Origin of the sequence: Pseudomonas sp. p106 (assembly GCF_003936645.1) — a bacterium.
GTDB classification, from domain to species: Bacteria; Pseudomonadota; Gammaproteobacteria; order Pseudomonadales; family Pseudomonadaceae; genus Aquipseudomonas; species Aquipseudomonas putida_E.
The window spans coordinates 1-54,632 of record NZ_RHQR01000010.1 but is presented as its reverse complement, the minus strand read 5'-3'; the positions used below and the strand labels follow the sequence as shown (position 1 = coordinate 54,632).

53 protein-coding genes and 1 pseudogene (1 of these 54 running past the window's edge) are annotated in these 54,632 nt (G+C 62.8%); 22 read left to right on the top strand and 32 right to left on the bottom strand.

The features are described 5' to 3' along the window. The 6 genes from nth to metG all read right to left on the bottom strand — a co-directional run. On the bottom strand, window positions 1-419 hold the 5' portion of the coding sequence (nth, locus tag EGJ09_RS14270) for an endonuclease III (protein ID WP_046787754.1). It extends 220 nt beyond the left edge of the window; only the first 419 of its 639 coding nucleotides appear in the window; it begins with the start codon at window positions 417-419; the stop codon falls past the left edge of the window. 4 nt (window positions 420-423) lie between these two features. After that, window positions 424-948, bottom strand: a complete 525-nt coding sequence (locus EGJ09_RS14265) for an Rnf-Nqr domain containing protein (protein WP_115273719.1) — start codon at window positions 946-948, stop codon at window positions 424-426. Further along, window positions 941-1,543 carry an RnfABCDGE type electron transport complex subunit G gene (locus EGJ09_RS14260; protein WP_125924224.1) on the bottom strand — a complete coding sequence of 201 codons (603 nt, stop codon included), beginning with the start codon at window positions 1,541-1,543 and terminating at the stop codon, window positions 941-943. Before EGJ09_RS14260 ends, EGJ09_RS14265 begins: the two co-directional genes overlap by 8 nt. Next, window positions 1,540-2,511 (bottom strand): RnfABCDGE type electron transport complex subunit D, encoded by a 972-nt coding sequence (locus EGJ09_RS14255; RefSeq protein WP_125924223.1) that lies wholly within the window; start codon window positions 2,509-2,511, stop codon window positions 1,540-1,542. The genes EGJ09_RS14260 and EGJ09_RS14255 overlap by 4 nt, the downstream gene beginning before the upstream one ends. A gap of 8 nt (window positions 2,512-2,519) precedes the next feature. After that, entirely contained in the window at window positions 2,520-3,068 is a 549-nt protein-coding gene (locus EGJ09_RS14250) for an Rnf-Nqr domain containing protein (protein ID WP_125924222.1), read from the bottom strand. A 92-nt stretch (window positions 3,069-3,160) separates the two neighbouring features. Continuing rightward, a complete protein-coding gene (gene metG / locus EGJ09_RS14245) occupies window positions 3,161-5,206 on the bottom strand; it encodes a methionine--tRNA ligase (protein ID WP_125924221.1) in 2,046 nt (681 codons plus the stop codon). A 156-nt stretch (window positions 5,207-5,362) separates the two neighbouring features. Between metG and apbC the strand changes: the two genes are divergently transcribed. After that, window positions 5,363-6,457, top strand: a complete 1,095-nt coding sequence (gene apbC, locus EGJ09_RS14240; RefSeq protein ID WP_115273723.1) for an iron-sulfur cluster carrier protein ApbC — start codon at window positions 5,363-5,365, stop codon at window positions 6,455-6,457. 200 nt (window positions 6,458-6,657) lie between these two features. Here apbC and EGJ09_RS14235 read toward each other — a convergent pair whose 3' ends face one another. Beyond that, the gene (locus EGJ09_RS14235) at window positions 6,658-6,867 is read right to left on the bottom strand and encodes a cold-shock protein (RefSeq protein WP_012273869.1); all 210 of its coding nucleotides are present in this window, start codon (window positions 6,865-6,867) and stop codon (window positions 6,658-6,660) included. A gap of 330 nt (window positions 6,868-7,197) precedes the next feature. Between EGJ09_RS14235 and dcd the strand changes: the two genes are divergently transcribed. Both dcd and EGJ09_RS14225 read left to right on the top strand, forming a co-directional pair. Beyond that, entirely contained in the window at window positions 7,198-7,764 is a 567-nt protein-coding gene (gene dcd, locus EGJ09_RS14230) for a dCTP deaminase (RefSeq protein ID WP_012313046.1), read from the top strand. 98 nt (window positions 7,765-7,862) lie between these two features. Beyond that, window positions 7,863-8,090 (top strand): hypothetical protein, encoded by a 228-nt coding sequence (locus EGJ09_RS14225; protein ID WP_046787747.1) that lies wholly within the window; start codon window positions 7,863-7,865, stop codon window positions 8,088-8,090. Between the two features lie 13 nt (window positions 8,091-8,103). Here the strand turns inward: EGJ09_RS14225 and pdeM are convergent, their stop codons facing one another. From pdeM to EGJ09_RS14170, 11 genes are all read right to left on the bottom strand, one after another. Beyond that, window positions 8,104-8,763 carry a ligase-associated DNA damage response endonuclease PdeM gene (gene pdeM / locus EGJ09_RS14220; RefSeq protein ID WP_125924220.1) on the bottom strand — a complete coding sequence of 220 codons (660 nt, stop codon included), beginning with the start codon at window positions 8,761-8,763 and terminating at the stop codon, window positions 8,104-8,106. Then, a complete protein-coding gene (locus EGJ09_RS14215) occupies window positions 8,760-11,213 on the bottom strand; it encodes a ligase-associated DNA damage response DEXH box helicase (protein ID WP_125924219.1) in 2,454 nt (817 codons plus the stop codon). The genes pdeM and EGJ09_RS14215 overlap by 4 nt, the downstream gene beginning before the upstream one ends. Before the next feature lie 68 nt (window positions 11,214-11,281). Beyond that, complete coding sequence (locus tag EGJ09_RS14210) at window positions 11,282-12,397, bottom strand: succinylglutamate desuccinylase/aspartoacylase family protein (protein ID WP_046787744.1); 1,116 nt, start codon at window positions 12,395-12,397, stop codon at window positions 11,282-11,284. 97 nt (window positions 12,398-12,494) lie between these two features. After that, the gene (locus EGJ09_RS14205) at window positions 12,495-14,156 is read right to left on the bottom strand and encodes an ATP-dependent DNA ligase (RefSeq protein ID WP_125924218.1); all 1,662 of its coding nucleotides are present in this window, start codon (window positions 14,154-14,156) and stop codon (window positions 12,495-12,497) included. Further along, window positions 14,153-15,169: a ligase-associated DNA damage response exonuclease gene (locus EGJ09_RS14200; RefSeq protein WP_125924217.1), complete on the bottom strand. Its 1,017-nt coding sequence runs from the start codon at window positions 15,167-15,169 to the stop codon at window positions 14,153-14,155. Before EGJ09_RS14200 ends, EGJ09_RS14205 begins: the two co-directional genes overlap by 4 nt. A gap of 106 nt (window positions 15,170-15,275) precedes the next feature. Further along, a complete protein-coding gene (locus tag EGJ09_RS14195) occupies window positions 15,276-15,614 on the bottom strand; it encodes a hypothetical protein (protein WP_125924216.1) in 339 nt (112 codons plus the stop codon). A 108-nt stretch (window positions 15,615-15,722) separates the two neighbouring features. Further along, on the bottom strand, window positions 15,723-18,164 hold the full coding sequence (locus EGJ09_RS14190) for a penicillin acylase family protein (RefSeq protein ID WP_125924215.1): 2,442 nt from the start codon (window positions 18,162-18,164) through the stop codon (window positions 15,723-15,725). 173 nt (window positions 18,165-18,337) lie between these two features. Further along, window positions 18,338-18,541 (bottom strand): SEC-C metal-binding domain-containing protein, encoded by a 204-nt coding sequence (locus EGJ09_RS14185; RefSeq protein WP_012313055.1) that lies wholly within the window; start codon window positions 18,539-18,541, stop codon window positions 18,338-18,340. Window positions 18,542-18,548: 7 nt separating this feature from the next. Further along, window positions 18,549-19,025, bottom strand: coding sequence for an LEA type 2 family protein (locus EGJ09_RS14180; protein WP_119688369.1), 477 nt, complete (start codon window positions 19,023-19,025; stop codon window positions 18,549-18,551). Window positions 19,026-19,027: 2 nt separating this feature from the next. Continuing rightward, on the bottom strand, window positions 19,028-19,504 hold the full coding sequence (locus EGJ09_RS14175; RefSeq protein ID WP_046787738.1) for a YchJ family protein: 477 nt from the start codon (window positions 19,502-19,504) through the stop codon (window positions 19,028-19,030). Window positions 19,505-19,507: 3 nt separating this feature from the next. Next, the gene (locus tag EGJ09_RS14170; protein WP_046787737.1) at window positions 19,508-20,002 is read right to left on the bottom strand and encodes a DUF6231 family protein; all 495 of its coding nucleotides are present in this window, start codon (window positions 20,000-20,002) and stop codon (window positions 19,508-19,510) included. A gap of 158 nt (window positions 20,003-20,160) precedes the next feature. On the opposite strand from EGJ09_RS14170, the gene EGJ09_RS14165 reads away from it, so the two are divergent. From EGJ09_RS14165 to EGJ09_RS14155, 3 genes are all read left to right on the top strand, one after another. Then, the gene (locus EGJ09_RS14165) at window positions 20,161-20,853 is read left to right on the top strand and encodes an OmpA family protein (RefSeq protein WP_115273730.1); all 693 of its coding nucleotides are present in this window, start codon (window positions 20,161-20,163) and stop codon (window positions 20,851-20,853) included. Window positions 20,854-20,940: 87 nt separating this feature from the next. Beyond that, on the top strand, window positions 20,941-21,654 hold the full coding sequence (locus EGJ09_RS14160; RefSeq protein ID WP_046787736.1) for an OmpA family protein: 714 nt from the start codon (window positions 20,941-20,943) through the stop codon (window positions 21,652-21,654). 19 nt (window positions 21,655-21,673) lie between these two features. Continuing rightward, on the top strand, window positions 21,674-21,949 hold the full coding sequence (locus EGJ09_RS14155) for a DUF1145 domain-containing protein (protein ID WP_012313061.1): 276 nt from the start codon (window positions 21,674-21,676) through the stop codon (window positions 21,947-21,949). A 16-nt stretch (window positions 21,950-21,965) separates the two neighbouring features. Here EGJ09_RS14155 and EGJ09_RS14150 read toward each other — a convergent pair whose 3' ends face one another. Then, window positions 21,966-22,430: a CopD family protein gene (locus EGJ09_RS14150; RefSeq protein ID WP_046787735.1), complete on the bottom strand. Its 465-nt coding sequence runs from the start codon at window positions 22,428-22,430 to the stop codon at window positions 21,966-21,968. A 98-nt stretch (window positions 22,431-22,528) separates the two neighbouring features. On the opposite strand from EGJ09_RS14150, the gene dinG reads away from it, so the two are divergent. The 6 genes from dinG to EGJ09_RS14120 all read left to right on the top strand — a co-directional run bounded on the left by dinG (window position 22,529) and on the right by EGJ09_RS14120 (window position 30,690). After that, window positions 22,529-24,673 carry an ATP-dependent DNA helicase DinG gene (gene dinG, locus EGJ09_RS14145; protein ID WP_046787734.1) on the top strand — a complete coding sequence of 715 codons (2,145 nt, stop codon included), beginning with the start codon at window positions 22,529-22,531 and terminating at the stop codon, window positions 24,671-24,673. Between the two features lie 81 nt (window positions 24,674-24,754). Further along, window positions 24,755-27,022 (top strand): beta-galactosidase, encoded by a 2,268-nt coding sequence (locus tag EGJ09_RS14140; RefSeq protein ID WP_125924214.1) that lies wholly within the window; start codon window positions 24,755-24,757, stop codon window positions 27,020-27,022. 107 nt (window positions 27,023-27,129) lie between these two features. Further along, on the top strand, window positions 27,130-28,275 hold the full coding sequence (locus EGJ09_RS14135) for a serine hydrolase domain-containing protein (protein ID WP_046787732.1): 1,146 nt from the start codon (window positions 27,130-27,132) through the stop codon (window positions 28,273-28,275). Window positions 28,276-28,374: 99 nt separating this feature from the next. Then, window positions 28,375-29,358, top strand: coding sequence for an OmpA family protein (locus EGJ09_RS14130; protein ID WP_125924213.1), 984 nt, complete (start codon window positions 28,375-28,377; stop codon window positions 29,356-29,358). A 19-nt stretch (window positions 29,359-29,377) separates the two neighbouring features. After that, on the top strand, window positions 29,378-30,025 hold the full coding sequence (pdxH, locus tag EGJ09_RS14125) for a pyridoxamine 5'-phosphate oxidase (RefSeq protein WP_046787730.1): 648 nt from the start codon (window positions 29,378-29,380) through the stop codon (window positions 30,023-30,025). A gap of 200 nt (window positions 30,026-30,225) precedes the next feature. Further along, window positions 30,226-30,690 (top strand): glycine zipper 2TM domain-containing protein, encoded by a 465-nt coding sequence (locus EGJ09_RS14120; protein ID WP_012313068.1) that lies wholly within the window; start codon window positions 30,226-30,228, stop codon window positions 30,688-30,690. A 77-nt stretch (window positions 30,691-30,767) separates the two neighbouring features. On the opposite strand, the gene EGJ09_RS14115 is transcribed toward EGJ09_RS14120, so the two are convergent. The 7 genes from EGJ09_RS14115 to EGJ09_RS14085 form a co-directional block, all read right to left on the bottom strand. Next, window positions 30,768-32,375, bottom strand: a complete 1,608-nt coding sequence (locus EGJ09_RS14115) for an NAD(P)/FAD-dependent oxidoreductase (protein ID WP_115273735.1) — start codon at window positions 32,373-32,375, stop codon at window positions 30,768-30,770. Between the two features lie 103 nt (window positions 32,376-32,478). Continuing rightward, window positions 32,479-33,153 (bottom strand): COG3650 family protein, encoded by a 675-nt coding sequence (locus tag EGJ09_RS14110; RefSeq protein ID WP_125924212.1) that lies wholly within the window; start codon window positions 33,151-33,153, stop codon window positions 32,479-32,481. Between the two features lie 223 nt (window positions 33,154-33,376). After that, entirely contained in the window at window positions 33,377-34,078 is a 702-nt protein-coding gene (locus tag EGJ09_RS14105) for an ABC transporter ATP-binding protein (protein WP_046787727.1), read from the bottom strand. After that, entirely contained in the window at window positions 34,079-34,846 is a 768-nt protein-coding gene (gene livG / locus EGJ09_RS14100) for a high-affinity branched-chain amino acid ABC transporter ATP-binding protein LivG (RefSeq protein WP_039604710.1), read from the bottom strand. After that, window positions 34,843-36,099, bottom strand: a complete 1,257-nt coding sequence (locus EGJ09_RS14095) for a high-affinity branched-chain amino acid ABC transporter permease LivM (RefSeq protein ID WP_125924211.1) — start codon at window positions 36,097-36,099, stop codon at window positions 34,843-34,845. Before EGJ09_RS14095 ends, livG begins: the two co-directional genes overlap by 4 nt. Beyond that, window positions 36,096-37,019 (bottom strand): high-affinity branched-chain amino acid ABC transporter permease LivH, encoded by a 924-nt coding sequence (gene livH, locus EGJ09_RS14090; RefSeq protein WP_008097482.1) that lies wholly within the window; start codon window positions 37,017-37,019, stop codon window positions 36,096-36,098. The genes EGJ09_RS14095 and livH overlap by 4 nt, the downstream gene beginning before the upstream one ends. A gap of 186 nt (window positions 37,020-37,205) precedes the next feature. Beyond that, window positions 37,206-38,321, bottom strand: a complete 1,116-nt coding sequence (locus EGJ09_RS14085) for a branched-chain amino acid ABC transporter substrate-binding protein (protein ID WP_125924210.1) — start codon at window positions 38,319-38,321, stop codon at window positions 37,206-37,208. Between the two features lie 359 nt (window positions 38,322-38,680). On the opposite strand from EGJ09_RS14085, the gene EGJ09_RS14075 reads away from it, so the two are divergent. Both EGJ09_RS14075 and EGJ09_RS14070 read left to right on the top strand, forming a co-directional pair. Continuing rightward, complete coding sequence (locus EGJ09_RS14075; protein ID WP_046787726.1) at window positions 38,681-38,995, top strand: DUF2288 domain-containing protein; 315 nt, start codon at window positions 38,681-38,683, stop codon at window positions 38,993-38,995. A gap of 160 nt (window positions 38,996-39,155) precedes the next feature. Further along, window positions 39,156-40,043: an NAD(P)-dependent oxidoreductase gene (locus EGJ09_RS14070; RefSeq protein WP_125924209.1), complete on the top strand. Its 888-nt coding sequence runs from the start codon at window positions 39,156-39,158 to the stop codon at window positions 40,041-40,043. Here the strand turns inward: EGJ09_RS14070 and EGJ09_RS14065 are convergent. Both EGJ09_RS14065 and rapA read right to left on the bottom strand, forming a co-directional pair. Beyond that, window positions 39,943-42,207, bottom strand: coding sequence for a bifunctional diguanylate cyclase/phosphodiesterase (locus tag EGJ09_RS14065; RefSeq protein WP_119688372.1), 2,265 nt, complete (start codon window positions 42,205-42,207; stop codon window positions 39,943-39,945). The two genes, EGJ09_RS14070 and EGJ09_RS14065, sit on opposite strands and share 101 nt — an antisense overlap. A gap of 201 nt (window positions 42,208-42,408) precedes the next feature. Next, entirely contained in the window at window positions 42,409-45,255 is a 2,847-nt protein-coding gene (gene rapA, locus EGJ09_RS14060; protein ID WP_125924208.1) for an RNA polymerase-associated protein RapA, read from the bottom strand. A 130-nt stretch (window positions 45,256-45,385) separates the two neighbouring features. On the opposite strand from rapA, the gene EGJ09_RS14055 reads away from it, so the two are divergent. The 7 genes from EGJ09_RS14055 to EGJ09_RS14035 all read left to right on the top strand — a co-directional run bounded on the left by EGJ09_RS14055 (window position 45,386) and on the right by EGJ09_RS14035 (window position 50,251). Then, window positions 45,386-46,081, top strand: coding sequence for a M949_RS01915 family surface polysaccharide biosynthesis protein (locus tag EGJ09_RS14055; protein WP_115273740.1), 696 nt, complete (start codon window positions 45,386-45,388; stop codon window positions 46,079-46,081). A gap of 108 nt (window positions 46,082-46,189) precedes the next feature. Then, window positions 46,190-46,519, top strand: a complete 330-nt coding sequence (locus EGJ09_RS14050; protein ID WP_046787722.1) for a hypothetical protein — start codon at window positions 46,190-46,192, stop codon at window positions 46,517-46,519. A gap of 78 nt (window positions 46,520-46,597) precedes the next feature. Next, window positions 46,598-46,759, top strand: coding sequence for a hypothetical protein (locus EGJ09_RS26570; RefSeq protein ID WP_174142042.1), 162 nt, complete (start codon window positions 46,598-46,600; stop codon window positions 46,757-46,759). 135 nt (window positions 46,760-46,894) lie between these two features. After that, a complete protein-coding gene (gene ccoM, locus EGJ09_RS26920) occupies window positions 46,895-47,011 on the top strand; it encodes a cytochrome c oxidase subunit CcoM (protein WP_008097462.1) in 117 nt (38 codons plus the stop codon). A 180-nt stretch (window positions 47,012-47,191) separates the two neighbouring features. After that, on the top strand, window positions 47,192-49,180 hold the full coding sequence (locus EGJ09_RS14045; RefSeq protein WP_125924207.1) for an FUSC family protein: 1,989 nt from the start codon (window positions 47,192-47,194) through the stop codon (window positions 49,178-49,180). Then, window positions 49,167-49,373: a DUF1656 domain-containing protein gene (locus tag EGJ09_RS14040; protein WP_119688376.1), complete on the top strand. Its 207-nt coding sequence runs from the start codon at window positions 49,167-49,169 to the stop codon at window positions 49,371-49,373. The genes EGJ09_RS14045 and EGJ09_RS14040 overlap by 14 nt, the downstream gene beginning before the upstream one ends. Before the next feature lie 11 nt (window positions 49,374-49,384). Then, window positions 49,385-50,251: an HlyD family secretion protein gene (locus tag EGJ09_RS14035; protein ID WP_046787719.1), complete on the top strand. Its 867-nt coding sequence runs from the start codon at window positions 49,385-49,387 to the stop codon at window positions 50,249-50,251. 13 nt (window positions 50,252-50,264) lie between these two features. Here the strand turns inward: EGJ09_RS14035 and EGJ09_RS14030 are convergent, their stop codons facing one another. Continuing rightward, a complete protein-coding gene (locus EGJ09_RS14030; RefSeq protein WP_125924206.1) occupies window positions 50,265-51,482 on the bottom strand; it encodes a GAF domain-containing sensor histidine kinase in 1,218 nt (405 codons plus the stop codon). Between the two features lie 184 nt (window positions 51,483-51,666). Here EGJ09_RS14030 and EGJ09_RS14025 point away from each other — a divergent pair, with 184 nt between their 5' ends. After that, entirely contained in the window at window positions 51,667-51,990 is a 324-nt protein-coding gene (locus EGJ09_RS14025; RefSeq protein ID WP_046787717.1) for a DUF2025 family protein, read from the top strand. A gap of 14 nt (window positions 51,991-52,004) precedes the next feature. Here EGJ09_RS14025 and EGJ09_RS14020 read toward each other — a convergent pair whose 3' ends face one another. From EGJ09_RS14020 to EGJ09_RS26635, 3 genes and pseudogenes are all read right to left on the bottom strand, one after another. Then, on the bottom strand, window positions 52,005-53,090 hold the full coding sequence (locus EGJ09_RS14020) for a diguanylate cyclase (RefSeq protein ID WP_125924205.1): 1,086 nt from the start codon (window positions 53,088-53,090) through the stop codon (window positions 52,005-52,007). A gap of 223 nt (window positions 53,091-53,313) precedes the next feature. Further along, window positions 53,314-54,210: a formate/nitrite transporter family protein gene (locus tag EGJ09_RS14015; RefSeq protein ID WP_012313088.1), complete on the bottom strand. Its 897-nt coding sequence runs from the start codon at window positions 54,208-54,210 to the stop codon at window positions 53,314-53,316. Window positions 54,211-54,417: 207 nt separating this feature from the next. Next, window positions 54,418-54,632: pseudogene (locus EGJ09_RS26635) on the bottom strand (hypothetical protein); the annotation flags it as partial.

Genomic DNA, 54,632 nt, shown 5'->3' with positions numbered 1-54,632 from the left:
TGCGTGTCGACCGCCATGGTGGGCTGGCGGAAGGCTGTATTGAGTACCACGTTGGCGGTCTTGCGGCCAACACCGGGCAGCGCCTCTAGCGCTTCACGGCTTTGCGGAACTTCGCCTCCATGCCGTTCGATCAGCAAGCGGCAGGCTTCGATCACATTCCTGGCCTTGCTGTTATACAGCCCAATGGTCTTGATGTACTCGCTCAGGCCTTCGACCCCCAGTGCGTAGATGGCGTGGGGGGTGTTGGCGACCGGGAACAGGCGGGCAGTGGCCTTGTTGACGCCGACGTCGGTGGACTGTGCAGACAGTGTCACGGCCACGAGTAGTTCGAAAGGGGTGGTGTAAGCCAGCTCTGTCTTGGGGTCGGGATTGTCTTCGTGCAGCCTGCGAAAGATCTCCAGGCGTTTTGCGGCATTCATGGGGTCAACGCTTTCCTTGACGACGTGAGAGGGCGGGGCCCGGGCGTAGACGATTGTACAAGGCCAGCAGCATGCCGAGCAGTATCAGTGCGCCGGGAGCAAGACTGGCCAAGGGTATGCCCAGCCCCTCGGTCAGCCACTGACGGATAACGCCAAGCGACAGGCAGAGGCCCATCAGGCCGGTCATCTGCAGGCAAAGTTGACGCCAGCGGTCCTTGTCTACCAACAGGTGGTCCGTAACCAGGCACTGCAGGCAGATCAGCGCCGGGAAGTAACCCAGCGCCAGGGCAAGCGGCAACGCCCAGGCCCGCAATGCCATCTGCAGGCAACTGACAAGGGCCGCTAGCAGTAGCAGGCTTGCCAGCGTGTACAGCGCACCGCCAAGCCTTGAGCGCACAAGGCACAGCAAGGCCTGGTGAAGCACCGTCAGCACCAGCATGCTGGTGCCGATGACGGCGGCTTGAGTGAGCGTGCGTGTGGCGCCGAGTACAGGCGCAAGGCCTGCCACCAAAAGCCAGAACCTAGTCATGGGCGAGCGTCCCGAGCAGAAGTGCACGATGCTGGTCGAAGTAGCGCAGGGCATCCTGCTGTGCCTCGATCACCGCACGCGAAGTGACCGTCGCGCCGGCCAGTTGGTCGAAGTCACCTTGGTCGCGCTTGAGTGCCCAGCGATCCTCCAGGCGACGGTTGGCAAATTGCGCGAGCCAGTTCACTTGCGGGTCGCTGATGCGTCCTCCGAGCCCCGGGCTTTCCTGATGGTCGATCACTTGTGTGCCGATCAGTCGACCTTGCACGTTTATGGCAATGGTCAAACGGATTGGTGCGGCGTAACCCTGTACCTGGCTAACCAGGACGACGGCTACGGGGGTCGTGCCACGGTCAGCACGGTAGGCGGCCATTATGCGGCTATGCGGCGGTTGTTCTGCAGGGAGTGGCACCGGGGTGCTCAGTGGCTGATTGTCATAGCTGTGGGGTGCCAGCACCGAGAGAAACCGGCGTGCGTAAAACTGTTGCTCGGCCTCGGCGATGGGGGCGCGGGTCCAGTGCTGCCAGGCCAGCGTGCTCGCCAGTGCCAGGCTGCCCACTGCCAGCAGTATCAATGCGCTGCGCACGTGGCGTCTCATGGCCTCACCTGCCGATACCGCAAGGCAAGGCGGTCCAGCGAGGGTACCGCAAGGTTCATCAGCAGGATGGCGAAAGCGGTACCATCGGGGTAGCTGCCCCACGTCCTGATCAGGTAGATCAAAGCCCCTGCGCTCAGCCCGAACAGCAGCCTGGCAACGTCGGTCTTGGGGCCGGAAACAGGTTCCGTGGCAATGAAAAACGCTGCCAGCATGGTCGAGCCGCTGAGCAGGTGTAGCAGTGGTGAGCCGTTGGAGTCCGAGCCGGAGCCATTCCAGGCCAGCAGGCTGAACAGAAACAATCCTGCCAGCAAACCTGCAGGCGCATGCCAACTGAACACCTTGCGCTGCAACAGAAAAAGCCCACCCGACAGGAACGCCAGATTGACCCATTCGATGCCATGGCCGCCAACGTTGCCGAAGCCTGGGTGGCTGGCGAACAGCTCATCGATGGTCAGGCTACGGTTGTGCCTGATGCCGTGGAGTGCGGTGGGCCCAGCCCACGCATCGATCTGCTCGCCATGGGCAAAGACCAACTGCAGACTATCGCTCAAGCCTGGCGCTTGTGCCGGCCAGTGGTTCATCTGCAATGGGAAGCTCAGCAGCACGAAGGCGTACCCAACCATCGCCGGGTTGAACACGTTACGGCCGGCGCCGCCGAAAGCTTGCTTGCCCAGGCCTATGGCAATCCCCGCTGCAATCACCGGCAACCACCACGGCGCCCCGGTGGGCAGGGCGAGGGCCAGGAGCACTGCAGTGACCAAGGCGCTACCATCGCTCAGTGCCGATGTGACCGGTTGGTTGCGCAGCGCCAGCGCTGCCGCCTCGCAGCAAACAGCGGTGATCGCGCACAGCCCCAGGCTCCAGAGCAGGCCCCACCCCAGTAGCCAGAACGAAGCCAGCAGGCCAGGCAGGCAGGCCAACAAGACCAGGCCCATGGCTTTGCGCAGGCGTGGGTCAGGTGGTGCCATGGTCGGGCTCATTGCGTGAATATGCCGTTGAGGCCAGAGAACGCCATACCCATCACACTGGCGCCAAGCAGGGCGATGGGTAGGCCGCGCAGTGCGCCTGGCACCTGTGCGTGTTCGCAGCGCTGACGGAGGTCGTCGAACAACGCCAGCGCCAGCCAGAAGCCAAGCCCCGCCAGAACCCCCCAGCTCAGCGTGGCCAGCCATTCGCCCTGTTCACCTATTGCCTGAAGTGTCAGGCCTAGTGCCATGACATTCCCCAGTATCGGCCACATGAGGCTCTGCGTGGGCCACTGCGGGCGCAGCCTGGCAAGCGTCTGGGGGATGCCCCACGCGAGTAGCGCCTGCCAGGGCAGCAGCAGGAACATACGCAGGTCCTGCAGTTGCCAAGGCGCCACGATCAAGTGTTCAAGCAGTTGGCCGCCGGTGACTGCCAACATTATCGACAACGCGCAGGCCAGGCCGCACACATGTACGCGCAGCCGGGAGGCAGGCTGTCGGTGCAAAAGCAGGTGGCTGACCAGTGCGGCGCTGATCAGAACCAGGACATAGTCGTTCATGCAAATGACGATAGCCGTGAATCGCCTGCGCTGTCCGGCAATGCGCAAGGAGGATGAAAAAGCCCCGGCGGTGAGGCCGGGGCTGAGGGAGGTTACTTGATACGCTGGCCTGGCTTTGCGCCACTGTCAGGGCTGAGCAGGTAGATTTCTTCACCGCCAGGGCCTGCTGCCATGACCATGCCTTCGGAGACGCCAAAGCGCATTTTCCGTGGCTTGAGGTTGGCAACCATCATGGTCAGGCGGCCTTCGAGCCTGGATGGATCAGGGTAGGCCGACTTGATGCCCGAGAATACATTGCGGCGTTCGTCACCGATGTCCAGGGTCAGTTGCAGCAGCTTGTCGGCACCCGGCACCGCTTCGGCCTTGACGATCAGCGCCACGCGCAGGTCGACGGCAGCGAAGGTGTCGAATTCAATCTCTGCCGACAGCGGGTCCTTGGCCAGTTCGCCATTGCCGGCCGGTGCCTGCGCCTGGCCTTCGGCTGCCAGCAGGTCTTCCTTGCTGGCGGCAATCATGGCTTCGACCTTGGCAGGTTCTATGCGGCTCATCAGGGGCTTGAACGGGTTGAGCTTGTGGCTTTCCAGGCGCGACAGGTGGTCGCTCCAGGCCAGTGGCGCGACATTCAGGAATGCCTCGGCGTCGGCAGCCAGCAGCGGTAGTACCGGCTTGAGGAAGATCACCAGTTGGCGGAACAGGTTGATGCCCTGGGCACAGATCGCCTGCACTTCGTCCTGCTTGCCTTCCTGCTTGGCCAGCGACCAGGGGGCTTTGTCGGCGATCCAGGCATTGGCACGGTCAGCCAGGGCCATGATCTCGCGCATGGCGCGGCCAAAGTCGCGGGCCTCGTAGGCTTCGGCGATGCCCGGGGCAGCAGCCAGGAATGCCTCGGTCAGCTCCGGGGCTGCGTCGCCGGCAACCATCACGCCGTCATTGCCTTTGTGGATGAAGCCTGCGCAGCGGCTGGCGATGTTGACCACTTTGCCGACCAGGTCTGAGTTGACCTTTTGCACGAAGTCCTCAAGGTTCAGGTCGAGGTCATCGACGCCGCGCCCCAGCTTGGCTGCGTAGTAGTAACGCAGGTATTCGGGCTGCAGGTGATCCAGGTAGGTGCGGGCCTTGATGAAGGTGCCGCGCGATTTCGACATCTTCGCGCCGTTGACGGTCAGGTAGCCGTGCACGTTGACCGCTGTTGGCTTGCGCAGGCCCGCGCCTTCGAGCATGGCTGGCCAGAACAGGGCATGGAAGTTGACGATATCCTTGCCGATGAAATGGTACAGCTCGGCCTTGGAGTCTTTGTTCCAGAACGCATCGAAGTCCAGTTCCGGGCGGCGCGCGCACAGGTTCTTGAAGCTGGCCATGTAGCCGATCGGCGCATCCAGCCAGACGTAGAAGTACTTGCCAGGCTCGCCCGGGATCTCGAAACCGAAGTACGGCGCATCACGCGAGATGTCCCACTCCTGCAGCCCGGAGTCCAACCATTCGGCGAGCTTGTTGGCCACCGCATCCTGCAAGGTGCCGCTGCGGGTCCACTGCTGCAGCATGGCCTGGAAGTCCGGCAGCTTGAAGAAGAAATGCTGCGAGTCGCGCAGCACCGGGGTGGCACCGGAGATGGCCGACTTGGGGTTTTTCAGTTCGGTCGGCGCGTAGGTGGCGCCGCATTTTTCACAGTTGTCGCCGTACTGGTCGTCAGCCGCACACTTTGGGCAGGTGCCCTTGATGAAACGGTCGGCCAGGAACATGCCCTTTTCAGGGTCGAAGTACTGGGTGACCGAACGGGTGGCAATGTGACCGGCGTCGCGCAGGCGCGAGTAGATCAGGCTGGACAGCTCGCGGTTTTCTTCACTGTGGGTGGAGTGGAAGTTGTCGAAATCCACCAGGAAGTCGGCAAAATCGCTGCTGTGCTCGGCCTGTACATTGGCAATCAGTTGCTCCGGCGTGATGCCTTCCTTTTCGGCGCGCAGCATGATGGCCGAACCGTGGGCGTCATCGGCGCAGACGTAGATGCACTGGTTGCCGCGCATCTTCTGAAAGCGAACCCACATATCCGTCTGGATGTACTCGAGCATATGGCCAAGGTGGATGGACCCATTGGCATAGGGCAGGGCGCTGGTGACGAGAATCTGACGTGGCTCGGACATGGTGGCTCGGCTACTTATCTGGCTCGGGGTAAATTGAAGGTGATCGGCCACTATAAAGGGCTGGCGAATATATTTCACCCCATGGACGCAACGGCTGACGATTGACGGGTTAGGATAGGCGCCTGTTCGATCAATCGTATGCCAATGGGAGCCTCCATGAGTGCCGTCACCCGTGCCGCCGTCGAAGGCGTGCTTCGTCAGTACACCGACCCTTATCTGAACCAGGACCCGGTCAGCGCCGGCTGTGTGCGTGCCATCGACATCCAGGGCGGGCAGGTCGCTGTGCAGCTGCAACTGGGGTATGCCGCCGGCTTGTTCAAAAATGGCTGGGCGCAGGTGCTGCAGACCGCAATCGAGAACCTAGACGGTGTCAGCTCGGCCCAGGTAACGATCGACTGCGTGGTCGCCGCGCACAAGGCGCAGGCCCAGGTGCCGGCCATGGCCAACGTCAAGAACGTCATTGCCGTGGCTTCGGGCAAAGGGGGCGTCGGCAAATCGACCACAGCCGCCAACCTGGCGCTGGCCCTGGCTCGCGAAGGTGCGAGGGTGGGCATTCTCGATGCGGATATCTATGGCCCCAGCCAAGGGGTGATGTTCGGCATCGCCGAAGGTACCCGCCCGCAGATCCGCGAGCAGAAATGGTTTGTACCGATCAAGGCGCACGGCGTGGAGGTCATGTCGATGGCGTTCCTCACCGATGACAACACGCCGATGGTCTGGCGTGGCCCGATGGTTTCCGGCGCGTTGCTGCAGCTGGTGACCCAGACAGCCTGGGATGGCCTCGATTACCTGGTGATCGACATGCCCCCGGGAACCGGTGATATCCAGCTGACCCTGGCGCAGAAGGTGCCGGTGGCAGGTTCAGTGATCGTCACCACGCCGCAGGACCTGGCGCTGCTGGATGCCAAGAAAGGTGTGGAGATGTTCCGCAAGGTCAACATCCCGGTGCTTGGCGTGGTGGAGAACATGGCGGTGCACATCTGCTCGAACTGCGGCCATGCCGAACACTTGTTCGGTGAAGGTGGCGGCGAGAAGCTGGCCGCGCAGTATGGTGTCGAGCTATTGGCTTCGCTGCCCTTGTCGATGCTGATCCGTGAGCAGGCTGACAGCGGCAAGCCGACGGCGATTGCCGAGCCGGAAAGCCAGATCGCCATGGTCTACCAGGAGCTCGCCCGTCAGGTGGGTGCGCGGATCGTGCTGCAGGAAGCGGCAGCACCGGCGATGCCGAGCATTACCATCAGCGAGGATTGAATAAGCGGGGGAGCCTGCGCAGCCTGCATGTTGGCGATGATGCAGCTCCACGGGCGACATGCCCCGCCGCATGAAATGCCGGGGCCGCTTTGCGGCCCTTTACGACCGGTCCGGCGCCCCGGCAAGGCAGCCCTTGCAAACGGCCATAAAAAAACCCGCCAGAAGGCGGGTTTTTTTGAAAGCGAGGAAGCTAAATCGACTTAGGCGATTTGAACTTCTTCAGCCTGCATGCCTTTCTGGCCGCGGGTAGCGACGAAAGTAACAGCCTGGCCTTCTTTCAGGGTTTTGAAGCCGTCAGCTTGGATGGCTTTGAAGTGTACGAACAGATCGTCACCCGACTGAGGGGTGATGAAGCCGTAGCCTTTCTCGTCGTTGAACCACTTAACAGTACCGTTTTGACGGTTGGACATTTTTCTGTCTCCTTGGACAAAGTTGATAACGGTCAGGAAAAACCCTGCCCGGGACTGAGCGCAAAGAGAGCAGAAAATTCAGCGTTGGGCCGATCAGGATCGTGCATCAAACTAGAGATTCTCGGTGTCACGTGCAGCACAGTGGTGTCACCTTAACCCACTTTCCGCAACCTGCCAATCACCAAGATGGCCTTTGATGAAATTCAGATCGGCGGCGGGCGCCAAGCCCCATCTGACGCGGGATGTGGTATGGAACTTTAACCTGAGCGCCGGGACCGGTAATATGCGCTTCTCGTTTTTTCACCTCGCAACTCTCAGGACACCCCCGCCATGAGCATCAAATCGGACAAGTGGATTCGCCGCATGGCGCAGGAACACGGCATGATCGAACCGTTCGTCGAGCGCCAGGTGCGCGGCGAGCACGACAGCCGGGTGATCTCGTTCGGCGTCTCCAGCTACGGTTACGACGTGCGTTGCGCCGACGAATTCAAGGTGTTCACCAACATCAATTCGGCCACCGTCGACCCGAAAAACTTTGACGCCGGCAGCTTCGTCGACGTCAAGAGCGATGTCTGCATCATCCCGCCGAACTCCTTTGCCCTGGCCCGCACCGTCGAATACTTCCGCATTCCGCGCAACGTCCTGACCATCTGCCTGGGCAAGAGCACCTATGCCCGTTGCGGCATCATCGTCAACGTCACCCCGCTCGAGCCAGAGTGGGAAGGCCATGTGACGCTGGAGTTCTCCAACACCACCACCTTGCCGGCCAAGATCTACGCCAATGAAGGCGTGGCGCAGATGCTCTTCCTCGAATCCGATGAAGAATGCGAAGTGTCGTACAAAGACCGTGGTGGCAAGTATCAGGGCCAGCGCGGCGTCACCCTGCCACGCACCTGAGCCGACGAGCGCGGGGAATTAGTTTTCGCTCGGGTACTCCAAGCTAATGAACAGTGCCGCCATGCATGATGCGTGGCGGCCCTCGTCAGGAGTTGCCCATGAAACTCGATCCCGTAATCAGTGCGAAGCTGGCTGTGCTGCAGCCCAACCAGATCGGCTTGCTGGCATGGTCCCTGCTGGCCCATCCTGCCCCGATGCATCTGGGCGGCGTACCCGGTCAGCCCGACCCGGATACCCCGCAACCGGCCCAACCTGGCGATACGCCGCCCATGGAGCCGGGTGAGCCAACCCTGCCCGACGAACCTCCACCTGCGCCGGTGGCATGAACGCTCGATGAGATCAGACTTGCAGGGCCCAGACTTGATCTGTGCCCGCAAGGTAGATGCGACTCCCTAGGCCGGGCTCGACAGTCCATCCCCCGGTGAATTCACCGAACGCCGGTAGCAGGCTGACCTGCTGGTCCATCAGGAAGCAGGGCAGCCTGAGCCGCTGACGAGCGCGCCCGCGCAAGACGAATACCGGGTGCACATGGCCGCACAGCACCGGGTGATCAGGGTGTGCGACCGGTTCGTGCTGGAGCGCGAACGGTGCCAGTAGCCAAGGTTCTTCCTCCACTTCAATGTCCAGCTGGGCTGGTGGATCGCCGGCATGGCGGTCATGGTTGCCGCGTACCAGCACGATGCGCAAACCGCCGTGCTGTTCTCTCCAGGCCTGTAACTGAGCCATCGTTGCAGGCGCGTGCGCCGTTCGGGCGTGCAGGAAGTCGCCAAGAATGATCAATTGTTCGCACTCACAGGCTGCCAGCAGAGCGTCCAGGCGCTTGAGCGTGGTTTGGGTGGTACCGCGCGGCACGGGTTGATGCAGCGCGCGGTAACTGGCGGCTTTGCCGATATGCACGTCAGCGACCAGCAACGCTCGCCGGGCAGGCCAATAGAGCGCGCGGTCCGGCATCAGCCACAGTGTTTGCCCGCAATGCTCGATGACCAGGTGCGTACTCATGCCTTCCTGCTCGCTGCTTGTTCAAGGTCCGCGACCATGCGCGCAATGCGATCGGCCAGTTTCTCTGTGGTCAGGGTCTCACGCATGCCTTCGACCAGTAACGTGAAAGCCAGTGGCCCGGGCCGTTGCAATTCACGCACATCCAGGCGCAGCTTGCTCATCCTGGCCAATTGACCTTGCAAGCGTTCGACCTCCAGTTCCTCACGCAGCACCTCATCCCGCGCCTGGCCAAGCAGCAGGTTATCGGCGTCATGCTTGCGAAACACCTCGTAGAACAGCCCGCTGGAGGCCTGAATTTGTCGGGTGCTTTTCTGCGCGCCCGGGTATCCGCCGAACACCAGCCCGGAGATCTGGGCGATTTCGCGAAAACGCCGCAAGGCCATTTCACTGGCGTTCAGGCTAGCCAGTACATCGTCCAGCAAGTGTTCGGTGGACATCGCTGCGGGCAGGTGGCCTGCCCAGTCCACAGGCGCCGGGCTAAGCAGTTCGAAGCCGTAGTCGCTGACGGCAATGGATACCGATAGCGGTTGGTTGCGGCTGACTCGCCAGGCAATCAGGTTGGCCAGACCAAGGTTGGCCATGCGGCCGGCAAACGGGTAGACAAACAGGTGCGAGCCTTGGCGTGTGACAAGGGTTTCGGCCAGCAGCGTCTGCGTGGTAGGCAAGGCCGACCACTGGCCTTGGAGTGCGAGCAAGGGCCGCACCGTGCGCATTTCTGGATCATCGAAATGGCCGCGGGCTGCGGCGTCGAGTTTCTCCACCAGGGCATCGGCCAGTTCGCTGGACAGCGGCATGCGCCCGCCATTCCAGCGGGCTACGGCGGCTTTACGGGCGGTGCTGCGGCGTACATAAGCGGTCATGTTCTCCACCCTCACAAGCTCGAGTATCCGCCCGGCGAACACCAGGGTATCGCCTGGACGCAGGCGGGCGATGAAGGCTTCCTCGACACTGCCCAGATGCTTGCCGCCGCCGCCTTTGCTCCAATACTTGAGCTGCAGGCTGGCGTCGCTGACGATGGTGCCGATGCCCATGCGGTGGCGCCGCGCCAGGCGCTCGCTGACAACCCGCCACACGCCATCGCTGTGGGCCTCGACGCGCTGGTAATCGGGGTAGGCACTGAGCGAGCTGCCGCCCTGGCAGACGAAGTCCAGTGCCCACTGCCACTGGCTGTCGCGCAGATCGCAAAAAGCCCAGGTGCTGCGTACCTCGGTGAGTAGCTCAGCGGGGCGAAAGCCGCCGCCCAACGCCATGCTGACCAGGTGCTGAACCAGTACATCCATGCACAGGCGCGGGGAGCGACGGGCCTCGATATGGCCCGCCGCAAGTGCACTGCGAGCGGCTGCGGTCTCGACCAGCTCCAGGCTGTGAGTCGGCACCAGGGTGACCCGTGACTGGCGCCCCGGGGCGTGCCCGGAGCGCCCGGCCCGTTGCATCAGGCGGGCGACGCCTTTGGCCGAGCCAATTTGCAACACCCGTTCCACGGGCAAAAAGTCTACTCCCAGGTCCAGGCTGGAGGTACAGATCACTGCCTTGAGCGTGCCCTGCTTGAGGCTCAGTTCCACCCAGTCGCGGGTTGCGCGGGCCAGCGAGGCGTGGTGCAGGGCAATCTGCCCGGCCCAGTCGGGACGGGCGTCAAGCAGGGCCTGGTACCACAGTTCGGCTTGGGCGCGGGTGTTGGTGAAAACCAGGCTGCTGGCGCTGCTGTCGAGCTCCCGGGCAACCTGAGCGAGCATCTTCAGGCCCATGTGCCCGGCCCAGGGAAAGCGTTCGATGGTCTCGGGCAGGAGTGTGTCGACGACCAGGCGCTTGTCCTGGCGGCCCTTTATCAGCTGGCCACCCTTTGGCACCAGTACCTCGAGCGCATGCGGCAGGTTGCCCAGGGTGGCAGACAGCCCCCAGGTCACCAGTTGCGGATGCCAGCGGCGCAAGCGTGCGAGGGCCAATTGCAGCTGTACGCCGCGTTTGTTCCCGAGCAGTTCGTGCCATTCATCCACCACGACCATGCGCAGGCTGGCGAAATCATCGCAGGCATTCGCACGCGTCAATAGCAGGGTCAGGCTCTCGGGTGTGGTGATCAATGTACTCGGCAGGCGCCGGGCCTGGCGGGCGCGCTCGGTGCTGCCAGTGTCGCCGCTGCGCACGCCGACACTCCAGTTCAGGCCAAGGTCGTCCAGCGGCGCTTGCAATGCGCGTGCGGTATCGGCCGCCAGCGCGCGCATGGGGGTAATCCACACGACCTGCAATGGCGCCGGCTGACGCCCTGCGCGCGGCTTGGCGAAGGTGCGCAGTGCCGCCAGCCAGAGGGCGTAGGTCTTGCCGGCGCCGGTACTGGCATGCAGCAGCCCCGACTCGCCACGGCCGACTGCGGCCCAGGCTTGGCGCTGGAAGGCGAAGGGCTTCCAGCCGCGCATGCGAAACCAGGCATTGGCAATGTCAGGAGGGCTTGGCATGGGGCCGTCGGGTCCTTCGAAGGTTGTGCTTCTACTGACCACCGGCCCGGCGGTTTGGTTTTACCGGGTCAGTTGGCCAGCAGGTAGCCGCTGCGACACACCTGTTCACCGGCGACATGTGCGATGACCATGCCCGTCGTGGCCATGCGCCGAACGCTGCGGGCATACAGCAGGCCAGGCTGGCGGTTGTGCACGGCAGTCACCCGGTCGCTGAGCGGGTCGATGACTTCAGCGACCAGTTGCCCGGCTTCCAGATACTGACCGGGGCGGGCGTGATACACCAGCAGCCCGCCCAGCGGGGCCGATATCGGCTCGACGGCGGCCAACGGGGTCGCAGCCCGGGGCAGGGGTGGCAAGGGCACTGCAGGGCCTTCGATGACTCCGGCGTGAATCAGGTAATCGAGGATCGCCTGGCAGTCATGGCTGGCCAGGTCATGGCTGACATCGGCCTGGCCGCGCAACTCGACAGTTACCGACACGCTACCCAAAGGGATCGGGAAACGCTTGCCGAAGCGTTGCTGCAACTGCCACCAGACCAGGCTGAAGCATTCGTCGAACGACTGCCCGCCGGAGTCGGTGGCCAGCAAACTGGCCTGCGCACCCAGGTAGCGAGCCAGCGGCTCTACCTGAGGCCAGGCTTCCGGGGTGGTGTAGAGGTGTTCTACCGCCTCGAAGTCGCAGTGCAGGTCCAGGACCAGGTCGGCATCGCAGGCCAGCCGCTGCAGGGTCAGGCGCTGGGACTGCAGGGGGGTGTGTGCCGGGTGTGCGTCCAGGCCACGGCGCAGGTACTCGCGAATCAAGGCAAGGTTGTGGTCGGCGTCCTGGGTCAGATGGCCCTCCACCTGGTCGCCAATGCTGTCGGAAAGGTCGACGAAGTTGCGGTTGAAGTTCTCGCCGCTCTGTAATTCGAAACGACCCAGTGGTGCGTCCAGCATCACTTGCTCCAGGCCTACCGGGTTGGCCACCGGCACCAGGACGATTTCGCGGCGCAGGCGCCCTTGCTGCTCCAGTTCGGCCAGGCGACGCTTGAGGTGCCAGGCGACCAGCATGCCGGGCAACTCATCGGCATGCAGCGAGGCCTGTATGTACACCTTGGCGCCACCGCGCGGGCCGAAGTGGAAGCTGTGGAGTTGGCGAATGATGCCCGGTACGGGCGAGAGCAGGTCGTGTGTCGAATGGTGCATGGTGGTCCTGGCTGCGTGGCGAAAACGGTCTGCGACACGGGTCGGCACAAAGATAGAAGCATAATTTTAGCCAGTATGCTTCACCGTGCTGCCTTCTTCAGGCCAGCAGTGCCTGCAGGGTCGCCAGGTCATCGGCCTCCTCCACAGGTTTATCCAGGCGCCAGCGCAGCATGCGCGGAAAGCGCACGGCTATACCGCTCTTGTGCCGTTTTGACAGGGCGATGCCCTCGAACCCCAGTTCGAACACCAGGGTTGGCTTGACGCTGCGCACCGGTCCGAAGGTCTCTACCGTGGTTTTGCGAATGATTGCATCGACCTTGCGCATTTCTTCATCGCTCAGGCCCGAGTAGGCTTTGGCAAAAGGCACCAAGGCACGCTCGGGGTCGCCGGGTGGCCCGCTCCAGACCGCGAAGGTGTAGTCACTGTACAGGCTGGCACGCCGGCCGTGACCGCGCTGGGCATAGATCAGCACGGCATCTACGCTGAACGGGTCGATCTTCCACTTCCACCACACCCCCATGTCCTTGGTCCGACCCACCCCGTACAACGCATCGCGCTGTTTGAGCATCAGGCCCTCGACGCCCAGGCTGCGCGATCGTTCGCGCTGGATGGCAAGCGCGTGCCAAGTCTGCCCTTCGAGCAGAGGCGAAAGCAGTACCGGGGCCAAGGGGTAGCTTTCCACGACACGCTGCAATTGCTGGCGGCGCTCATGTTGGGGGCGACTACGCCAGTCCTCGCCTTGCCATTCCAGCAAATCGTACGCCTGCAATACCACCGGCGCATCGGCCAGCAGCTTCTTGCCCAGCGTCTTGCGGCCAATGCGCTGCTGCAGTAGTGCGAAAGGTTGCACGGCCAGTGCCTGGTCGTTACCCGAATCAGGCTTCCAGACCAGGATCTCACCGTCGAGCACGACGCCGTCGGGAAGGTTCTGCGCCAGGCTGTGCAGTTCCGGGAAGCGGTCGGTGACCAGTTCTTCGCCGCGTGACCACACCCACACCTGTCCATCGCGCTTGACCACTTGTGCGCGGATGCCATCCCACTTCCACTCGATCTGCCAGGCGCTGGGCGGGCCGAGCAGGGCGTCGAACTGTTCGATGGGGGCCTGCAGGGCATGCGCCAGGAAGAACGGGTATGGTTGGCCACCACGTTGGCTATGTTCGTCGGCCGATTCAGCGGCGATCAGCTTGTGGTAACTGTTGGCTGTCGGGCGATGGCTGATGTCGGTATAGCCCACCAGGCGCTGAGCTATGCGTTTGGCATCCAGCCCCGCCAGCTGCGCCAGTGCCCGGGTGACCAGCAGCTTGGACACGCCCACGCGAAAGCTGCCAGTGATCAGCTTCAGGCACAGCATCAGGCTGGGGCGATCCAACTGTGCCCACAGTGGCGGCAGGCGCTGCTGGACCTCTTCGGCGGGCAGCCCACGCAATGGCAGCAGATGGGCTTCGACCCAATGGGCCAGCCCGCTCTCGCTACCTTGCTGGTTTTCAGGCAGTAACAAAGAGATGGTTTCCGCCAGGTCGCCCACCGCCTGATAGCTCTCTTCGAACAACCAGCCCGGCAGCCCGGCCAATGCCGTTGCCAGCTCGCGCAGCACCCGGGTGGGCACCAACTGCCGTGGCCGGCCACCGGAGAGAAAATAGACAGCCCAGGCGGCATCCTCGGCGGGGGCTGCGGCAAAGTAGTCGCGCAACGCTTGCAGTTTGGCATTGCTGGAGGTGGTGGCATCCAGGCGCAGGTAGAGTTGGGCAAAGGCCTTCATGCCTCAGCCTCCATTGCTGGAGTGTCGTCCTCGTCACCGTACTCGGTAACGAACGCTCGGGCATCGAGGCCACGTTCGCTGAGGTAGCGTACCAGCACATTGACCGAGCCGTGGGTGACCATGACCCGCTCGGCGCCGGTCTGTTCGATGGCCCATAGCAGCCCAGGCCAGTCTGCATGATCGGAGAGTACGAAACCGCGGTCTACGCCGCGCCGGCGTCGCGTGCCGCGCAGCAGCATCCAGCCACTGGCGAAGGCATCGCTGTAATCACCGAAGCGACGCATCCAGCTGCTGCCGGCGGCAGAGGGGGGCGCCAACACGATGGCCTGGCGCATGAGCGGGTCATTACGGGGAATATCACCGGCATAAAGGGTTTGTGGCAGGTGTACACCGCCCTCTCGGTATACCTGGTTCAGCGGCTCTACTGCGCCATGTACCAGGATCGGCCCGATGCTCGGATCCAGGCCATGGAGTATTCGTTGAGCCTTGCCGAAGGCATAGCAGAACAACACGCTGGCCTTGCCCTGCTCGCGATTGGCCCGCCACCATTCATTCACCCCCGCAAAGACCTGTGCCTGGCTGGGCCAGCGGTAGATGGGCAGGCCGAAGGTCGACTCGGTGATGAATGTGTGGCAGCGCACCGGCTCGAACGGAGCACAGGTGCCATCCGGCTCGACTTTGTAGTCCCCGGAGGCAACCCAGACTTCGCCTTCATGTTCCAGGCGCACCTGTGCCGAGCCCAGTACGTGCCCGGCCGGGTGCAGGCTCAGGGTGACGCCGTGGTGGCAGATACGCTCGCCGTAGGGCAGGGCCAGTAGGTCGATATCCTGGCCCAGGCGGCTGCGCAGGATGCCGGCCCCAGGGGCTGCGGTCAGGTAATGAGTGTTGCCACGACGGGCATGATCGCCATGGCCGTGGGTGATGATGGCGCGCTCCACGGGCCGCCAAGGGTCGATGTAAAAATCACCGGGCGGGCAGTAAAGGCCTTCGGGGCGGGCGATGACGAGGTCCATGGCGATGCCTGGCAAGAGGGCTTACAGGCTCAGAGCATCAGCGGGGTGTGGAAGTTCGCGTGGTGTTGGCAGCCAGCCCTGCACGTCAGGGCTGGCTGCGGGCTATTCAGCGCAGGGCCATTTTCCAGGCCGCGCCTTTGGTCTGTGCCACGCTGATTTTTTCGGCGTAGGCGATGTTCTTGATGAAGCCGCCATGCACCAGCCGTGGGGAGGTATGGAAGTAGTCCCAGGTGGTGGTGCCGTCATGGCTCTGCAGGTCTTGACTGTCGTAAGGGATTTCGAGGGTGACTGGCGACGCGGTTGCTGGCGTCGAGAAATCGCCGTCGATCATGCTGTAGCCTGCCTTGTCGTTACCGGCCCACAGCTGAATGTCAATGGTGCTGCCCTGCGGCACGGCCAGCGATGCAGGCCAGGACACTTCGATCGTGAGGGTTTCTTTGCTCATGCTGAACATCCTTTTTTGATGGGTTGACCGCACTCGCTGTCTGAACGAGTGCGGCAAGAAAGGATGCTAAGCGCCGAGGCTTGAGGGATGCAGATGGAAACGCTGGGCCTACCGGCCTGGCACCAGGGTCAGCCGCTGGTTGCCATAGGCCCGGGCAAAATGCTGCGGCTGTATTGGCAGGCTCATGAACCGGCCCTTGAACCAGGCATCGAGCCCATCGCTGTAATGGGCACTGGCCGGGTTACCGGATTGTCCGGTGCTGGTCAGTACCTGTAGTGGTTCTGCCTGGCCAAAGTCGACGATCATGCGGGCCGAGGCCGGCAGGCGGGTGTCGAAATCGCTGCCCCACGCATAAGGCGTCAGGGCCAGGGTGCTGAAGTCACCGCCAGCCGCCTGTGGCGATCGGCTGAGCGCATCGCCCAGGCCGTGGTAAGCAGGGGCAGGCCAGTGATATTGGTGCAATTTGCCCCATTGCCAGGCGCGGCGGTCGGCACCCAGCTGGGCTGTACCTGCATCCACGGCAGCGGCCAGGCTGCGGGCCAGGATGGCCGGTTTGTCTTCCTTCTGCGCCGTGGTGCGATCATCCCAGAACGGGCTGTCTTCGCGGCCAAGCAGGTGGTCGGCCTGGGCCGAGTAGGACAGGCGCGCATTGCTGACGAACGCCTGCCAGGCAGTGCCGGATTGCGGGCCGAGGTCGTCGAGGAAGGTCTGAAGCGCCACTTCCTGTAGGAACAGCTCATACAGCGCGGCATCCGCTGATACCGGGCTCAGGCGACCATCGAACGCCTTGAGGCGGGCCAGCGCGTCGCGGGCCTTGTCGCGCTGGGCGGCTGGCAGAGCGTCGATCGCTTGCTTGAGCGGTTGGGCCATGCCAGGGGCGTCGAACATCTGCTTGAGCTTGTCGGCCAGCAGCGTCTGCTGGTCGTTTTGCAGGGCCATCAGGCTGCGGCTGTCGTGACGGCCATTGCCGGCCAGCTGGCCCAGGCGCTCGGCGCGTTCGGGGTAATACCAGGTGTTGGACAGCTGCATGCCGTAGCCGCGTGGCAAGCTGCGCTGGTTGGCATGGGCGATCCAGCCGGCCGGCGGGTCCTGGTCGTAGGGGTGCAGCATCGGGTCGGCGTAACCGTCCCAGTCGTAGCGACCCTCCCAGCCCGGAGATGGCAGCAGGCCCTGGCCCTCGCGGCGGTTCGGGTAGCGGCCGCTGACTTGCCAGCCAATGTGCTCAGGTTCGGCAAACACGAAGTTGAGTGCGGCAGCCGCCACCTCGCGGGTGCTGTCAAACGCGCGTTCCACGGTTTGCGCTCGGGTCAGGTCGAACAGCGCATCCAGGCTGCGATCACCCTTGGGCTGCGGCAAGTTAAGGGCCAGCCCAAGGCTGGGGCTGCCGGTCTGGGCGAGCAGGGTACCGTGGCGGGTGTCGTACATCACTTCGCGCAGCGGGCGTTGGCCACGGACGAAGAAGGTTTCGCTGCGTGCGCGAGCGGGCAACCACTTGCCGTCGGCCAGGTAGCTGACCTGGCTGCCCTGATGGCGCAGCCGTTCCAGGTACAGGTCCTGGTTGTCGGCCATCACCGCGCTGCTGCTCCAGGCCAGCTTGCCGTTGTAGCCGGCCAGGACGATGGGCAGGCCCGGCAACGACAGGCCTGCAACCTGGTACTTGCCGGTGTGGATCTGCACCGGGCTCAGGGCCCAGGCTGCGCGGCTGTCGCTTGCCAACAGGCTTTTTCCGCTGCGGCTGCGTTGCGGGCCCAGGGCCAGGTTGGCCGAGCCCGGGCTGCCGAGCAGGTTCAGGTCGGCGAGCTTCTGGCTGGCGGCTGCCAGCGCAGCCAGGCCCGGTAGTTGGCTGCTCAGGTTCAGACCCTTCAGCTTGTCTGCCTCAGCTTCAGCCAGGGGTTCGTCTGGCGCGCCAGGCAGCAGCCAAGGCAGCTTATCGCTGCCGACCTTTTGCGCCAGGGTCAGGGCGCTGAGTTCTTCCTGCAGGTTCACCGACTGGCTGAAGGCATACAGGCTGAAGATCAGCGCCGAATCCTCGGGCTTCCAGTATTCCGGGCGGTAGCCGCTGCTGGCGAGGTTGGCCGGCAGTTTGTCGCGGTAGCGGAACAGGTAGGCATTGACCCCGCGGGCGTAGACTTCGAAGAAGCGCTTGAGCCGGGGCGAAGCATCGGCGTACAGCTGGGTGGCGTTGTGCTTGAGGTTGGCAGCGCGCATCAGGCGGTCGATGTCCAGCGCCTCGCTTCCGGCCAGTTCCGCCAGGCGGCCTTGGGCCAGCAGGCGCATGGCGAGCATTTGCCCGATACGGTCGCCGGCGTGGACGTAGCCGAGGCTGAACAGTGCATCATGGAAGCTGCTGCTTTCGATCAGCGGTGCGCCCATGGCGTTGCGGCGCACCGAAACATTCTGCGCCAGGCCTTTGAGCGGCTGCACGCCGGTGGTCGGTGGCACACTGTCCTGATAGCCGCCCATCTGGCAACCGGCAAGCCCGAGCATGCCGAGCAGCGTGGCAGCGGTGGCGAACCGTGGGCGGAAGGGAGGAAGGACGGGGGCGGCCATGACAAGGGCTCCTGCAAGGCGTGGCGGGGTTCGAATGGCGCTAAGGTAGTGAGCGCGCAGGCGCCGTGCAAGGTGCGGTGAAGCTTTATTTACCAGCGGTCGGTAGCTTCAAGCTGCATGAGGTGCGGGCCTGCATTTTCCTGCAACTTGAAGCTTGCCGCTTTAAGGCTTGATCAGGCCCCGTGGCACTTCTTGAATTTCTTTTCGCTGCCGCACGGGCACGGGTCGTTGCGGCCGACGTCCTTCAATGCATTGCGAACCGGCTCCTGATGGCCGTGATTGCAATGCGGGCCGTGCACATGGCCGTGGTCGTGATCGTGGTGATGATCGTGTCCGTGGTTGCAGTCGGGGCCATGAACATGGGGTTGTTGGGTCATTGCAGGGTTACTCCGGTAAGAAATCACCGGGGATTATCTCACCACTGCGCGATAAGTGCAGGTCCCGGTGGATGATCAGCCCGGTCTCGAGTTCGCCCTGCAAGCGGTAGTGCAGCGGCTGCTCGCTCTTGAGCAGTTTGGCCAACGGCTTGAGCTGGCGCCACAGATTGGTCCGCGCAGTGATCTTGAAGGTGCGCCGGGCATGCCCACCGACACTGCGCCAGACACTGGCCTGATCCTCAACCAGCATCAGGTCGTTGAGCCAGACCGAATAAGCCAGGTTACGAATGAACAGGCGGCTGTCATTGGGGTTGTCGACACGCAGGTGCAAGACGAACTCCTGCTCCAGCAAGCGCGCCTTGACTGTTTCGACCCTGACCAGGTGCACCTGCGGGTCGCGCCAGTCATCGTCACCCCATATCGCGCAACCCGCCGGCAACGTCAGCAGAGCGCTGAGCAGGAACAGGCGGGCCAGGGCGATCACGCTCAGTTACCGACGTAGCCGGCGCAGCATTTCTTGAATTTCTGCCCGCTGTTGCAGGGGCAGGGGTCATTGCGGCCAGCCTTGAGCTCGACGGTCGGGTCGATGAAGTACCAGCGCCCGTCATGCTGCACGAAGGCGGAGCGCTCGCGGTGCTGGTGATCACCCTCCAGATCGTGCCAGCGCGCCGTGAACGTGACAAAGGCATGCTCAGGCTGGCCTCCGAGCACCTCGGCGTTCTCCACCTCCAGGCCAAGCCAGGTGCTCTGGGCGCTCCAGGCCGCAATCGCGTTGCGATCCAGACCCGTCTGCTGGGCTGGCAAGGTGGTGCCTACCAGGTAATCGATCAGGCCGAGCACGTAGGCGCTGTAGCGCGAGCGCATCAGTGCCTGGGCATCCGGTGCCGGGGTGCCGGCGTGGTAGTGCCCGCAGCAGGCGTCCAGCAGGTTACCGCTGCCACAGGGGCAAACCGAGACACTCATTGATCACCACCAGTACTTGCCGAAGTTTTCAGGGTTGGCCCAGAACCTGGCGTTGAGCCAGTCGGGGACCTGCTTGTAGTCATGTAGATCATAGGTGAACAGGCTCAAGACCTGCTCGTCGCGTCGGAATTTCTCGCTGGCCGACAGGGCCAGGGCAAAAAAATCGGTCTCCTGCCAGCCACAGGCGTGCAGGTCGGCCAGCACGGCGACACGGCTGGCGTTGAGGTTGCGGATGCCACCCAGCAGTTCCAGGCCAGCGCGTTTGGGCAAATGTTCCAGGCAGTCCACCAGCAATGCCAGGTCGAAGCGTTGTGCGGCAACATGCGCTGCAAGCGCGCCTGGCTGGCACGTCTCGATCGTCACCTGCGGATGTGCCTGGGCAAACGCCTCCAGGGCAGGAAAACGCGTGCCTACCAGCAGCAGACGTTGCGGGGTGAAGCGCTCCAGCAGGGCCGCCAGGGCCTGCTGGGGTGTGCGTTGGGAAAAACCGTCGGTCATTGCCAATCCTCGTTCAGGTCTTCCAAGACTAACGGGCTGTCGGCCGTGGGCAAAGCACCGTATGACCCTGTCGTGGCTTATTGCTGGCAGGGATGAGATGCGCGGTCTTTACTCCCATGGATCGGCCTTATGCCGATTCCCCTAGGAGAAGCTACGAAATGAGCATAGTACGCACAGCGATACCCCTGGTACTGCTCACCAGTGTGTTGACTGGTTGTGCAGGTTTGCAAAAAACCGACTGGCCGAAGTGTGCTGCCGTCGGGGGTGTGGGCGGCGCTGCCCTGGGCGCCATCGAAAGCTCCAGCTGGGCTGGCTGGGGTGCGTTGCTGGGTGGTGGCCTGGCAGCTGGTTATTGCTGGGCCAACGGCGATGGTGACGAGGATGGTGATGGCGTGCCGGACAGCCGTGACAAGTGCCCAGGCACTGCGCGTGGTGTTCAAGTCGACGCCAATGGCTGCCCGCCAGAGCCGGCGCCTGTGGTCGAGGAAGTCGTGGTGCAGAAGGAGGAAGTCATCGTCATCCGTGACGTGCACTTCGAGTTCGACTCTGCGCGCCTGACGGCGGCCGACAAGGAACGCCTGAACACCATTTCCACACGCCTGAAGCAGGAAGCGCCGAGCGCTCGTCTGAGCGTCACCGGCCACACCGACAGCGTGGGCTCCGACAGTTACAACCAGAACCTGTCCGAGCGCCGTGCCCACTCGGTGACCGATTACCTGGTCGAGAGCGGTGTACCACGCGCAAGCTTCGTGTCGGTGGTCGGTGCCGGCGAAACCCAGCCTGTAGCGGACAACGCCACAGCCGATGGGCGTTCGATGAACCGTCGCACCGAGATCAAGATCGAGCGCTGACGGCGTGCGCCCGCGCCTTGAGAAGTGGCGCGGGCGCGTCTTTACTCCTGTAGGCCGGTTGCGGCCAACGACACAGGAGCATTCATCATGAGTGTCATGTCAAAGGCGGCGCTGCCGTTGCTGGTGGTTTCCAGTCTGCTGGCAGGCTGCGCCACCCACAGTGACGGCAGTGCGCCCCTCAATCAACGGACCTGGCCCATCTGCAGCCTGCTCGGTGGGCTGGCCGGCGGTGGCCTGGGCGCTATCGAAAGCTCGAGCTGGGCTGCAGGCGCTGGCGCCCTGGGTGCGATCGCCGGCGGCCTGATCTGTTACGCCCAGGATGGGGACGAAGATGAGGATGGCGTCTTCGATCGCCGTGACCGTTGCCCTGACACGCCTGCCGGCACGGCGGTCGACCACATGGGCTGCCCGCTGCCGCAGTATCCGCCCAGCCAACCTGCGCCTGAGCCCCAGCCAGAGGTGATCTCCCTCGACGATCAGGGCCAGGTGATGTTCGCATTCGACTCTGCCGACTTGACGGTGGGCAGCCAGCAACGGCTGCAAAGCCTGTTGCCCAGGCTCAGCGAGTTGGGTGTATCGCGGATCAAGGTGGTTGGCCATACCGACAATGTCGGGTCTGACAGTTACAACCAGGCACTCTCCGAGCGGCGCGCGGCCAGCGTCGCACAGTATTTGATCAGCCAGGGCCTGGCACCGCAGAAGGTAACGAGCGAAGGGCGCGGGGCTAGCGAGCCGGTGGCAGAAAACGACACCGAACAAGGCCGTGCGCAAAACCGGCGGGTGGACCTGCACCTGAACTGAGCAGCGATGGGAGCGGCAGATGAAATTCATTCTGGGCGTGGGTAAAACCCTGACCATCGCTTTCTGGGGCGTGGTGCTGTTCAACCAGATGCTGCCACAGCCGCTGCCGTTCAATCTGTTGATCAATGCCGCAGGCATCGCCTTGCTGGGGCTGCACGTTCTGGAAGTGCTGTTCTTCAACGGCAGCTTGCGTGGGCGCAGCCACCGCTGGTTCGATCGTTTGCAGATACTGCTGACGGGCATTTTCCACGTGATGTCCATACCGCGGCAGGCAGAGCTGACGCGCCGTGGCTGACCACGGCGCCGCCTCGCTATGTCGGTAACCGCGAACTGGCCACCGCCACCACCGCCAGCCCCAGCAGGAGGTTGGCCCCGACCATGCGCCGGATCCGGCCCAGTGCCGCAGCACCTGCGGCCCAGTCTTCGGCTTGCACGGCGGCCTTCAGCTCAGGCAGCAACAGCGCCTGGATACGCATGAACAGCGCGAACATGGCGATCCCGCCCCCCATCATCACCTGTACATACCGGGGGGCTGTCTCGAAACCGTTGAAGCGCATGTGCAACATGCCGATACCACTTATCGCCAGAATGGCTACCGCCAGCCAGACCCATCTGAAGAAACGTCGGAAAACTTCCACCCAGAGCCGAAGCCGGGCTGGCCCCTCAAGGGCTGCAACCGTTGCCGGGCGCAGCACCAGCCAGGCGAAGAACATGCCGCCGACCCACACAAGGGCGGCCAGGACATGCAGTGTGTAGGGGAGGGCAAAGGCAAGCATCCGGATCTCCATGCGGCACAATGGGCAATAGCGGGGTATGATAGCCGCCCCATGCGAAACACTGAAAATATATCCAGCCCTTCGGGCGCCTGCAGACCATGATCAGCAACGAACTCAAAGCCACCATCCAGGGCGCCTACTCGCGTTTTCTCGAAGCCAAGAGCCTCAAGCCGCGTTATGGCCAGCGCCTGATGATCGCCGAAGTGGCCAAGGTACTCGGCGACATCGCCTGCGACGACGAAGGCCGCCGCGCGGGCGAGCCTGCCGTGGTCGCGGTCGAGGCGGGTACCGGTACCGGCAAGACGGTCGCCTATAGCCTGGCCGCAATCCCGGCCGCCAAGGCGGCTGGCAAGCGCCTGGTGATCGCCACCGCGACCGTGGCCCTGCAGGAGCAGATCGTCTTCAAGGACCTGCCCGACCTCATGCGCAGCAGCGGCCTGAACTTCAGCTTCGCCCTGGCCAAGGGCCGCGGCCGCTACCTGTGCCTGTCCAAGCTCGACGTCCTGCTGCAGGAGGGCCATGCGCAATCGGCCACTGCCCAGCTGTTCGAGGAAGAGGGCTTTCACATCGAGGTCGACGAGCGCAGCCAGAAGCTGTTCAACAGCATGATCGAGAAGCTCGCCGGCAATCGCTGGGACGGCGACCGTGACAGCTGGCCCGAGGCCCTGGAAGACCAGGACTGGGCGCGGCTGACCACCGACCACAGCCAATGTACCGGCCGCCACTGCCCCAACTTCCAGCAGTGCGTGTTCTACAAGGCCCGCGAAGGCATGGGCAAGGTCGATGTGATCGTCACCAACCACGACATGGTCCTGGCCGACCTGGCCCTGGGTGGCGGCGCGGTGCTGCCTGACCCGCGTGACACGATGTACGTGTTCGACGAAGGCCACCACCTGCCCGACAAGGCCATCGGCCACTTCGCCCACTTTTCCCGTTTGCGCTCCACTGCCGACTGGCTGGAGCAGACCGCCAAGAACCTGACCAAGCTGTTGGCCCAGCACCCGTTGCCGGGCGATCTGGGCAAGCTGATCGAGCAGGTGCCGGAGCTGGCGCGGGAAATCCGCACCCAGCAACAGTTCATGTTCACCTTGTGCGAGCAAGTCGCCGACTTCCGTCCCAGCGAGGACGTGGAGGGGCGTGAGCGCCCGCGCTATCGCTTCGAAGGCGGCGTGGTACCCGAGCAGATCCGCGACGTCGGCATCGAGCTGAAAAAGGGCTTCGCCCGCCTCAACGACCTGTTCACTCGCCTGGCCGACCTGCTCAAAGAAGGCATGGACGGCGAGGTCAACATCGGTATCGCCAGCCATCAGGCCGAAGAGTGGTACCCCTTGTTCGGCAGCCTGGTCACCCGCGCCCAAGGCAACTGGGAGCTGTGGACCGCCTTCACTGCCGAGGACCCGCAAGACAGCCCGCCCATGGCCCGCTGGTTGACCCTGGCCGAAAGCGGCGCGCTGTTCGACATCGAGGTCAACGCCAGCCCCATTCTGGCAGCCGAAATGCTGCGGCGCAGCCTGTGGAGCGTGGCCCATGGCGCGCTGGTAACCTCGGCGACGCTGACCGCGCTGGGCAAGTTCGACCGTTTCCGCATGCGCTCGGGCCTGCCGCGCGATGCGATGACCTGCGTGGTGCCCAGCCCGTTCGTGCATGGCGATGCCGGCCTGCTGCGGGTGCCCGACCTCAAGGCCGACCCGCGCGATGCTGCGGCGCATACCGCTGCGATCATCCGCGAGCTGCCGAACATCGTCGAGGACGCCCGCGGTGCGCTGGTACTGTTCTCCTCGCGCAAACAGATGCAGGAAGTCTTCGACGGCCTGGACCGCGACTGGCGCAAGCTGGTGCTGATTCAGGGCAACCTGTCCAAGCAGGAAACCCTGAACAAGCACAAGGCGCGGGTCGATGATGGCCAGCACAGTGTGCTGTTCGGTCTGGCCAGCTTCGCCGAGGGCGTCGACCTGCCCGGTGCCTACTGCGAGCATGTGGTGATCGCCAAGATCCCCTTCGCCGTGCCTGACGATCCGGTCGAGGCGGCACTGGCCGAGTGGATCGAGGCCCGCGGTGGCAACCCCTTCATGGAAATTGCCGTACCCGATGCATCGTTGAAGCTGATTCAGGCCTGCGGTCGCCTGCTGCGTACCGAGCAGGACCGGGGCGTCATTACCTTGCTTGACCGGCGTCTGGTCACCCAACGCTACGGCAAGGCTATTCTCAATGCGCTGCCGCCCTTCCGGCGGGAGATTTCCTGAAGGCCGGAGCATGATGTGCCGGCCCGTTGTCCACCACTCTGTCGCGGGCCCATGAGGGCCTGGAAGGAGAGCCTGAGCCCTATGATCCGCCGCACCTTGCCTGCTGTTCTCACCCTGTTGTTCAGCGCCTCTGCAATGGCCGGGCAGCAGACGCTGTTCAGCTTCGTGCGCCCGGCTTCGGTCGTCAATGTGGCCACTGAGGGGGCCGGGATGCCGCAGTACAACGCAGAACAGACCGCAGAAGGCGAGGTGTTGCGGCGGGTGGTGTTCAACCCGGTCGAACGGCCGACCCTGCGGCTGAGCCCTCACAGTGGCGCATGGGATTGGTCGGCCGGGCAGTTTCTGACCTTGCGCCTGCAAAGTGCCATGGACTGGGCACTGACCGTCGATGTCACGGTGCTGGGAAGCGATGGCCGTACCCTGACCAGCCGTATCGACCTGCCTGCAGGGCCTGCGCAGACGGTCATGGTGCCGCTCAAGGCCAGTTCCCCCCTGAGCCAGGGCATGCGCGCCGGCCCACCGATGCCCTGGACCCATGAAGGGCAACGGTTGCTGCTGACCAGCAGCGCCGGTGAGGTCGATCTCAAGCAGGTGGTATCTGTCAGCTTGAGCATCCCCGGCCCCAAGGTTGCGCAGAACCTGCTGATCGAGAAGGTCGGTATTCAGGACGACGACCTTGCCTACCAGGCGGCCTACCACGCACTGATCGATGCTTATGGCCAGTCCACGCGCGGCCGCTGGCCCGAAAAGGTGGTCAACGATGAACAACTGAAAGCTGCTGACAACCGCGAGCAGCAACAGCTCAAGGCCTGGCTGGCCGAGCATCACAAGCAACAGCTGGACAGCTACGGCGGCCTGCTTGCCGGGCCGGCGTTCGACGCCAAGGGTTTCTTCCGTACGGAAAAGCGTGACGGCCGCTGGCACCTTGTGACCCCCGAGGGCCATCCGTTCTACTCGTTGGGCGTCAATGCCGTGGCTGCCGATGGCGGGCGTACCTATGTCGCGGGCCGCGAAGGGATGTTCGGCGTGCTGCCGGGCGAAGGTGACGCGCTTGCCGCCTTTTATGGCGAGGGCAACAACGATGATGGCAATGCATCGTCGCAGGGGCGCAACTTCAAGAAGGGGCGTTGGTTCGACTTCTATGCAGCCAACATCCAGCGCGCCCATGGCAAACCTTGCCCGGCAGGGGAGGAGGGGCAACCTGCCGCGCCCTGCCCGCCCCTTGCGCTGGATAGCGCTCGTTGGCAGGCGCATACGCTCGACCGGTTGCAGGCCTGGGGCTTCAACACCCTGGGCAACTGGAGCGACCCCGAACTCGGCCAGGCCAAACGCATGCCCTATACCCTGCCGCTGTCGATCGTCGGTGACTATGCCAGCATCAGCACAGGCATGGACTGGTGGGGGCGCATGCCCGACCCGTTCGATCCGCGTTTCGCCATGGCCACCGAGCGAGCCGTGGCCATCGCCGCCCGTGACCACCGGGATGATCCCTGGCTGATTGGGTACTTTGCCGATAACGAGCTGGCCTGGGCTGCGCCTGGCAATGACCCCAAGGCCCGTTACGGCCTTGCCTATGGCACCCTGCGTCTGACAACCGATGTGCCGGCCAAGCGTGCCTTCCTCAAGCAACTGCGCGACAAGTACCGTAACCAGCAGGGGCTGTCCAAGGCCTGGGGCATCGACCTGCAAGCCTGGGAATTGATGGAAGACCCAGGCTTCGAGGCGCCGCTGCCCAACCCCGAGCACCCTGAGATCGAACGCGATTACCAGCACTTCCAGCAGGTGTTCGCCGAAACCTATTTCAAGACCATCGCCGATTCGCTGAACTGGCATGCGCCCAACCACCTTCTGCTGGGCGGGCGCTTTGCCGTCAGCACACCCGAAGCGGTCAAGGCCTGCGCCGAGTTCTGCGATGTGCTGAGCTTCAACTTCTATACCCTCAAACCCGATGACGGCTACGACTTCGCCCAGCTGGCGGAGCTGGACAAGCCGGTGCTGGTGTCCGAATTCCAGTTCGGTTCCCGTGACCGTGGGCCTTTCTGGCCGGGGCCGGTGGAAGTGGCGCGTGAAGAGGATCGGGGCCCGGCCTACGGCAACTTCCTCAAGGCGGCACTGGCGCAGCCGATGATTGTCGGCGCTCACTGGTTCCAGTACCTCGACCAGCCTGCCAGCGGGCGTTTGCTCGATGGCGAAAACGGGCACCTCGGGCTGGTGGCGATCACCGATATGCCATATCCGGGTTTTGTCGAGGCGGTGCGCAAGAGTAACCGGCAGGCCGTTGGTCAGTTGAGCAGCCTGTTGCACGAAGGGGGCTCTACCACGGGCGCGCCAACCGACGAGGCGCCCTGAAAAGGGTGCTTTTCTGCGTGATCATCCAGCCTTGCCCAGTAGGCAAAACCGCCAACTACTGAAACAATGCCTCCCTTTTTCAGCAAGGTCGAACGGAGAACAGGCGGGTGCAGATCCAGGGTCACTATGAGCTGAAGTTCGAGGCAGTGCGCGAAGCGTTTGCGGCATTGTTCGATGATCCCCAGGAGCGCGGCGCGGCGCTGTGCATTCAAGTCGGTGGCGAGACTGTAATCGACCTTTGGGCGGGCAGCGCCGACAAAGACGGCCAGCAGGCCTGGCACAGCGATACCATCGCCAATCTGTTCTCCTGCACCAAGACCTTCACTGCCGTCACCGCACTGCAACTGGTCGGTGAGGGCAAGCTGGCGCTGGATGCTCCGGTGGCGCGCTATTGGCCCGAGTTTGCCCAGGCAGGCAAAGAGAGCGTCACCCTGCGCCAGCTGCTCAGCCACAGGGCGGGTTTGCCCGCCATCCGCGAGCTGCTGCCAGCAGAGGCCCTGTATGACTGGCAAACCATGGTCGATGCGCTAGCCGCCGAAACACCTTGGTGGGCGCCGGGTACCGCGCACGGCTATGCCGCCATCACCTACGGCTGGCTGATCGGCGAGCTGATCCGCCGCGCCGATGGGCGTGGCCCAGGGGAGTCGATCGTGGCGCGTACCGCGCGGCCGCTGGGGCTGGATTTCCATGTAGGCCTGGCGGACGAAGAATTCGATCGCGTGGCCCATATCGCACGCGGCAAGGGCAACGCCGGCGATGCTGCCGCCCAGCGCTTGCTGCAGGTGACCATGCGTGAGCCCGAGGCGTTGTCTACCCGTGCGTTCACCAACCCGCCGGCCATCCTCACCAGCACCAACAAGCCTGAGTGGCGCCGCATGCAGCAACCGGCGGCCAACGGTCACGGCAATGCCCGTAGCCTGGCGGGTTTCTATGCCGGCCTGCTCGACGGCAGCTTGCTCGAGTCTGAATTGCTCGATGAACTGACGCGTGAACACAGCATCGGCGAGGATCGTACCCTGCTGACCCAGACCCGTTTCGGGCTTGGCTGCATGCTGGACCAGCCCACAGTGGCCAACGCCACCTTCGGCCTGGGGGCGCGGGCCTTTGGGCATCCCGGCGCAGGTGGTTCTGTCGGTTTTGCCGACCCCGAGCACGACGTTGCCTTCGGTTTCGTGGTCAATACCCTTGGCCCTTACGTGCTCATGGACCCAAGAGCCCAGCAACTGGTGCGTGTCCTTGGCACTTGCCTTTGATCGGGTAACGCGGGTATTGCGCAACCCCTTTGACTATCCTCAATGCCAACGCCTCAAGTGTGTGGGCAAAATTTCTTTCTATTTCATGGTGTATCGCTGATGTCTTCACATAAAACCTTAGCTCTCGCCCTGTGCCTGACCGCTATGACCGGCTGCGCCAGCCATTCCCAGGATGCCGCGAAGGGCGGCCTCAGCAGCTGGTGGCCATTCGGTACGGACGAGGTCGCCGAGCAGGAAGTGAAGCAGGCCGTCACCGAAAAAGTCGCCAAGGCCGATGCCAAGTCCGAGAGCGCCAGCCGCTGGTGGTGGCCCTTTGGCGGTGACGACAAGCAGGCCAAGGGCCCGGTTGTACCAAAAATCGACGAAAAGGCCACCCAGGCCTGGCTCGATCAGTACGAGCCAAAACTGCGTGAAGCGATCAAGGACAGCAAACTGGAGCTGGAGCGCCGTGAGAATGTGTTGGTTGTGACCATCCCGGCTGACAGCTCCTACAACCCGGACCGTCCGAACATGCTGTTGCCTATGAGCCTGGGCCCGATTACCCGTGTGGCCAAAGCCGTCGAAGGCGACCCCAAGACTGCCGTGCTGGTGCTGGGCCACGCCGACACCAGCGGCGCTGCTGCTACCAACCAGAAGCTCAGCCTGGAGCGCGCCGCTTCCGTGTCGGCGATCTTCCGTTTGAGCGGCTTGAAGCGTGACCGTCTTTCGCTCAAGGGCATGGGCTCTGAAATGCCGCGCGCGGCCAACGACAGCGTCGAAGGCCGGTCCCTTAACCGCCGCGTGGAGATGCTGCTGACCCCGCAGAACACCATGCTTGCCCTGATGGCCAAATATCAGCGGCCAGCGCCGGCACCGGCCTCGATGGTCGCTGTCCAGGACACCAAGGCACCCGCTACCAAGGCAGCTGTTACCAAACCAGCCGCCAAGGCAGCGGCCAAACCTGCTGCCAAAAAGCCTGCAGCCAAAGCCAAGGCACCTGCTAAAACCACCGCCAAAAAGAAAGCCGCGCCGGCCAAGCCCGCTGCCAAGAAAGCTACCGCCGAGAAAAAAGTAGCCGCCAACAGCCCTGCGAAGACCAACTGATCGTCAAGGAAACGCAGCCATGACCCAATCCCTGGCCGATATGCGCCGCGACTACACCCGTGATGGCCTGGCAGAAGCCCAGGCGCCGGGCGAGCCGTTCGCTCTGTTCCATCAGTGGTTCGCCGATGCGGTAAAGACCGAGCAGGCACCGGTGGAGGCCAATGCCATGACCCTCGCCACGGTCGACGGTGATGGCCGTCCCCATTGCCGCGTTTTGCTGCTCAAGGGGCTCGACGACCGAGGGTTCACCTTCTTCACCAACTACGACAGCGCCAAGGGCCAGCAACTCCAGGCCAACCCCTACGCTGCCATGACCTTCTTCTGGCCGGCGCTGGAACGTCAGGTGCGCATTGAGGGGCGTGTGGAAAAGGTTACGCCCCAAGAGTCGGATGACTATTACCAGGTCCGCCCGCTGGGTAGCCGCCTTGGGGCCTGGGCGTCACCGCAAAGCCGGGTGATTGCCAGCCGCGAGGCGCTCGAAGGGCTGGTGAAGGCCACTGAGGCCCGGTTCTCCGACACCCAGCCCCACTGCCCCGAGCATTGGGGAGGCTACCGCCTGCTGCCCGAGCGCATCGAGTTCTGGCAAGGGCGGGCGAGCCGGCTGCACGACCGGCTGAACTATCGGTGGGTCGATGGCCAGTGGCAGCGCGAGCGCCTGGCTCCGTGACGTTCATGGGGCTGCGCGGTAGCCCCATGCATGCTGTCACCACTTCAATGCAGTAAACCCTGACTATCCTCTGTCTAGATTTCCAGGCCCGGCTCGGAGACTGTACCGTAGCTGAACGGAAATAATTTTATGGCTTTGCTACCGTGACAGCCGTCGAGGTGCAGCGTCTAATGGACACCTGACTTATGGAGACTTTACCCATGCGTAAATCCGCTTTGCTGGTGGCGACCTTTACCACCATGTCGTTGTTGTTGGGCGGCTGTGCTTCGAGCCTGACCGGCGACAGCTACTCCCGTGATGAGGCCCGTCGCGTGCAGACCGTGCGCATGGGTACTATCGAGTCCCTGCGTCCGGTCAAGATCGAAGGCACCAAAACCCCTATCGGCGGCGGTGCAGGTGCGATTGTCGGTGGTGTTGCCGGCAGTGCCATTGGTGGTGGCCGTGGCAGTATCGTTGCAGCGGTAATCGGTGCCGTGGCCGGTGGCCTGGCGGGTTCCGCTGCCGAGGAAGGCATCACCCGCACCCAAGGTGTCGAAATCACCGTGCGTGAGGACGATGGCAGCATGCGCGCCTACGTTCAGGCCGTGCAGGAGAACGAAATCTTCCGCGTCGGTGAGCGTGTGCGCATCATGACTGTCGACGGTACCAGCCGCGTTACGCACTGACCGCGCCAAAACAAAACCCCGAACTGGCCAGGCCCGTTCGGGGTTTTTTATTTGCCTGCCCTGGCCCTGTCGCCGGCTTACAGCCCAAGCATATCCCGCGCCACGGCTTCGGCAATGCGAATGCCATCAACACCCGCCGAAAGAATGCCCCCGGCGTACCCGGCACCTTCACCTGCAGGGAACAACCCCTTCACGTTCAGGCTCTGGTAATCCTCGCCGCGGGTGATGCGCAGCGGCGAGGAGGTGCGTGTCTCGATGCCAGTCAGCACTGCATCATGCAGGTTGTAGCCTTTGATCTGTCGATCGAAGGCTGGCAGCGCCTCGCGGATTGCCTCGATGGCGAAATCCGGCAAACTCGGCGCCAGGTCACCCAAGGTCACGCCCGGCTTGTAAGACGGCTCGACGCTACCCAGCGCGGTGGAGGGTTTGCCGGCAACGAAGTCACCCACCAACTGTGCCGGTGCCTGATAGTTGCTACCGCCCATTACATAAGCGTGCGCCTCCAGGCGCTCCTGCAGCTCGATACCCGCCAGCGGGCCGCCCGGGTAATCGCGCTCAGGGTCGATACCGACCACGATGCCGGAGTTGGCGTTGCGCTCGTTACGCGAATACTGGCTCATGCCATTGGTGACGACGCGGCCTGGTTCGCTGGTGGCAGCGACCACGGTACCGCCGGGGCACATGCAGAAGCTGTATACAGAGCGGCCGTTCTTGGCGTGGTACACCAGCTTGTAGTCAGCGGCACCCAGTTTCGGGTGACCGGCATATTTGCCAAGGCGCGCCTTGTCGATCAGCGTTTGCGGGTGCTCGATACGGAAGCCCACCGAGAAGGGCTTGGCTTCCATGAACACGCCTTTGCCGTGCAGCATGCGGAAGGTGTCACGGGCGCTGTGGCCCAAGGCAAGCACCACGTGGCGCGACTGCAGCTGCTCGCCGCTCTCCAGCACCACGCCGCTCAGTTGGCCATCGTCGATCAGCAGGTCGGTGACTTTTTCCTGGAAGCGCACTTCACCGCCCAGGGCGATGATGTCCTGGCGCATCTGCTCGACCATGCCGGTCAGGCGGAAGGTACCGATGTGCGGCTTGTTGATGTAGAGGATCTCGTCCGGCGCACCGGCCTTGACGAACTCTTCCAGTACCTTGCGGCCATGGTGAAGCGGGTCCTTGATCTGGCTGTACAGCTTGCCGTCGGAGAAGGTCCCGGCACCGCCTTCGCCGAACTGCACGTTGGACTCGGGGTTGAGCACGCTCTTGCGCCACAGGCCCCAGGTGTCCTTGGTGCGCTGGCGCACTTCCTTGCCACGCTCCAGGATGATCGGCTTGAAGCCCATCTGGGCCAGCAGCAGGCCGGCGAAGATGCCGCACGGGCCGAAGCCGACCACGACCGGACGCTCCTGCAGGTCGGCAGGGGCGTGGCCAACGTACTTGTAGGTGACATCCGGCGCGACGCTGATGTTGCGATCGTCAGCGAACTTGGCTAGTAGCTCCGCTTCGTTGCTGGCTTCAAGGTCGATGGTGTAGATGAACAGCAGTTCGCTGTTCTTCTTGCGCGCATCGTAGCTGCGCTTGAACAGGTTGAAGCTGAGCAGTTGCTCATCGCGGATGCCCAGGCGCTGGACAATGGCTTCGCGCAGCGCTTCGTCGGGATGGTCCAGGGGCAGCTTCAGTTCGGTGATTCGTAGCATGGCAGGGTCCAGTATCCCGGCCATGGGCGGCCGGCGGCTTTACACAAACCGCCAAGTATAAGCTGTTCGCCGCCCTGACTGGCAGGATAAAAGTGCCCGGCGATCAGTTGTCGCGTGCACCGCCGTAGTAGCCGCAGCCCTGCAGGGTCTGGCCATCGATGCTCAGCTCGGCGCGCAGGTGGTGCACGGCACCGGTGGCAGTATCGACGCAACGCTGCGGGGCGACCCACAGTTCCACCTGCTGGCCGTTGGCTTCGCTGCTCAGGGTCAGGCCGCCGCCGGGCACTTCCTCTTCCAGGAAGGGCAGCGGCAATGGCTCCTTGTCAATGCGGTTGAGCACCATGCCTTTGCCACTGGCCTTGATGTCCCACTCAGGCTCATGGCCGCTGGCGCGCAGGGTCAGCTGCTTGAAGTTGGGATCTTCGCAGGCGCGGGTGGACGGGTCCAGGCGGTACAGGCGGCGCACCTCGAGCTGGCCGTCGCTGTTGGCCTGCTTGCTGCCGGTGAGGCGCCCGCGCACATCGGCGAACAGTTTGTCACCGGCGTCGTCTGCCAGGTTGGCGGCTTCCTGCAAAATGCCGGTGCCGGCCACATCCTTGATCACGAAGCGACGGGGTTCATTGCAGGGCTTGAACAGCAACTGGCCGCCCCCGGCGCTCAATTCGCCCTGCATGCGCACAGTGCCGATGTTCGGATCGCTTGGTGGGGCGGCCAGCATCTGGCAGCCGGCGAACAGGGGCAGCAGGGCGGTGAGTAGCAGGGAAGGGGTGAGGCGCATGGGACGGGGCTCCGGGATGCTTGCATGAAGTGCAGGCCACGGTACCCATGCCAGGCGCTGATCACAAGAGAAAGCAATTTGTGGCCGCTTTGCGGCCCATCGCCGGCAAGCCAGCTGCTACAGGTACAGCGCAGACCCTGTAGGAGCCGGCTTGCCGGCGGTGGGCTGCGTAGCAGCCCTGATAAAGCTAACCGACTGGCTTAAGCCCGAGGCCCTTTGCCAGTCAACCGCCCAGGTAGGCGTCACGCACTTTCGGGTCGGTCAGCAGCGCCTCCCCCGTGCCTTGCATTACAACCCGGCCATTCTCCAGCACATAGGCCCGATCTGCGACCTTCAACGCCTGGTTGGCGTTCTGTTCCACCAGGAACACCGTCACGCCATCGCGGCGCAACTGTTCGATGATGTCGAAGATCTGCTGGATGATGATAGGCGCCAGGCCCAACGAGGGCTCGTCAAGCAGCAGCAGCTTGGGCTTGCTCATCAGCGCCCGGCCGATGGCCAGCATCTGCTGCTCGCCGCCGGACATGGTGCCGCCGCGCTGGAGATAACGCTCTTTCAGCCTCGGGAACAGTTGCAGGACTTTGTCCAGTTGCTCCTGATAGTCGCCTTTGTCGGTGAAGAAGCCGCCCATGGCGAGGTTTTCCTCGACGGTCAGGCGGGCGAACACACGGCGGCCCTCGGGGACCACGGCGATGCTCTTGCGCATGATGTGCGAAGAAGGCTGTCCGACCAGCTCTTCACCCAGGTACTTGATGCTGCCGCTGTGCGCCTGCGGCGAGCCGCACAGGGTCATCAGCAAGGTTGACTTGCCCGCACCGTTGGCACCAATCAGGGTGACGATCTCACCCTGATTGATCTCGACGTTGACGCTGTGCAACGCCTGGATCTTGCCGTAGAAGGTGGAGACGTTCTCGAACTTCAGCATTTACGCTTCCCCCAGGTAGGCTTTGATCACGTCAGGGTTGTCGCGAATTTCCTCCGGTGTGCCGTTTGCCAGGGGCGTGCCCTGGTTGATGACGACGATATGGTCGGAAATGCTCATCACCAGCTTCATGTCGTGTTCGATCAGCAGCACGGTGACGTTGTGCGACTCACGCAGATAGGCGATCAACGCCTTGAGGTCCTCGGTTTCCTTGGGGTTCAGGCCCGCTGCCGGCTCGTCCAGCATGATGATCCGCGGCTGGGTCATCATGCAGCGGGCGATTTCCAGGCGGCGTTGCTGGCCGTAGGCGAGGGTGCCGGCGGTGCGGTTGGCGAACTCGGTCAGATTGACCTTCTCCAGCCAGTACTGCGCGCGCTCCAAGGCCTCTTTCTCGCTGCGGCGGAAGCTTGGGGTCTTGAACAGGCCGGCGAAGAAGTTGGTGTTGAGGTGGCGGTGCTGGGCGATCAGCAGGTTTTCCAGCGCGGTCATCTCTTTGAACAGGCGCACGTTCTGGAAGGTCCGCACCACGCCCTTGCGGGCGATCTGGTGGCCGGCCAGGCCCTGGATCGGCTGGCCGTCGAGCAGGATGGTGCCGCCGCTAGGCTTGTAGAAGCCGGTGAGGCAGTTGAACACGGTGGTCTTGCCAGCGCCGTTCGGGCCGATCAGCGCCACTACCTGTTTTTCCTTGACGGTCAGGGCCACGCCGTTGACCGCCAACAAGCCGCCGAAGCGCATGCTCAGGCCGCTGACTTGCAGAATTTCGCGGCTCATCGACGCAGCTCCATGTGTGGACGTTGCATAGGCAGCAAGCCTTGCGGACGCCAGATCATCATCAACACCATCAGCGCACCGAACATCAACATCCGGTATTCGCTGAACTCACGCATCAGCTCAGGTAGCAGGATCATCACGATGGCCGCGAGGATCACGCCCAGTTGTGAGCCCATGCCGCCAAGCACGACGATGGCGAGGATGATCGCCGACTCGATGAAGGTGAACGACTCGGGTGTCACCAACCCTTGACGGGCGGCGAAGAAGCTGCCGGCGAAACCGGCGAAGCAGGCGCCCAGGGTGAATGCCGAGAGCTTGATCACGGTCGGGTTCAGGCCCAGCGCGCGGCAGGCGATCTCATCTTCACGCAGCGCCTCCCAGGCGCGCCCGATGGGCATGCGCAGCAGGCGATTGATGACGAACAGCGCCAGCAGTGCCAGCAACAGTGCCACCAGGTAGAGGAAGATGACCTTGTTGATCGAGTTGTACGGCAACCCGAAGTACTCGTGGAAGGTCTGCATCCCCTCGGCAGCACGCCGCTCGAAGGTGAGGCCGAAGAGCTCCGGTTTGGGGATGTTGCTGATGCCGTTGGGGCCGCCGGTCCAGTCGGTCAGGTTTCGCAGGAACAGGCGGATGATCTCGCCGAAGCCCAGGGTCACGATCGCCAGGTAGTCACCGCGCAGGCGCAGCACCGGGAAGCCGAGCAGGAAGCCGAAGGTCGCGGCCATCAGGCCGGCGATCGGCAAGCATACCCAGAAGCTCCAGCCCAGGTAGTGCGACAGCATCGCATAGCTGTAGGCGCCGACAGCGTAGAAGCCGACGTAACCCAGGTCCAGCAGGCCCGCCAGGCCGACCACGATGTTCAGGCCCAGGCCCAGCAACACGTAGATCAGGATCAGCGTGGCGATGTCGACGGCGCCGCGCGAGCCGAAGAACGGCCAGACCAGCGCCACCGCGATCAGCCCGATGATGATCCAGCGCTGTGTCTTGGGCAGGGTCAGGTAATTGCTTACCGCGGGCGAGATCAGCTTGCGATCCGAGCGGCGGCCCATCACCGAGCTCCACTGCCTGTCGAACAGCACGCGCAGGAACATCAGCACCGAGCATGCGGCGATGATGCCGATGGTGAACGAGCCCTGGCTGTGCACCACCAGGCTGATGCCATCGATGCTTAGTTTCAGGCCCAGCACCGGGAAGGCCACGGCCCACACCAGCAAGGCGCTGAAGAACGCCTGTTTGAGATTTCTGTTCATACTTTTTCAACCTCCGGGCGGCCGAGGATGCCGGTCGGCCGGAACAGCAGGACAAGAACCAACAGGCCGAATGCCACCACGTCCTTGTACTGGTCGCCGAAGATGTCAGCGCCAAAGGCTTCGGCCACGCCCAGCACCAGGCCACCGAGCATCGCGCCCGGAATGCTGCCGATGCCACCCAGTACCGCCGCCGTGAAGGCCTTCAGGCCCACCAGGAAACCGGCGTTGGGGTTGATCACGCCGTACTGCATGCTCAGCAGCACAGCCGCCACCGCCGCCAGCGCGGCACCGATGACGAAGGTCAGGGCGATGATGTTGTTGGTGTTGATGCCCAGCAGGTTGGCCATCTTGATGTCCTCGGCGCAGGCGCGGCAGGCGCGCCCCAGGCGAGAGCGGGAGATGAACAGGGTCAGCAGGGTCATGGCCACCAGGGTGACCACGAACACCAGGATCTGCATGTAGCTGATCAGGACTTCTTCAGCACCGCCTGGCCCGAAGGAGAAGCTCCCGGGGATCAGGTTAGGGATGGATTTGTCCTTGGAATCCTGCGACAGCAGCACGGTGTTCTGCAGGAAAATCGACATGCCGATGGCGGAAATCAGCGGGATCAGACGGTTGCTGTTGCGCAGGGGGCGGTAGGCAACCCGTTCGATGCTGTAGCCATAGGCGCTGGTGACGAAGATCGTCGCGACGAAGGCAACGGTCATCAGGATCGGCAGCGAATGGATACCCATCATGGCCAGCCCTGCGAGGGCGATGAAGGCCACATAGGAACCGATCATGTACACCTCGCCATGGGCGAAGTTGATCATGCCAATGATGCCGTACACCATCGTGTAACCGATGGCGATCAAGGCATAGGTGCTGCCGATGGTCAATCCATTAACCAGTTGTTGGAAGAAATGGTAGATCTCAGGCATTACAGCGCTCCTAAAAACCTGATTTGCATTTCGCTGGCGGGGGTAGGCCAGGAAACCGCGAGTGACGGTTTTAAGATTTTCAGGTGAACCGGCCCCCGGATCGCGGGAATCAGGTCCATGAACCTCGTAAAACAAAGCCCACTGCTCGCACAGTGGGCTTTTACGGTCAGCTATTCAGTCACGCAGTTACTGAGGGGAGACTTCGGTCTTCGGCTTGCCGAAGTGCCATTCGTAGACCACGAACTTGAAGTCTTTGAGGTCGCCTTTTTCGTCGTACGACAGCGTGCCGGTCGGGGTCTTGAACGAGCCGGCGTGGATGGCGGCTGCCACCTTGTCGGTGTCTTCGGACTTGGCGGCCTCGATGCCTTTGGCGATCAGCTCCACGGCGGAGTAGGCCGGGAACACGAACGGACCGCTCGGGTCCTTGCCGTCCTTCTTGATGGCATCGACGATGGCCTTGTTCTCAGGGTCGGCGTCGAACGACTTCGGCAGGGTGACCAGCAGGCCTTCAGAGGCGTTCTGGGCGATTTGCGAGATCGAGTCGTTGCCTACGCCTTCTGGCCCCATGAACTTGGCTTTCAGGCCTTTTTCCTGAGCCTGGCGCAGGATCAGGCCCAGCTCTGGGTGGTAGCCGCCGTAGTAGACGAAGTCGACGTTGTTCTGCTTGAGCTTCTGGATGATCGAGGAGAAGTCCTTGTCACCGGCGTTCAGGCCTTCGAAGACGGCAACCTTGGTGCCTTTGCCTTCCAGGGTCTGCTTGACGGCGGTGGCGATGCCTTCACCGTACTGCTGCTTGTCGTGCAGCACTGCAACGACCTTCGGCTTGACGTGGTCGGCGATGTAGTTGCCGGCCGCAGGGCCTTGGGCGCTGTCCAGGCCGATGGTGCGGAAGATCAGCTTGTAACCACGGGCGGTGATTTCCGGGCTGGTGGCGGCCGGGGTGATCATGATCACGCCTTCGTCTTCGTAGATGTCGGACGCTGGCTGGGTGGAGCTGGAGCACAGGTGGCCGATGACGAACTTGACGCCGTCGTTGACCACTTTGTTGGCGACTGCCACGGCCTGTTTAGGGTCGCACGCGTCGTCGTATTCCTTGGCTTCAAGCATTTTGCCATCGACGCCGCCCTTGGCGTTGATGTCCTTGATGGCCTGTTTTGCGCCGATGAACTGCATGTCGCCGTACTGGGTCACAGGACCGGTTTTCGGACCGGCGATGCCGATCTTGATGGTATCGGCGGCAAACGAATGGCTGGCTACCCCGGCCAGTACCATTGCGGCGAACAGCTTGGAAATCTTGATCATAGTGCTCCACTCATTCTGTTGTAATTCTTATAGTCCTGGCGGCCAGGGCTACAGACCGGGCGGGATTTGCGGTATGGCCACGCCACACTGCATGCCCACCTTCCCCCGGAACATGTCCCGGAACTGTACCGGTACAGTGTAGAGCGCTGCCCGAGCGCTTGAAAAGCGGGCGAAAAGCGCCTGTTTCGCGGGTTGTCGCATGATCGACACAAAGATACAGAAAGGCGCCATTACATCGCCTGCATCTTCGGCCCTACCCCACAAGTTCTGGGCCAATCGACCAAATTACATATTTGAAACCGGGTTTTTCTGCAAAAATGCCGGCCTTTTTTATTGGCCGATATTTGCGGTAGAAACCCATGACTGATCAAACAAGCACCCTCTATGCCAAATTGCTCGGCGAGACGGCAACTATCGAGTGGAAGGCATTGGAGCGTTTTTGGGCAAAGGGTGACCTGATTTGGGTCGACCCCAGCCTGGACCTGATAGCGGTTGCCGAAGTGATGGCGCAGAATCGCAGCGAGATGTTCGCCAAGTGGCGTGATGATGGCACCGTGGGCCCTGTCACGGCCGAACAGGCGCTCGACCTGCAAACCCGCGATCCAGAGATATGGGCGGTCGTGGTTTCGCCGTTCATCGTGATTCAGGTGAAGAGCGCCAAATCCGCCGGATGATTTTGGTGCGCGAAAATGCGCAGCCGCCCCATTCTGGTGCTCGATGGCGTTCAGGTGGGGTGGAGGTAGGTAACAATTCGGCGTGGCGGTAACAGTTTACGGGATGCGTAATGGGGCCGTGGTACGGCCCGGATAACTATCGGATTTGCCAGGAGTCGTTATGAGCACTGAACTGCCTTTGCTTGGATTCGCCGGGATTGGTCTGATGGGGCTGCCGATGTGTCGGCGCCTGCTGGCCGCAGGTTACCCGCTGACCGTCTGGAACCGCAGCCCGGAAAAGTGTGCCGAGCTGGTCGCGGCTGGCGCGCAGCTGGCTGCCGACCCTGCCGGGTTGTGCCGGGGCAGCGACATGGTGCTGCTGTGCCTGGCCGATACGGAGGTGGTACGCGAGGTGGTTTTCGGCGAGCAGGGTATCGCCCAGGGTGGGCGTAGCGGGCAACTGCTGGTCGACTTGTCCAGCCTTGAGCCGACCGCTACCCGCGAGATGGCTGCCGAACTGGCCGCCCTGTGTGGCATGGCGTGGCTGGATGCGCCCGTCTCCGGAGGCACGCCGGGCGCCGAGGCCGGCAGCCTGGCGATCATGGTCGGCGGCGAGGCTGCCGACCTGGAACGAGCGCGCCCGGTATTGCTTACCCTTGGCCAGCGGGTCACGCACATGGGGGGGGGGGGGGCGGGGCAGGTGACCAAGGCCTGCAATCAGATGATCGTGGCCTGCAATGCCTTGGTGGTTGCTGAAGTCGTGGCGTTGGCCGAGCAGTCAGGTGTGGACGCAACGCTCATCGCCCAAGCCCTGGCCGGTGGTTTTGCCGACTCCAGGCCGCTGCAGATCCTGGCACCGCAGATGGCCGAAAGCCGTTTCGATCCGGTGAAATGGCATGTGCGCACGCTGCTCAAGGACCTCGACGGTGCGGTCAAGTTCTCCCGCGAACAGGGCACGGCGACCCCCCTCAGTGGCCTCGCCGCGCAATTGATGCGCCTGCACGGTAGCCAGGGTTATCTGCAAAAAGATCCGGCGACCCTGGTAGAGCTGTATCGCAACAAGCGCTGAAGGCTTCTTCCTGGCGGTCGAGCCGCTCCAGGATCGGCCGCAGGTCCGCCAGCGGTACCGGCCGGCTGAGCAGGTAGCCCTGCAGGTAGTCGCAGCCGTTGGCGGCCAGAAACTCATGCTGCTCGACAGTTTCTACACCCTCGCTGACCACCTGAAGATGCAGGGTATGGGCCATTGCGATGATCGCCTGGACGATTTCACGGTCCTTCAGGCTGGCAGGCACGTCCTGAAGAAAGCTACGGTCGATCTTGAGGACGTCCAGAGGCAGGCGCTTGAGGTAAGCCAGTGACGAGTACCCTGTGCCGAAGTCATCGATCGAAAGGCTGACACCTTGGCCACGAATTCGCTTGAGCAGGCTGAGCGTGCGCTGGATGTCACCCATCAGGGCATTCTCGGTGACCTCAAGTTCCAGGTGTCGAGGTGCCAGGCCCGCTTGGAACAGTGCCATTTCCACTTCTTTGGGCAACCCGTCATGGCCCAGCGTCACCGCTGAGCAGTTGACCGTGAGCTTGAGGTCGGCGAAGCCATGGCGATGCAACTGCGCCAGGTCATCACAGGCGTGGCGCAACACCCACAGGTCCAGGTCGACGATCAGGCCGTTGGCTTCGGCAATGCCGATGAACCGGTCCGGGCTCAGCAGCCCATGCTGCGGATGCTGCCAGCGTACCAGGGCTTCAAGCTTGGCTACCTGGCCGCTACCCAAGTCATAGATGGGCTGGTAATGCACGCGCAGCCCACGTTCTTCAAGCAAGGCGATGCGCAGCTCTTCTTCCAGTTGCAGTTCAAGGGTGGCGCGGTTTTTCAGGCTGCTGTTGAAAAAATGCAGGCTGTTGCGCCCGCTGCCCTTGGATTGATACAGGGCAAGGTCGGCGTGCTTGAGCAGCTCTTCAGCGGTGAGGCCGTCGTCGGGGTAAATGCTGACGCCGATGCTGGTGGTCATGACCATGCGCCGCCCGCCCAGGTCGATGGGGTCCTTCATGCGCTGCATGATGCGCTGCGCCAGATGGCGAGCTTCGTCAGGCCCATTGAGGCTGGTAACCACGCAGAACTCGTCGCCGCCGAAGCGTGCCACCAGGTCGTGGCTGCGTGTGGCCGCTTTGATATGGCTGGCGATCACCTTGAGCAGTTGGTCACCGGCGTCATGGCCGAGGCTGTCGTTGATCCGTTTGAAATGGTCGATATCGAGGAACATCACCGCCAGGCGGTGCACTTCGGGGTTCTGTTCGGCCAGGCGTTCGGCGAACACCTGGTTGAAGCCTCGACGGTTGACCAGGCTGGTCAGTGCATCGTAGTGAGCGGCTTGCTGCAAAGAAGCGCGGGCCTGGTCCAGTTGGCTGAGCAGCATGTTCACCCTGCGCAGGTCGTGTTCCTTGCTCTGCAGCTTTTTGTCGGCCAGGGCAGCGCTGATGCTGCTTGCGCTGATCAGCAGGGTAATGAAGGCCACGGTCAGGCCCAGTTGCAGGCTGTTGTCAGCGGAGGGCAAGCGCAGGGCGGTGTCGGCAGGAATGACCAGCGTCATCGCGGCCATTGCGGTGAAATGGGTGGCAACGATGCCGCCGGCCATGAGCAGGCTCGCGCCATATTTCAGGGCTTGATGCACAGTGCCGCTGCCGTTGCGGAAGTAGCGGGCCATCAGCAGTGCGGCCAGGCTGGTTAGCAGGGCGATGGCCGTGCTGGCCAGCAACAGTTCGGTCTGGTAGTACTGCTTGGCCCCGGTCTGCAACGCCGCCATGCCGACAAAATGCATGAGGATGATACCCAGGCCGATCAGCATGGCGCTTTGCAGGTAATGCTGCGGCCCCATGCGCTCGCGATCGAGGCTGGTCATCGCCATCCAGGCCACACCCAGTGCAATCAGCAGCGAAAGGCCGCTCAGCGAGGCGTCGTAGTGCATTTCCAGCGGTGCCCTGAACGCCAGCATGCTGATGAAATGCATCGCCCAGATCCCTCCGGCCAGGCAGCAGGCACCCAGCATGCGCCATTGCCTCTGGGCAGCCGGTTGCTCGCTGTGGGATTGGCGCTCGGCCATGTCCAGGGTGGCAAAGCAGGCCGCGCTGGCCACGGCGAAGGCGATCAGGATCAGTAGTGGTTCATGACGGCAGTCGATGACGATGCTACCGCTAGCCGGCACATCGGAGAACAGTTGCAGTCCCAGCCATTCCATTGCTTGCCCCATGGTCGAGTTCGCACTGGTCTCCAATCAACCCCCAAGGAGACTATCCAGAAAGGAGTATAGGAACGGGTGTTTAAACCTTCCGGGGTAATGGCTCTTTGATTGCAACGATTTGGTTATTGGGGTGATAACGCGCGGGTATAAAGGAGAGGGGAGGTGCATGGGCACCTCCCCAATGGCTGCAATCCAGTCTTAGCCAGCCACCAGCACGCGGATCGCCTCCAGGCGCAGTGCGGCCTTTTCGAGCATTGCCAGGCCATCTTCGCGCTGCTTGCGCAGGGCGTCGATTTCGCTGTCGCGTACGCTTGGGTTGACGGCTTTCAGAGCGGTCAGGCGCGCCAGTTCTTCGTCGGCTTCGGCGGCCAAGCGGCGTTGCGCCTCTGCCACACGCTCGACGTGGGTCGGCATGATCTTGGCTTCACCGCCACTGATGCGCTTGGCCAGCACGTCACGCTGGGCCTGTACGAACTTGTTGGCGCTGGCCCGAGGCACGCTTTCGAGCTGCTCGTTGAGCGTTTCGAAGGCCACGCGCGAGGCCAGGTCGTTGCCGTTGGCATCGAGCAGGCAGCGCAGCGCCGCAGGCGGCAGGTAGCGGCCCAGTTGCAGGCTGCGCGGCGCCACCACCTCGCTGACGAACAGCAGTTCAAGCAGCACGGTGCCAGGCTTGAGCGCCTTATTCTTGATCAGCGCGACGGCGGTGTTGCCCATCGAACCGGACAGTACCAGGTCCATGCCGCCCTGCACCATCGGGTGTTCCCAGGTGAGGAACTGCATGTCTTCGCGCGACAGCGCCTGGCCACGGTCGTAGGTGATGGTGACGCCTTCGTCATCGCCCAGCGGGAAGCTGGCGTCGAGCATCTTCTCGCTCGGCTTGAGGATGAGGGCGTTTTCCGAGTGGTCTTCGCTGTCGATGCCAAAGGCGTCGAACAGGGTTTCCATGTAGATCGGCAGAGCGAACTGGTCGTCCTGCTCAAGGATGTCCTCGACCAGCGCCTGGCCTTCGCCGGCACCGCCGGAGTTGAGCTCCAGCAGGCGGTCGCGGCCGCTGTGCAGTTCTGCTTCCAGGCGTTCACGCTCACCTTTGGCTTCGGCTACCAGGGCATCCCAGGCCTTGCTGTCCCCGCCTTCGAGCATCGGCAGCAGGCGCGGGCCGAACTGGTGCTGCAGGGCGTTGCCGGTCGGGCAGGTGTTGAGGAAGGCGTTGAGTGCTTCGTGGTACCACTGGAACAGGCGCTCTTGCGGGCCTTCCTGCAGGTAGGGGATGTGCAACTGAATGACGTGCTTCTGACCGATCCGGTCAAGGCGGCCGATGCGCTGCTCGAGCAGGTCCGGGTGGGCCGGCAGGTCGAACATCACCAGGTGGTGGGCGAACTGGAAGTTGCGCCCTTCGCTGCCGATCTCGGAGCAGATCAGCACCTGGGCGCCGAACTCTTCGTCGGCGAAATAGGCTGCGGCGCGGTCGCGCTCAAGGATGCTCATGCCTTCATGGAACACCGAGGCCGGAATGCCGGAGCGCACGCGCAGCGCGTCTTCCAGGTCCATGGCGGTTTCGGCGTGGGCGCAGATCACCAGAACCTTGGTGCGCTTGAGCATCTTCAGGGTGTCGATCAGCCAGTCGACGCGAGGGTCGAAACGCCACCAGCGCTCTTCGTCGCTGACTTCACCTTGTGCCTGGAACGCGACTTCCGGGTACAGTTCGGCGTGCTCGCCGGCTGGCAGGTCGCGGTACTGTTCCGGCATTGGCAGCGGGTAAGGGTGCAGTTCGCGCTCCGGGAAACCCTGGATGGCCGCACGGGTGTTGCGGAACAGGACGCGGCCAGTGCCATGGCGGTCGAGCAGCTCGCGGATCAGGCGGGCGCTGGCCTGGCTGTCGCCATCGCTGACTGCAGCCAGCAGGGCTTCGCCCTCGGCACCCAGGAAACCCTGGATGGTGGCGTGGGCCTTGGGTGACAGGCGGCCTTCGTCGAGCAGTTCCTGTACGGCTTCAGCCACCGGGCGATAGTGCTCGCTTTCGGCACGGAAGGCTGCCAGGTCATGGAAGCGATTGGGGTCGAGCAGGCGCAGGCGGGCGAAGTGACTGTCCTGACCAAGCTGCTCGGGGGTGGCGGTGAGCAATAGTACGCCCGGGATGACCTGGGCCAGTTGCTCGACCAGGCTGTATTCGGTACTGGCCTTGTCTTCGTGCCATACCAGGTGGTGGGCTTCATCGACCACCATCAGGTCCCAGCCTGCGGCGAACAGCGCGTCCTGGGCCTTTTCGTCCTCGACCAGCCACTCCAGGGCGACCAGTGCCAACTGGGCGTCCTCGAACGGGTTGCTGGCGTCGCTTTCAATGAAACGTTCGGCGTCGAACAGTGCCACCTGCAGGTTGAAGCGCCGACGCATTTCCACCAGCCATTGGTGCTGGAGGTTTTCCGGTACCAGGATCAGCACGCGGTTGGCACGCCCGGTCAGCAACTGGCGGTGGATCACCAGGCCGGCTTCGATGGTTTTGCCCAGGCCCACTTCGTCGGCCAGCAGTACGCGAGGTGCGCTGCGGTCCGCCACTTCGCGGGCGATGTGCAACTGGTGGGCGATCGGCTGCGCGCGGCAGCCTCCCAGGCCCCACAGCGACGACTGGACCTGCTTGCTGGTGTGCTGCAGCGTGTTGTAGCGCAGGCTGAACCAGGACAGCGGGTCGATCTGACCGGCGAACAGACGGTCGCTGGCCAGGCGGAACTGGATGAAGTTCGACAGCTGGGTTTCCGGCAGGGTGCGCGGCTGGTTCTGGCCGTCGAGGCCGTGGTAGACCATCAGCCCGTCGATGTCCTCGACTTCGCGTACCGTCAGCTTCCAGCCTTCGAAGTGGGTGATCTGGTCACCTGGCGAGAAGCGCACGCGGGTCAGCGGCGCATTGCGCAGGGAATACTGGCGGGTGTCGCCAGTGGCCGGGTAGAGCACGGTCAGCAAGCGGCCATCCTGGGCCAGGATGGTCCCCAGGCCGAGCTCCGCTTCGCTGTCACTGATCCAGCGTTGCCCCGGTTGATACTGCTGCGCCATACTGCCTGAACTCCCGCGATGAAAAGCCGGCTATGTTAACGGATAGGCCCGACGGACCATAGAGTTGAAGTCCAAGAGTCTAGCTGTTTCATCGCAGAACACCGTCTTGCCGATGAGGGCTACGCACGCCATGCCGCTCAAGCACCGCTGGTTGAACGCCTCTCTGGCCGTGGGCAGCCTCGCGCTGCTGGCCGCTTGCGAGCAGAAAAACTTCGAGAGCCTGCCGGCGATCCCGGTGGAGCAGCTCGAGGTGCTGGGTGTGCAGACGCCGATCAAGAGCGTGCATTTCCGTGACCGTGACGGTGAAGGCCTGCTGGTGCTCAGCCGCAGCGATGGCCAGGCGGTCGATGCCGAGTCCGAGCAGGAAGTGGACAAGGTAGAGCTCAAGGCCACGCTGTACGGGCGAGCCACCGAGGGCGACGGGTTCAAGCCGCGCTGGCAGATCGAGCAGGAAACCACCTGCCCTGGCCTGGACCTCGATGTCGACTTCTACAACGATGTCAGCGATGTGGGTGACCTGAACAAGGACGGCATCGCCGAGGTGACGGTGGCCAGCCATTCGTTCTGTGGCGGCGGCATCGACCCGCATGACATTGCCATCGAGATGCGTGAGGGCCAGGCCAGTTACACCATCACTGGGCAGTCGCTGATCACCCCTGCAGGCGAAGAGCCGATCGGCGGTGAGCGCGAGGACAGTGCCTCGCTGAAGAACGCGGCGCCAGTGCTGCGCGAGCACATGAACGCCGTCTGGCAGCAGGTCTTCAAGCGCCCCTGGAGCGAGGCCAGCCCGCCAAGTGATGACGACCCTGACGACGAAGCTCCATAGCTGCTGTCTATACTGGCATGACGTGGCCGGTTTCGGCCGCATTACCCTATTCGCCGGCCCTCAAGGCGGCTGACAACCGGCCGATACACTGGGCACAGGAGAATTCTCATGCTGCCGCCGATCATTCCGCTCAGTGCCGCCCCAGTGACCTCGCAACAGGACCCGGTCAAGCCGACCCCGGACATCAAGCCCGTGGTCCCCACGCAGCCTGCCTCAGGGGAGAGCGCCATTGACCTCAAGCAGCAACGCGACCCGCAGGAGCAGGTCTTGCTGCTGCGTGAGGAGCAGCGCCGGCAGCAGCGGCGTAATAAACAGGGTGGCGACGAGCGCTACAGTGCCTTGCCGGGTGAAGAAGTCAACGGCGACAACACCGTACCGGTGGCCCCGCTCATGGGCGAACAGCCGCGCCAGGGCCTGCTGGTCGATATCGAAGTCTAGGCGCCCTGTGCCGCAGGGCTGGTCATGGCCAACGCCTGGCGGCATCATGCAAGTCTCTGTTGATCCTCGAGCCCGCCCATGAGCCAAGACAACCTCATCGACTTCGATGCCGAACGTGCCAAGCGCGTGCACGACCTCAAGGAAAAGCGCCTGAACGAAGTGCGTCAGGCGTTCGAGCAAGCCATGCCGCTGGGCAAGGCGAAGAAAAAGAAGCCCAAGAACAAGCCCAAGAAGCGCTGAAACTTGACGCAGGTCAACCCTGCACCCGCCTCGCGTGCCCGGCTCCGGGCACCATTGACCTCGATCAATTTCCCCGTCCCCCGTATTCGTTACCTTGCATCCATCGGACAACGGCAAACGAATCGGGAGGCCAACATGTTCTTCGACAATGTGGTTATCGCTGGTGTGGTAACGGTCGGGTTGATGTTCGCGTTCTTTGCCGGTCTTGGCATTTTCATCTGGAAGGACTCGAACAAGCGCAAGCCGCGCTGACCTTCCAGGTTCACGGGCACGCAAGGCATTTAGGGCGACTTCGGTCGCCCATTTTTTTTTGCCTTGATCGGTTGATATGACAGCGCCTAAAGATGATTAGCTAGCTAATTATTTGTTTCAGCATTATCCTTCCCTTCATTGTCTATCGTTTACCAGATCATCCCCCGCAAGGTCCGTTTCGTGCCCATCACCTTCCAGGCCCTGTTCGCACCCAGCAGCCTCGCCATCAAATTCGCCATCAAAACCCTGCTTGGCGGCGGCCTTGCCCTGTGGCTGGCCATGCGCTGGGGGCTGGAGCAGCCGGCCTGGGCGCTGATGACCGCGTTCATCGTGGCCCAACCTCTGTCGGGCATGGTGATACAGAAGGGCCTTGCTCGCTTGGCCGGGACCTTGGTCGGCACCTTCATGTCAGTGCTGTTCATCGGCCTGTTCGCGCAGACGCCATGGCTTTTTCTCATCACGCTGGCGTTGTGGCTGGCCCTGTGTACCGCGGCTTCGACCCAACTGCGAAGCGCCTGGGCTTATGCCTTTGTGCTGGCCGGCTACACCGCAGCGATCATTGCCTTGCCCGCGATCGACAAGCCCCTGCAAGTGTTCGATCAGGCGGTGGCGCGCTGTACCGAGATCTGCCTGGGGATCTTCTGTGCAACGGCCACCAGCGCGTTGCTTTGGCCGATGCGCGTGGAGCAGCAACTTGCCGGGCAGGCGCGCCAGGCCTGGCACAGCGGTTTCCAGACGGCCAGTGCCATGCTTGGCGGTGAAGACCAAGCGCGCGAAGGCCTGCTGGAGATCCTGGGGCGTATCGTTGCCATCGATACCCAGCGCGAACATGCCTGGTTCGAAGGCCCGCGTGGGCGCCAGCGGGCAAGGGCCATTCGTGGCCTGAGCCAGAAACTGATGGTGCTGCTGCGGATCTCACGCTCGGTGCGTCGCCAGTGGCGGCAACTGGATGAACAGCAAACCCTGCGTCTTGGCCCATGGCTGGAAGAAGTGCGCGCCCTGTTGGCCAAGCCCGATCAGCCGAGCCTGTTGTTGTTGCGTCAGCGCATCTGGGACGCCGCGCATGACGAGCAGATCAGCTCTGCCGAGCATTTTTGCCTGGCCCGCATGACCCTGCTACTGGACTACGCCATGGCTGCCACCCAGGCACTCGATGATGTCGAAGTGGGCAGGGCGCCGAAGGATGTGGCGCAGGGGCTGGCAGCCCACCGCGACTGGTCGCTGGCGTTGCTGTTCGGTTCACGCAGTGCGCTGGCATTTCTGGTGATGAGTGGTTTCTGGCTTGCCACCGCCTGGCCCTCTGCGCCCGGTGGCCTGGTGTTGACGTGTGTGGTCTGCAGCCTGTTCGCCAGCCGTGAAAATGGTGCGCAGATCGGGCTCAGCTTCTTGCGTGGCATCCTGCTGGCGATCCCGACGGCATTGCTGGTGGGGCAAATCATCCTGCCGCAGTGGAGCAGTTTTGCAATGCTTTGCCTGGGCATGGGCGTACCTCTGTTCTTTGGGGCTCTGGGTATGGCTCACCCGCGCACCGGGGCCACGGCGACTTCTTATTGCCTGCACTTCATCGTACTGGTGTCGCCGCTCAATGCCATGCAGTTCGGTGTGGCGAGCATGCTCAACAGTGCGCTGGCCATGCTGGTGGGTGTAGGTGCGGCGGTCATGGCGTTTCGCCTGCTGGTGTTCCGCCACCCGGCCTGGCTTGGCCGGCGCCTGCGCGCGGCGACCCAAAGCGACCTGGTGCGCCTGGCCCGGCGCGACCTGCGTGGTGCCGACAGCTGGTTTGGCGGGCGCATGGCCGACCGTCTGATGCAATTGGCACGGCACGCCGGCGAGCTGCCCGAGGCCGAACGCAAGCGTTGGGACGATGGCCTGCATGGCCTGGACATCGGCGACGAACTGCTGCATTTGCGCATGTGCCTGGCAGTCGCCCAGGCGCCGTTGGGTGATGCCGAACGTGAATATCTGCAGCAACTGGAAACAGTCCTGGCCAGCGGGCCGGCAGCCGGACGAGGGCAGCGCCTGGATGCCGCCAGCGAGCGATTCATCGCGGCGCTGCAACGCCTGCCGTCGAGTGACCCGTTACGCCTGGCCGAAGGGGCGGTATTGCAGTTGCAGAAAAGCTGGGGCAAGTGGTGCCGCTGGCAGGAGGAAGCCCATGGGGTTGCGTGAGTGGGCGTTGGGCGGCGTGCTGCTCAGCCCTTTTCTGATCTATGTGCTGATGGCCCTGGTGCTTACCGGTTTGTTGCGCCTTGTCGTGCACGCCACGCCGTTGGGGCGCTGGATCTGGCATGAAGCGCTGTTCGACGCCGCGCTGTTCGTTTGTGTGCTGTACCTGGTAGTCCGCCTGCTGGGGCCTTTGTAAGGAGTGATTCGATGCGTGCTGTCGTCCGTACCCTGGTGACCCTCTGCGTGGTCGCCATCGCCGTTCTGGCCGGCTATAAACTCTGGCAGTACTACATGCTCACCCCATGGACACGTGATGCACGGGTGCGGGCCGACGTAGTGGTCATCGCGCCCGACGTGTCCGGCTGGGTGCGTGAGCTCAAGGTGCAGGACAACCAGCGGGTCAAGGCTGGCGACCTGTTGATGAGCATAGATCGGGAGCGCTTCCAGGCCGCGTTCGATCAGGCCAGCGCCGTGGCAGAAACGCGTGCCCAGCAGTTGCACCTGCGCGAGCGCGAAGCTGCGCGGCGCACGGCATTGGGGCCCGGGGCGATCAGTGCCGAGCTGCGCGAAAACGCGCAAATCAATGCCGCCATTGCCCGCGGTGAGTTGCATGAGGCGCAAGCTCAGTTACAGGTGGCGAAAATCAACCTTGCGCGCAGTGAAGTGCGAGCCCCCCGCAGTGGGCACATCACCAACTTGCGCCTGGCTCAGGGCAACTATGTGAATGCCGGCCAGTCGGTAATGGCCCTGGTGGATGACTCGACCTTTTTTATCCAGGCCTACTTCGAGGAAACCAAATTGCCACGCATACGCGTGGGCGATTCGGTGACGGTCTGGCTGATGGGGGCAGGAGAGGCCATGCAGGGGCATGTGGAAAGCATCAGCCGGGGTATCACCGACAGTAACAGTAACCCTGACAGCCAGTTGTTGCCGGAGGTTGAGCCAACCTTCAACTGGGTAAGGCTGGCCCAGCGAATACCTGTGCGCATCCGGCTGGACGACATTCCCGAAGGCATGAACCTCAGCGCGGGGATGACGGCCAGCGTGCAGGTGCACGAGGATTCGCCCAAGTGATCAGGGCGATGCGTTACAGCCCGATGGTCGACGGCCCCGGCACTTGCCTCAGGGGAACGGCCGGCAAGTGAAAGCTGAATAGCGTGCCTCGTTGCTTGTCGGAGATGACCTCCATGCGTCCGCCGTGGGCCAGGGCAATCTGATTGGCTATGTAAAGGCCAAGGCCAAGCCCCTGTCTTGGCGCCGCAGACAGCGGCCTGGTGAATGGCTGGAACAAGTGGTCCAGCGTTTGTGCGGCGATGGGGTGCCCGTAGTTGTGCACGCTGAGCACGAACTCCCCATCGGCGATGGCCGCCCTGACCGTTACCGGCCCGTCAGGCGCACCATGGGCCAGCGCGTTGGCGATAAGGTTGGAGAGTAGCTGGGTCACCCGTTCGCGATCACAGCACAGACCGCTGATGTCACCGATCTCCAGCAGAATCTGCCGCTGCGGATGCACATGCTGAAGCTCCGAGGCCACATGCCAGAGGCCTTCGCTCAGGTCTGGACAGGGCTGCAGGTTCAACGGGATGCCGTTGCCCAGCCGGCCTCTGGCAAAGTCCAGCACGTCGCGCACAAGCTGTGAGGCCCGCTGCCCGCAAGTATGAATGTGGCGGGCGATCGCGCGGTTCTTGTCGTCGTCCAGGCGCTGAGTCAACAGTTCGGCGCCTGCGGTGATGGCAAACAGAGGATTGCGCAGATCATGGCCAAGCACTGCGATGAACTGTTCGCGCACTTCTGCCAATGCGCGTTCCTCACGCAGGGCGCGCTCGGTGTGCTGTGCTTTTTCTTCGCTCTCTATCTGGATGGCCAACAGGCGTGCAAAAGACGCCATCATGGGCACGATGGCGCTGCCCTTGAGCGCTGCCGGGGCCGGGTCAAGCGCACAGATGGTGCCAAAAAAACGGCCATCGCTACGCACGACCGGGACTGAAATGTAGCTTTCGAAGCGATAAAGCTTAGGTGTGTGATGCCTGCAATATTGTTCGTCTTCACTGGCTTTGTCGATCACGATGGTCCGGTGGGTGGTCTTGACCTCGTGACACAGGGTGGTGGCCACATCGAGGTCGTCGCCCACGTTCAGGCCGAAGCCCAAGGTGTCGAGTACGGCGCAGGCTGTCCAGCTGTTGTCGGTGACGCGCGCCACGGCGGCAAACTGCATGCCGGTCGTTTCGCAGATGACCTGAAGGATGGCAGGTACTGCATTGATGCGGCCAATGGTGGCGATATCTGCGTTGATGGCGTCGGGCATGAACGGTCCCAATGTCGGCGACGAAAAGCTGTCAACCATGCAGTCTAGCGGAGCTGCTGGGGGATGACGAAAAACTTGGCGAGAGCGCTGCCACTTGCGTTAGGCTGGCCCAACGCGTTGCCCAAAAGAGGCGACCGGTTTTCGCCTGGCGTGCGTCACTTCCAATCATTTGCGAGGTTTCGACATGGCCATCACATCCCAGGACATCTGCAGTGCTGCCGACCAGCTCAAGGGCTTTGTCGGCTTTCATGGCAAGCGCGGCGTCCATATCGTGCGTTTTTCCGAAGACGCGTTCGGTATGGACGTGGCTGACGAGAGCATCATCCCGTGCAGTGAGTTCGTCTGGCGGCCGGAGCAGGGCGCGCGCATGGCGCTGTGTCGGCAACGCCTGGCCCTGTTGCTGGAGCAGCGTGTGGACGACCGGCTGAATATTGCCGAACCATTGCGCCAGTATCTGCGGCGCAGTGACCTGCCGGAAATTCTGGCACAGCGCTCGTTGCGCTGCTGACAGCGCAACGGCGGTCAGCGAGGATATTCTGCCAGGGATGCCGGCTGAAGCGCCGTGGCCTCATCATGGTCGAAATTGACCTGGTCGCGACCGCGTCGCTTGGCGCAGTAGAGTGCCTTGTCTGCCTGTTCCAGCCAGTGTTCGGGGGATTGGAGGTCTGCCCGGAAGGCTGACATGCCGATACTAAGGCTGACTTTCAAATGCGGCAGTTGCGGGTCACGGTAGCAAACGATGCGCTCGCGCAGACGCTCCATGGCCTGCCTGGCCTCACGCTCACTGGTATCGGGCAGAATCACGCAGAATTCGTCGCCACCATAACGCCCTGCCAGGTCGCCCGCCCGCAGGTTGCGTCTGAGCTCGTCGCTCATCTGTCGCAGCACGCAATCGCCGATCACGTGGCCGAACGTGTCATTGATGGTCTTGAAATGGTCGATATCGATCAGGGCAATCACTGATGGCATTTGCAAGTTCTGGCAAGCCTGGAAGCGCAGCAGGAGCAGGTCCTTCCAGGCGCCGTGATTGAGCAGCCCGGTCAGGCTGTCAGTCAGGCTCAGGTCGCGAAGGCGGCGCTTGTGTTCGGCAAGCTTGATCGCCAGGCGGTAGCACACCCAGCCCAGGGCCAGTGGATAGAGTGTCAGCATTGGCAGGCAGGCAAAGATCTGCAGTGGTGTGGCGTTGAGCTGCAGCCCTGTGCCCAGCAGTGCGCTGGCCAGCAGCATGCCGACCAGTTGCGCCACTAGCCCTCGCATGACCAAGCGCTTGCCGCCAGCGGCCACATTGTTCATGGTCATCATCGAGAGCACAGTGACGCAGGGCAGGGGGTTGAAATGCATGGCTGCGGTCCAGAAACCACCCATCAGTGAATCCAGCAGCAGGTTGCGCTGTTCCGCCTGGTACGGTGCAATCGACCGCCGTGCCCACTGGTAGGCCACATGGGGCCAGAGCAAGCCGTTGAAGAGCAGCAGCAACCATGCCCAGGTGGGGGGCGAAAGTGGCGCGACCGCTGCAGCGACGCTGAACAGGCCAATGCCCAGGCCGATCATGCGCGGCAGGTAGATACGCCTGACGAAAGAAAGTCCCTTGCCGCTGCGGTTGTCCATGATGGTGGTCGTTCTTCTGCTGAGTCGCCGTTTATCGCACAACTCACGTCAATAGTGTTGAACAGTCTGCCATTGACGAAAAATGACCTTGCAAGCCATTTCACGGTTGATGCGGCCCCTATGGGGGGCTGCGTGTTTTTTTGTGCCTGGGGGCTTGCCACTCATGATGCTCATGGCGGATTCCATTGGCGGGCCTGAACCTGCTGCGGCGGTGCGCTGAAGGTCATTGCTTGTTGTCCTGCTTGCCGAATGAAGACTTTTTTTCATCCTTTAATAGCTGCGAAGGTGGCTTGCCGCTGTCGCTGCGCACCTGCGCGTGGCTGATCAGGGCGAAAATGAAGCTGCCTCCAATGATGTTCCCGGCCAGGGTCGGCAGGGCAAACTCAAGCCAGAAGCTGCGCCAGGTTTCGTCTCCGGCCCAGACCAGATAGGACACCTCGACCGAGCCTACGACGATGTGAGTGAAGTCGCCCAGGGCCATCAGGTAGGTGATCATCAGGATGATCCAGATCTTGGCGTGCTCCATGGACGGGATCATCCACACCATGGTCGCTATCATCCAGCCCGATACAATGCCCTTGGCGAACATCTGGCTGATATCGTTCTCCATCACCTTGCGGCCGATCTCGAGGAAGGCGACATCCGTCTTGCTGTCGAAAATGGGTAGTTCGAGCATGACCCAGGCGACCAGCAAGGTGCCTGCCAGGTTGCCGACCAGCACTACGCCCCACAGCCGCAAAAGGCGCCCGAGGTTGGCGAAGGTCGGCGTTGTCATGATCGGCAGCACTGCTGTGATGGTGTTTTCAGTAAACAGTTGCTGACGCGCCAGGATCACCGCAAGAAAGCCTGCGCTGTAGCCAATGCTGGCGACAACCTGGGCACTCTCACCCTCCGGCAGGCGAGCGTAGAACAGCCCCATGGCCATGAATGAAAGGCCCATGGTCAGGCCTGCTGCCAGGGCCGACCACCACAGCGCCGCGAGGGTGCGCTCCAGTTCCTGGTCGCCCTGGTAGCGAATGATCTCGTGCAGAACCGCCGCCCTCGGGGGTTGGTTATGGCTGACTTCCTTCTCTTCATCAGCCGACAGGCCAGGGGTCTTCTCGCTCTGCGCATCGCTCATGCCATTGCCCTCCACGGAGTGTTTATCTACAGAGCGATGGTTCATGCATTTAGTTGCCGGGCGGCTGCAAAATGCATCTTGAAGTTTTTTTAGATCAAGGTGTTGACTCAAATTTCAAACCGCGTATTATTCGCCTCCTCGCAGCGTTGAACGCTACGAGGCAGGCGGTAAGTTGTTGAAGTTCAAGGCTTTTGAAAGAAAGCAGATTCAAAAAAACTTCAAAACAAACGCTTGACAGCAAATGAGGAAAGCGTAGAATGCGCGCCTCGGTTGAGACGAAAGGCTCTTAACCAAACGCTCTTTAACAAATTGAATCAAGCAATTCGTGTGGGTGCTTGTGAGTATGGACTGATAGTCAGAAAGATTATCAGCATCACAAGTGACCATGCGAGAAATCACATAGTCATTTGAGATTGCTGAGC

What these genes read in the sequence shown, in the direction of transcription:
- EGJ09_RS14015 (WP_012313088.1), bottom strand. Translation starts at nt 54,210, where the DNA reads ATGAGCGATGCGCAGAGCGAGAAGACCCCTGGCCTGTCGGCTGATGAA.
- EGJ09_RS14065 (WP_119688372.1), bottom strand. Translation starts at nt 42,207, where the DNA reads ATGGAATGGCTGGGACTGCAACTGTTCTCCGATGTGCCGGCTAGCGGT.
- EGJ09_RS14120 (WP_012313068.1), top strand. Translation starts at nt 30,226, where the DNA reads ATGCGTAAATCCGCTTTGCTGGTGGCGACCTTTACCACCATGTCGTTG.
- dcd (WP_012313046.1), top strand. Translation starts at nt 7,198, where the DNA reads ATGAGCATCAAATCGGACAAGTGGATTCGCCGCATGGCGCAGGAACAC.
- EGJ09_RS14050 (WP_046787722.1), top strand. Translation starts at nt 46,190, where the DNA reads ATGCTGCCGCCGATCATTCCGCTCAGTGCCGCCCCAGTGACCTCGCAA.
- EGJ09_RS14255 (WP_125924223.1), bottom strand. Translation starts at nt 2,511, where the DNA reads ATGGCACCACCTGACCCACGCCTGCGCAAAGCCATGGGCCTGGTCTTG.
- EGJ09_RS14025 (WP_046787717.1), top strand. Translation starts at nt 51,667, where the DNA reads ATGGCCATCACATCCCAGGACATCTGCAGTGCTGCCGACCAGCTCAAG.
- EGJ09_RS14170 (WP_046787737.1), bottom strand. Translation starts at nt 20,002, where the DNA reads ATGACCGACGGTTTTTCCCAACGCACACCCCAGCAGGCCCTGGCGGCC.
- EGJ09_RS14175 (WP_046787738.1), bottom strand. Translation starts at nt 19,504, where the DNA reads ATGAGTGTCTCGGTTTGCCCCTGTGGCAGCGGTAACCTGCTGGACGCC.
- EGJ09_RS14155 (WP_012313061.1), top strand. Translation starts at nt 21,674, where the DNA reads ATGAAATTCATTCTGGGCGTGGGTAAAACCCTGACCATCGCTTTCTGG.
- livG (WP_039604710.1), bottom strand. Translation starts at nt 34,846, where the DNA reads ATGAGCCGCGAAATTCTGCAAGTCAGCGGCCTGAGCATGCGCTTCGGC.
- rapA (WP_125924208.1), bottom strand. Translation starts at nt 45,255, where the DNA reads ATGGCGCAGCAGTATCAACCGGGGCAACGCTGGATCAGTGACAGCGAA.
- EGJ09_RS14265 (WP_115273719.1), bottom strand. Translation starts at nt 948, where the DNA reads ATGACTAGGTTCTGGCTTTTGGTGGCAGGCCTTGCGCCTGTACTCGGC.
- EGJ09_RS14140 (WP_125924214.1), top strand. Translation starts at nt 24,755, where the DNA reads ATGATCCGCCGCACCTTGCCTGCTGTTCTCACCCTGTTGTTCAGCGCC.
- EGJ09_RS14225 (WP_046787747.1), top strand. Translation starts at nt 7,863, where the DNA reads ATGAAACTCGATCCCGTAATCAGTGCGAAGCTGGCTGTGCTGCAGCCC.
- pdeM (WP_125924220.1), bottom strand. Translation starts at nt 8,763, where the DNA reads ATGAGTACGCACCTGGTCATCGAGCATTGCGGGCAAACACTGTGGCTG.
- EGJ09_RS14260 (WP_125924224.1), bottom strand. Translation starts at nt 1,543, where the DNA reads ATGAGACGCCACGTGCGCAGCGCATTGATACTGCTGGCAGTGGGCAGC.
- EGJ09_RS14210 (WP_046787744.1), bottom strand. Translation starts at nt 12,397, where the DNA reads ATGCACCATTCGACACACGACCTGCTCTCGCCCGTACCGGGCATCATT.
- EGJ09_RS14070 (WP_125924209.1), top strand. Translation starts at nt 39,156, where the DNA reads ATGAGCACTGAACTGCCTTTGCTTGGATTCGCCGGGATTGGTCTGATG.
- EGJ09_RS14215 (WP_125924219.1), bottom strand. Translation starts at nt 11,213, where the DNA reads ATGCCAAGCCCTCCTGACATTGCCAATGCCTGGTTTCGCATGCGCGGC.
- dinG (WP_046787734.1), top strand. Translation starts at nt 22,529, where the DNA reads ATGATCAGCAACGAACTCAAAGCCACCATCCAGGGCGCCTACTCGCGT.
- EGJ09_RS14020 (WP_125924205.1), bottom strand. Translation starts at nt 53,090, where the DNA reads ATGGACAACCGCAGCGGCAAGGGACTTTCTTTCGTCAGGCGTATCTAC.
- apbC (WP_115273723.1), top strand. Translation starts at nt 5,363, where the DNA reads ATGAGTGCCGTCACCCGTGCCGCCGTCGAAGGCGTGCTTCGTCAGTAC.
- EGJ09_RS14165 (WP_115273730.1), top strand. Translation starts at nt 20,161, where the DNA reads ATGAGCATAGTACGCACAGCGATACCCCTGGTACTGCTCACCAGTGTG.
- EGJ09_RS14075 (WP_046787726.1), top strand. Translation starts at nt 38,681, where the DNA reads ATGACTGATCAAACAAGCACCCTCTATGCCAAATTGCTCGGCGAGACG.
- EGJ09_RS14160 (WP_046787736.1), top strand. Translation starts at nt 20,941, where the DNA reads ATGAGTGTCATGTCAAAGGCGGCGCTGCCGTTGCTGGTGGTTTCCAGT.
- EGJ09_RS14095 (WP_125924211.1), bottom strand. Translation starts at nt 36,099, where the DNA reads ATGAACAGAAATCTCAAACAGGCGTTCTTCAGCGCCTTGCTGGTGTGG.
- metG (WP_125924221.1), bottom strand. Translation starts at nt 5,206, where the DNA reads ATGTCCGAGCCACGTCAGATTCTCGTCACCAGCGCCCTGCCCTATGCC.
- EGJ09_RS14150 (WP_046787735.1), bottom strand. Translation starts at nt 22,430, where the DNA reads ATGCTTGCCTTTGCCCTCCCCTACACACTGCATGTCCTGGCCGCCCTT.
- EGJ09_RS14130 (WP_125924213.1), top strand. Translation starts at nt 28,375, where the DNA reads ATGTCTTCACATAAAACCTTAGCTCTCGCCCTGTGCCTGACCGCTATG.
- EGJ09_RS14085 (WP_125924210.1), bottom strand. Translation starts at nt 38,321, where the DNA reads ATGATCAAGATTTCCAAGCTGTTCGCCGCAATGGTACTGGCCGGGGTA.
- EGJ09_RS14185 (WP_012313055.1), bottom strand. Translation starts at nt 18,541, where the DNA reads ATGACCCAACAACCCCATGTTCATGGCCCCGACTGCAACCACGGACAC.
- livH (WP_008097482.1), bottom strand. Translation starts at nt 37,019, where the DNA reads ATGCCTGAGATCTACCATTTCTTCCAACAACTGGTTAATGGATTGACC.
- EGJ09_RS14250 (WP_125924222.1), bottom strand. Translation starts at nt 3,068, where the DNA reads ATGAACGACTATGTCCTGGTTCTGATCAGCGCCGCACTGGTCAGCCAC.
- EGJ09_RS14195 (WP_125924216.1), bottom strand. Translation starts at nt 15,614, where the DNA reads ATGAGCAAAGAAACCCTCACGATCGAAGTGTCCTGGCCTGCATCGCTG.
- EGJ09_RS14035 (WP_046787719.1), top strand. Translation starts at nt 49,385, where the DNA reads ATGCGTGCTGTCGTCCGTACCCTGGTGACCCTCTGCGTGGTCGCCATC.
- ccoM (WP_008097462.1), top strand. Translation starts at nt 46,895, where the DNA reads ATGTTCTTCGACAATGTGGTTATCGCTGGTGTGGTAACGGTCGGGTTG.
- EGJ09_RS14040 (WP_119688376.1), top strand. Translation starts at nt 49,167, where the DNA reads ATGGGGTTGCGTGAGTGGGCGTTGGGCGGCGTGCTGCTCAGCCCTTTT.
- EGJ09_RS14105 (WP_046787727.1), bottom strand. Translation starts at nt 34,078, where the DNA reads ATGCTGAAGTTCGAGAACGTCTCCACCTTCTACGGCAAGATCCAGGCG.
- EGJ09_RS14190 (WP_125924215.1), bottom strand. Translation starts at nt 18,164, where the DNA reads ATGGCCGCCCCCGTCCTTCCTCCCTTCCGCCCACGGTTCGCCACCGCT.
- EGJ09_RS14205 (WP_125924218.1), bottom strand. Translation starts at nt 14,156, where the DNA reads ATGAAGGCCTTTGCCCAACTCTACCTGCGCCTGGATGCCACCACCTCC.
- EGJ09_RS14030 (WP_125924206.1), bottom strand. Translation starts at nt 51,482, where the DNA reads ATGCCCGACGCCATCAACGCAGATATCGCCACCATTGGCCGCATCAAT.
- pdxH (WP_046787730.1), top strand. Translation starts at nt 29,378, where the DNA reads ATGACCCAATCCCTGGCCGATATGCGCCGCGACTACACCCGTGATGGC.
- EGJ09_RS14110 (WP_125924212.1), bottom strand. Translation starts at nt 33,153, where the DNA reads ATGCGCCTCACCCCTTCCCTGCTACTCACCGCCCTGCTGCCCCTGTTC.
- EGJ09_RS26570 (WP_174142042.1), top strand. Translation starts at nt 46,598, where the DNA reads ATGAGCCAAGACAACCTCATCGACTTCGATGCCGAACGTGCCAAGCGC.
- EGJ09_RS14200 (WP_125924217.1), bottom strand. Translation starts at nt 15,169, where the DNA reads ATGGACCTCGTCATCGCCCGCCCCGAAGGCCTTTACTGCCCGCCCGGT.
- EGJ09_RS14115 (WP_115273735.1), bottom strand. Translation starts at nt 32,375, where the DNA reads ATGCTACGAATCACCGAACTGAAGCTGCCCCTGGACCATCCCGACGAA.
- EGJ09_RS14235 (WP_012273869.1), bottom strand. Translation starts at nt 6,867, where the DNA reads ATGTCCAACCGTCAAAACGGTACTGTTAAGTGGTTCAACGACGAGAAA.
- EGJ09_RS14055 (WP_115273740.1), top strand. Translation starts at nt 45,386, where the DNA reads ATGCCGCTCAAGCACCGCTGGTTGAACGCCTCTCTGGCCGTGGGCAGC.